The organism is Shewanella sp. SP2S2-6 (genome assembly GCF_031931965.1).
GTDB classification, from domain to species: Bacteria; Pseudomonadota; Gammaproteobacteria; order Enterobacterales; family Shewanellaceae; genus Shewanella; species Shewanella baltica.
Genome location: NZ_JAUOEQ010000029.1, coordinates 1 through 57,112, shown reverse-complemented (window position 1 = coordinate 57,112; position 57,112 = coordinate 1). Strand labels below are relative to the sequence as shown.

The following is a 57,112-nucleotide window of genomic DNA, read 5'->3' as shown; positions in this document are numbered from 1 at the left end:
CGTGAACTGACTAAAGGTATCCGCATTGCCCGTAAACAAGGTGCTCTAGATCTATTTGCGTTACCAATTCCTGCTGCGGAGACTGCACAATAATGAAGAAGTTAATTACTACAGCTGTGTTGGCTGCAAGTTTCTCTTTAACTGCTGGTATGGCTAGCGCTGCAGATGCGCCTAAGTCGATTGACCAATTATTGCAACAAGTTAAAGTTGAACGTGCTGCAGAAGGCAAAATCAACAGTAAACGTGAGCAAGAATTCCAAGCTGAACGTGGTGATAAAGCTGCACTGTTAAAGCGCGAGAAAGATGCTTTAGCGGCTGAAAAACAACGCGGTAAAGATTTAAACCAAGCGTTCTTAGATAACGAGCGTAAAATTGCTCAGTTAGAAGAAGATCTGAAAACTGCTCAAGGTGACTTGGGTGAGATGTTTGGTGTGGTTAAAGGTGAAGCCGGTGATTTCGCTGGTAAACTGGCAAGCTCAAACATCAGTGCTCAATACCCAAATCGTGATAAATTCATCGCTGATTTAGGTGCACGTAAACAATTACCTAAAATTGAAGAGCTAGAGCAATTTTGGCAAGAACAGCTGTTTGAAATGGCTGAGTCTGGCAAGGTTGTTAAGTTTGAAGGTTCAGTTACTGGAATCGACGGTAGCGTTAAAACAACGACTATCCATCGTGTTGGTGCTTACAACTTAACTGCTGATGGTAAGTACGTTGTTTATAACCCTGAGTTAGGTTTAATTCAGCAGTTATCTCAACAACCAGAAGGTTACCAAGTTAGCGCTGTTGCTGACTGGGAAAAAATCACTTCGGGTACTGCGCCATTCTATGTTGACCCTGCACGCGGCGTGCTGCTAAACATCTTCACCAACAAAGCTAGCTTTGAAGATCGTTTAGAAGCTGGTGGTACTATTGGTTACATCATTATTGCTCTGTTGGCACTTGGTTTATTAATCTCTATCGAACGCCTTGTCACTATGACGATTATTGGTGCTCGCGTGAATAGCCAACGTAAGAACGTCGATAAGCCTGGCAATAACGCTTTAGGTCGTATCTTGAAAGTTTACCAAGAAAACAAAGACGTTGATGTTGAAACGTTAGAGTTGAAATTGGATGAAGCGATTCTTAAAGAAACCCCAGCATTGGAAGCGCGTATTTCAATCATCAAAGTATTGGCCGCTATCGCACCTATGATGGGTCTGTTAGGTACAGTAACGGGTATGATTGCAACCTTCCAAAGTATCCAATTATTTGGTACTGGCGATCCAAAACTGATGGCTGGCGGTATTTCTATGGCGCTTATCACTACAGTTCAAGGTCTGGTTGCTGCTCTGCCGTTAATGTTAATGCATGCAGTGGTTGTTGCCCGTAGTAAGTCAATCGTTCAGATCCTTGAAGAGCAAAGCGCTGGTATTATCGCAGCACATGCTGAGAAGAGGGCTGACTAATGACGCTATACCTGATGGACATTTGGGATTCCGTCAGGGGCTTCATGGCCTCCGGAGGCGACGTCCTCTGGCTTGTAGCGGGTGTTCTGTTCTTAATGTGGGTATTGATGCTTGAGCGTTATTGGTATCTTAATTGGATATCACCAAAGCAACATAAAGCAATCATAGCTGCATGGGACGCCAGAGAGGAAACGACCTCTTGGTATGCACACCGCATCCGTGAAGCTTGGATGTCCCAAGCGAAGCAAGATTTGAATGCACGTATGCTGATTATTAAAACCTTAGTGGCAATTTGTCCAATGATAGGTTTGTTAGGTACCGTAACAGGTATGATTTCAGTGTTCGATGTGATGGCAGTTCAGGGGACGAGTAATGCTCGTTTGATGGCGGCTGGTATTTCTATGGCGACTATGCCTACGATGGCAGGTATGGTTGCAGCATTATCGGGAGTATTCTTCAGTACTCGCCTCGATGCCAAAATGAAAATCAGTTTAGAAAAGCTAAAAGACAGCATGCCGCACCACTAGAGAGAGATTGAACATGGCACGTAAAAAGCATTCCAGTATAGATGAGGAAGCGCAAATTGATATGACACCGATGCTCGACATCGTGTTCATCATGCTAATCTTCTTCATTGTAACAACGTCATTCGTGAAACCATCTGGTTTGGACTACAACAAACCAAAAGCTTCACAAGCGACTTCAAAGCCTTCGGCTAACATCTTTATCGGCGTCAGTAAAACAGGCGTGATCATGATGGAAAACCGTCAGGTTGATATCGAACGTGTAACAGCAAACGTTGAGCGTATGCTGGCTGAAGCTCCTGAAGCAGCTGTATTGATTCAGGCTGATAAAGACGCAATGCACGGCTTAGTTGTTAAAGTTCTAGACCAAGTGAAAGCAGCTGGTATAGATAAAATTTCGGTATCTGCGGGGAACGATTAATATGCTAAGAGCACTAGTATCGATCATTATTGGTGCTGCTGTGACTTTTGGTCTGTTCGCTTTTATGGCGTTCTTGGTCGGTGGCGGCGCACAGCGCGGCGAAACATCGGCCGAGACCCCTGTAATTGAAATCACTATGGATAGACAGGATTCAAAAGCACAGAATAAGCCAAGGGTAGTGCCTAAGCCACCACCACCACCAGAGCAACCACAGAAGCCTGATACAACGCCACCTGATTCATCAAGTAATATTGATACAGCAATGTCGTTCAATATGGGTGGTGTAGAGGCTGGTGGTGCAAGTACTGGTTTTAAATTAGGCAACATGATGACTCGCGATGGTGATGCTACGCCTATCGTTCGTATCGAACCACAGTATCCAATTGCTGCGGCTCGTGATGGTAAAGAAGGTTGGGTACAACTTCGCTTCACTATCAACGAACTCGGTGGTATCGATGACGTTGAAGTTATTCAAGCAGAGCCAAAACGTTTATTTGATAAAGAAGCGATCCGAGCACTGAAGAAGTGGAAGTACAAGCCAAAGATTGTTGATGGCAAGCCACTGAAGCAACCAGGTCAGACGGTTCAGCTGGACTTTACCTTAGATAAAGGAGGCAAATAACGATGCGTAATGTTAATAAAATCGCAGCTCTATTATTGCTTTCTATTTGTGGCGGATTATCTGTTTCATCTGCGGTAGCAGCTGAAAAGTGTGAGATCGATAAACGTCAATCTAAAGCTGTAGGTGAAGGCGCTGCGAAAAAAGTTCAGAAGTCGTTTGAAGCTTATACCAATGGTCAGCTGGACGAAGCCATTGCTATTTTGCTCGAAGCAAATGCAAAGAACGATTTCGATAAAGCCTATGTTGCACGCATGCTAGGTAACTTTTATGCCGAGAAAGGCAAAATGGATACTGCGATCAAGTACCTAAAACAAGCTGTTGAAGCTGATATTTTAGGTGGAACAGATCATGCTGCGACCATGCGTCTTTATGCGGATTTACTGTTACAAGAGAAGAAATTTAAGGAAGCGATTCCTTACTATTACAAGTGGATGGATTTTACTTGTAAAGCTGACTCTCAAATTTATCGTCGTATTGGTATTGCACACTCTGAGCTAAAACAGTGGGATAAAGTGATTGAAGTGGCCGATAAAGGTCTTTCATTAGCTGAGACTCCTGATAAAGGCTTATATCAGATGAAGCTAACTTCTTACTTCAATCAAAAGAAGTATAAGAAAGCTGTTGGCGTGTTAGAAGTCATGGTGCCATTATTCCCGGATGATGGCAGATTATGGGTTCAATTAGCGCAGTTTTATCTGATGGTTGAAGACTATGACAAGTCTCTTGCAACTTACGATTTAGCTTATAGAAATGGTTTCTTAGATAGTGCGGGTAACATTACTCGTTTAGCACAATTGATGGCACAGAAAGGTGCTCCATATCAAGCCGCTAAAGTCTATCAGAAGCATATGAAATCGGGCTTGATCGCTGAGGATGCTAAGTCTCTAGAGATTTTGGCTGGTTTTTATCAGAATGCAAAAGAGTTTAAACAAGCCGCTGAGTATTATGGTAAAGCTGCAGCTATCAGCAATGATGGTAAGACTTACTTGAAACAAGGTCGCTTACTGAACTTGAATGAACAATACACTGCAGCGATCCCTGTGCTTGAAAAAGCCATATCTATGGGTATTGATCATCCTGGCGAAGCAAACTTCGAATTAGCTTTGGCTCATTTAAGTTTGAAACAGTACAAGTCAGCTTATAACCGTGCAGTATTAGCTGCCAACGATAAAAAGACTGAGAAGAGTGCAAAAAGCTATATCTCTTATATCAAAGAGAAAGCACGTATGCATAACATCACACTGTAAGTGCTTGGCAGTTTTGTATCAGATTTGAAAGCCCCGTAAGGGGCTTTTTATTTGATGTAATTTAATGTCAAAAATTTACTGTAAGCGGATTAAAGCTTGAGATTGATCATGATTTTTTTCAAGATCTTGTGAGAGTTGGCTGACATTGCTGAAGAGCGATTCGATTTTGTTTTCTTGTGTTGGCAAGCAAATGCAGGCGGCCAGTTTATAATCGATTGTCAGTTTATGATTTTTACCAAAATTTTGATTGAAATCATAAATTTGTTGTTCTATTCGTTTTAACACTACCTCTGTTCCCACCTCATCTATGTTGAATAAACCCAGTGCGAAGTGATTATGATCAAGTCTAGCTATCATATCTGTTGCTCTTAATAGTGCTTCTTGCACTTGTTTGGTAAAGAATTCGAGTAAATGGGGTTGTTTGACGGTTTCATGAATGTGAGGGCACAGATACAATAGTGCCAAGCTTTGGTGTTCTCTTATATGACGATGCCATTCTCGGTTGAATACTTCCATGAAATAGGTTTGGTTATAGACTCCAGTTTCTGGATCCCTGAAACCTGAGTTGCGGAACGAGTAGATCATAGATTAACTCCGATAGCAGACCTTGAACTAAGTATAGAAACAGTTCTGCAATAGCGGGCCAAAAAGGAGAAATAATAAAATGAAATTGGGTTTATTGGCAGGATCGATAGCGTTAATTTTTGCCCTTCAAGGTTGTTCTAAGCCTGAAGCCACGGCAGTTCAAGAAAACAGTCAATCAAATGCCGTTGCTGAGCAGGGCGAAACACAAACAGCAGAGCAGCGCTATTTATCGCTAGTGGATGCTTATTTTAAAGATTACCTAAAGCTTGAGCCTATTTACGCTACTTTTGTTGGTGTTAATGACTATAACGCTGATTTCGGTGGTGATTTAACTGAGGATTACCTCAAAGCTCGCCATGATCTTAACTCTCACTATTTAGCCCAGGTGCGCGCGATAGATCCAAAACAACTGCCCGCGGATCTACAGTTAAGTTATGACCTGTTTGTCTATGACCGAGATATGGCGTTAGTTGACGAAACTTTCCCTTCACGTTTTATGCCGATAAGCCAGTTCTATAGCACTGTCATTACTATGGTGCAGCTTGGTAGTGGCGAAAGTGCGCAACCTTTTAATACTGTCGATGATTATCGTAATTGGGAACAGAGGGTTGATGGTTTTATCAAGTGGGTAACGCTTGCTGAAAATCGGATGAATCAAGGCATTGAAAGTAAAGTGGTGCTACCGCGGGTGTTAGTAGAGCGCATTATTCCCCAGTTAGACGCTATGCTAACGACTGATGCGACTCAGAGTATTTTTTACTCACCCATTCAACATTTCCCCGAGAGTTTTTCTGAGCAAGATAAAGCCGAATTGACCACCCGTTATCAAGCCATGATAGCCGAGCGTATCGTGCCAGCGTTGACGGACTTGCGTGATTACTTTAAGCAAACCTATTTACCTAAGTCGCGGGCGACTGATGGTTGGTCTGGTTTACCTAACGGCAAAGCTTGGTATCAGCATCTGGCTAACTCACATACGACCACCACTATGTCTGTGGATGAAATTCATCAAATTGGCTTAAGTGAAGTGGCGCGAATTTTATCTGAGATGGATAAGGTACGTGAGCAAGTCGGTTTTAAGGGCGATTTAAAGGCATTTTTCGCCTCTTTATCATCCGAACCTCAGTATTTCTACAGCGACCGTCAAGGTTTGATTGATGGTTATATGGTGTTGAAAGATAAAATCAATCAAGTGCTCCCTAACTACTTTAATGTGATGCCTAAAGCTGATTACGTGGTTAAGCCAGTTGAAAGTTTCAGAGAGCAATCTGCAGCGGGTGCTTCTTACGAATCACCAGCGGTGGATGGCAGTCGTCCAGGTGTGTTCTATATCAACACTTATAATCTTAAGGCGCAGCCAAAGTGGGGCATGACGACCTTATCTTTGCATGAGGCTGCTCCTGGGCATCATTTCCAAATTGCGATCAAGCAAGAGCTAACTGGTGTGCCTGAGTTCCAGCGTTTTAGTGGTTATACGGCATTCGAGGAAGGTTGGGCACTTTATGCTGAGTACTTAGGTATTGAGATGGGCTTGTTTACTGATCCTTATCAGTATTTTGGCAAGCTTTCCGATGAAATGCTGCGTGCGATGCGCCTAGTGGTGGATACCGGTCTTCATTCAAAAGGCTGGAGTCGTGAACAAGCAATTCAGTACATGAAAGATAACTCGCCGATGGCTGAAAGTGACATAGTCGCTGAAGTGGAGCGCTATATGGCAATCCCTGGTCAAGCTTTGTCTTACAAAGTCGGCCAGCTGAAGATCCTGGCACTGCGAGCCCGCGCTGAAAAAGCCTTGGGTGATAAATTTGATTTAAAAGCGTTCCACGATCAAATCCTCACCTCAGGTTCATTACCTATGGCGGTTATGGAAAATAAAATTGACCGTTGGATAGCGTCTAAACAGGCTTAGCCCGTAATATGCCGTTATTTGACTTTGATGTGAATGACGGCATTTTAAGACTTTTTTATTCAACAGAAAGTTTTTATACTGTTGATTCAAAACCTGTTAAAACGGATGTTTTAATGGGAATATCAATGATATTTGGGGCAAATGTCTCATGATCCTCACAGGAGTTTTACTATGGTCCAGGCAACAGCAAGACATTTGTTAGTCAGCAGCGAAGAGCAGTGTCAAGCGCTGAAACAGCAAATATTGGAAGGCGCGGATTTTGCTCAAATTGCTCGCGCGCACTCTTCTTGCCCATCAGGTGCCCAAGGCGGCGAATTGGGGTCATTCGGTCCTGGTATGATGGTGAGAGAGTTTGATGAAGTTGTCTTCAGCGCGCCATTAAACGAAGTGCAAGGTCCAGTTAAAACGCAATTTGGTTTTCATTTACTCGAAGTGACCAGCCGCGCGTAAGTTTTACGGCTTATTTGATACAGCTTGTTTGATACGGCAGCGTTTGCTGCCGTTTTTGTTTTATCTGCTCATCACGGAGTCACTATGCTGGAACTCTACACCGATAGATTGAAACTCAGGAGCTTACAAGATAGCGACTGGGAACAGTTTTATGCGTTGCACAGCGATCCTGAGATTAATCGCTATGTGCGAGTGCCAGAGTCGCAAGAGGTGATCCGCAGTAAGTTTCAGCAGCGCTCCGATACTTGGTTTTACGGTTCAGGCGATTGGCTCACCTTAGTGATTGAGACCGTCGATACAGGGCAATTTGTCGGATTAACAGGCCTTTATTGTCAAAGCCTTGATGAGCAGCGTGCAGAAGTGGGTTACTTACTGGCCGCAGAGGGCCACGGCAAAGGTTATGCGACTGAGAGCTTAATGGCGGTTATTGATTGGGCCTGCTTAAGTTTTAATGTGCATAAATTTGTTGGTCATTGCGCCAAAGATAATCATGCATCGGCGCGGGTTCTTGAAAAGTGTGGCTTCAGGCTTGAAGGCTTACTCAGGCAGCAATTCAAAGTCGGTGAAAACTGGCTTGATGAATCGGTCTTCGGCTTACTTGCCGATGAAAGACGTCTCTAGCCAAATTATCTTCAGCGGATTTTATGCGGTGCTGGTATAATGCCGCAGGTTTATTTTTAGAAGGCGTGTATTAAGTGGCGCAAATTAATCAATTGGCTTTGCATTCTGGCGAAGATTTCATTGAATTGTACAAAGTATTAAAAGTGCAGGGCATGAGCAATGCTGGCGGCGAAGCCAAGCATTTTATCGAGGAAGGTCAAGTCACTGTGAACGGTGAAGTTGAAACTCGTAAGCGTAAAAAAATTATTGCGGGCGATATCGTCAGCTTTAATGGTGAATCAGTTCAAATCATTGCGGCAGAATAAGCCTGAAACAGTGGAGCAAGATATGCAATTTCCAGATGATGACAATGGTAAAATGCTGGCCGCAATGGCTGAAGCAGGAATCGATTTAACGAAAGAGTTAGATGTTGATTTCTTTTTGGTTTTTGATGATCAGCGCGATGCCGAAACGGCGTTAGAAGAACTCACAAATTCTGACTTGCAAGGCGAGCTTGAGTTGAATCTGAATGATGAGCTGGGCAAGTGGGAAATCATTGTTTGCCTCAATATGGTACCTGATTACGATACTTTGGTTGAGCAAGAAGTCATGTTGAATGATTTTGCTGCCGAATTCGGTGGCATGACCGACGGTTGGGGCGTAATGCAACACCAAGACGGTGACGACGAGTTTATGGACGATGATGACCATGAACATGTCCACGGTGCTCATTGCAATCACTGATGCTGATTTGCTTTGACCTTTGAGTTTGAAACCACCTTCTTGGTGGTTTTTTATTACCGTTTTTCTGCGATCATTTGCTGCATTTTTTTCAGCACTTCATAGTCTCATTTGTCACATAGAGCGTTATCGCAGCTTGCTGAAACTGTGACATTCCAAATGTTGTTTAGTGGCGATAAGGCGCAAACACTTCTAACAACCAGTCGATAAAAGCTTGGGCTTTTAACGGCAAGCTAGGGGACTTGGGCGTGAGCAGGTAATAGCGATAGGGGCTGGTGAAAGGGGCGTCGAAGGGGATGACTAAGCTGCCGTTTGCCAATTGCTCTTCGATAAAAAATCGCGGAATAAGCGCTGCACCCATGCCACTGGCGGCGGCTTGGCTCAGCATGTAGAAATGCTCGACGCCAAAGGTTTGTGCTTGGGTGAGTGTTAAGCCCACTTTTTCTGCCCAATATTCCCACAGTTCGGGTCTTGTAGTGTGTTTCAGTAAGGTGACGTGATTGATATCCTCGATGTTTTGTAGTTTTGGCGCTAACGATGGCGCGCAAACTAAACACAAATCTTCATCCATCAGCTTGATATAATTCGCGCCCTTAGGAATAGCTGTGCAGCTGCGAATCGCAATATCATAACGGCCTTGGCTAAAGTCCACGGCAAAGTCACCAATCGACAAATCAACATAAAGGTGCGGATGGCGGGACTTAAACTGCTCCATTCTCGGAATGAGCCAATTAATGGTTAAGCTTGGCAGCACATTGATGGCTAAGGTTTGTGGCTTAGAAGGCTGGCGGCGTAGGTCACTCGTTGCACTTGACAGGGTTTGCAGCGCGGCTTGGACATGGGGCAAATAGCGCTTGGCTTCATCGGTTAAACTGACTCTTTTATGTAGGCGCACAAAAAGCGCAAAACCCAAATAATCCTCTAATACTCGGATTTGTTTACTGACCGCACCATGGGTGACATGCAGCTCCTTGCTGGCTAATGTCATGCTCTGCAAGCGTGCAGCCGCTTCAAAAGCTCGGAGGGAATTGAGTGGCGGCAGTTCGGTCAACATTTGATGTCCTACAGTTGGGGAATTAGAACAGGATTACAGATTTTGTGTGAGTTTAACTCACGCAGTGACGACAATAACTCCTTTGCGTTTATTTGGCAAACGCAGTCTAATGCCTAGCAATCACTCCCTTTTTTTATCAGAAGAATAATAAATCATTATGGAATTTGAACTGACGCTACAAATCGCTGCGATACTTTTTGCCGTCGCTATGGTGGCAGGTTTTATCGACGCTATCGCCGGTGGCGGTGGCTTGTTGACGATTCCTGCACTCATGTGGGCTGGCTTGCCGCCTGCGGTTGCATTAGGCACAAATAAGCTGCAGGCCTGTGGTGGTAGTTTTTTTGCGAGCTTGTATTTCGTCCGCAAAGGGTTAGTGGATCTTAAATCCGTAAAGTTAGCCTTGATCTGTGCGTTCATCGGCGCGGCATTAGGCACGATTCTCGTTCAACTCGTCGATACCAAAGTGCTGGAATTAATGTTGCCATTTTTGATTTTGGCAATTGGTTGTTACTTCTTATTTTCGAAAAAGATTTCTGAAGACGATAAGCATCAAGTGCTGACACCTACCGCGTTTGCGTTCACTGCCGCGTTAGGTGTGGGATTGTACGATGGTTTTTTTGGTCCTGGCACTGGCAGCTTTTTTGCGCTGGCGTTTGTATCGTTAGCGGGGTTTGGTCTGGCTAAGGCTACGGCTCACGCGAAACTACTTAATTTCTCAACCAACATAGCTTCGCTGATTTTCTTCGCCTTGGGCGGCAAAGTGATTTGGTTATTGGGGGGGGTCATGCTCGCAGGACAAGCGATTGGCGCAACTTTGGGTTCTCGTCTGGTTGTGACTAAAGGCACGAAGATTATCAAGCCACTGGTCGTGACTATGTCCCTTGCCATGAGCTTTAAACTCCTCGCAACGCAATATCACTTATTCTAATTGATTGTTTCTTATCAATAAGCGCAGCCTTAAACGGCGGATTAGTTAATCTTCGCGCGTAAGCTTAAGTTATTTTATTTTATTTTATTTTATTTTATTTTATTTTATTTTTATTTTTATCTTTATCTTATCTGAGTGACGTTCACCTTGGCTCATAAGTTTAGCTGAGGTGGATATTGCTTAGAATATCCTCTAAAGAGGATCGCAACGCCTCTTCCTACTTTGCAATAGGTATACTCTTTCAAGGTTTTTGAATAGTATAACCTGTCAATTTTAATGCACTTTTTGGGCTTCTAATTTTCTATGTGCATTTTAACGCTATGTCTTTATTTAATACGATTTAACCCGATTTGCATGCAGTGTCTATCTCGTCTGCCTTATTTTTGCGTTGATGTACCGGCACATGCGCTTGGGTTTAGCGCTACCACTTCTTTAAAAGAGCGATTATGAAATTTATCCACACCTCGGACTGGCACATAGGTCGTCAGTTACACAATCAATCATTACTGGATGATCAAGCCTTTGTGCTCGAGCAAATTATTGCCTTAGCAGATGAGCATAAGGTGGATGCTGTGATTGTGGCGGGGGATATTTATGACAGATCGATTCCGCCAGCAAACGCGGTTGCGCTGTTAGATGATGTGCTCAACCGCTTAGTACAAGATTTAGGCCTGCAAGTGATTATGATTGCCGGTAACCACGATGGCCACGAGCGCTTAGGGTTTGCGGCAAAACAAATGGCGACAAGCGGGTTACATATTATTGGGCCTTTGAGTGCTGACATTCCGCCTATTACATTGTCGAGTACAAGTGGTGATGTGGTTTTTTATCCCTTGCCTTACGCTGAACCTGCCACAGTGCGGCAAGTGTTTGAGTGTGAGGCATCGAGCCACGAAATGGCCATGGATGTGTTGCTGGCAAAAGTGCGTCAGCACGATAGCCAAGGCTTACCCAAAGTGGTGATCAGCCATTGCTTTTTGGATGGTGGCAGCGAATCCGAATCAGAGCGGCCGCTCAGTATTGGTGGCGCCGATAAAATATCGCCAAAGCTCTTTACTGAGTTTGATTATGTCGCCCTTGGGCATTTACACGGACCGCAATACAAAGGCGCCGAGCATGTGCGCTACTCTGGCTCGATTTTGAAGTATTCCTTTAGCGAACAACATCAACACAAGTCGGTGACCTTAGTCGAACTGGGCACGCAAACGCCGATTGATATCCGTTTATTGCCGTTAACGTCGATGCGTGATGTTCGCATCTTAGAAGGGGAGTTAGACACCTTACTCGCCCAAGGTAAAACGGATATCAAGCGTGAAGATTACCTTATGGTCAGGCTCCTCGATAAACATGCCATTTTAGACGCTATGGGCAAACTCAGGGCGATCTACCCGAATGTGCTGCATTTAGAGCGTACAGGCTTGATGGCGGGGCAGCAGCAAGTCGCCTTGAGCCGGGATCATATCAAAAAAGGCGAGATGGATATGTTCTGTGACTTTTTCTCTCAAGTGTCTGGTGAATCTTTAACGCAAGCACAGCAAGCCGTGATGGATGACCTCCTGACTAAGCTACACAATGAGGAGCGCCAAGCATGAGACCCCTTAGCCTTTCAATGTCAGCCTTCGGCCCCTTTGCATCGACTCAGACACTTGATTTTACCGCCCTTGGAACCAATCCATTATTTTTAATCAACGGGCCTACAGGCGCGGGTAAGACGACCTTGCTCGATGGCATTTGTTTTGCGCTCTATGGCAAAACCACAGGTAATGAGCGTGAAGGCAGCCAGATGCGCTGTGATATGGCCGACGATAGTTTACTAACAGAAGTCACTTTCAGTTTTCTGCTCGGTAGTAACAGCTATCGTATTCGCCGGGTGCCAGAGCAAGACAGAGTTAAGAAAAGCGGTGACGGCTCGACAGTGCAAAAGCCTGAAGCGCAGCTCTTTAAAATTGACGCCGATGGCAATGAAAGCTTATTAGTTGCCAGCAAAGTGTCCGAGGCCACCGCTGAGATTGAAGCTTTGACTGGGCTCGATGTGGAGCAGTTTCGCCAAGTGATGGTATTACCTCAGGGTAAGTTTCGCGAATTATTAATGGCGGACTCTAAAGCGCGTGAGCTGATATTTAGTCAATTATTTCAAACGCATATTTATCGCCGGATTGAAGATACCTTAAAAAATAAGGCTGCCGATATTAGCGGCTTAGTGAAAGATCAACGCAGTCGCCGCGATGGTATTTTACAAAGTGCTGGCCTAGCATCCGATGACGAGCTAAGCAGTGAATTAGCTAAGCTCACGCCTGAACTTGCACTCGCTCAAAGTGCTAAGGAACAGGCATTACAACAGCAGCAATTAGTGATTAAAGCCAGCGATGCCGCCCAGCATCTACTGGCTGAATTTGCGCAGTTTGATACCTTAACTCAAACCGCAGCAGCGCTCGAGGCGCAGCAAGAAAGTATCGCTGCACAAACCCATAAGCTGAACTTAGCCAAACAAGCGCAGCGTTTAGCGCCTATGGTTGAGGTGTTTTTAGCCCGTGAACAAGAAGCAAAAGCTGCCAGTCTCGCCTTTAGCCATGTGCAAACGGCGTTGACTCAAGCCAAGCAAGCCTTTGATGATGCCGAGCTCAAAGCGCAAGATTTACCCGTATTGGAAGCGTCGCTACTGGAGCAGGAACAAGCCAAACAGCAACTGAATGCGCTAGGGCCGCAGCTAAGAGAACTGGATAGACTCAATAAAACCCTCGAGCAAGAGCATGCACAGTTAGTTAAAGCTAAAGCACAGCTTCAGATCAGTAAAAATGAGTTAATCGCCGCAACCCAAAAACGCCGTGAACTGGAATCGGCTTTGCCACCATTGCAGGCCAATAGCGACACTCGTCTCTCATTGCAACAGGCGCACCAGCAGCAACAGCAGTTATTGTCGACTTATCAGCAATGGCAACAAGTGGCGGCAAGGGTATCGTCGACACAGGCAAAACTTGCCAATGCGAAAGCGCAAGGGCAACAACTCAATGCCGAGCATCAGCAAGCACAGGTTGCGCATAAAGCCTTATTAATGACTTGGCACCAAGGACAGGCAGCCATTTTAGCGCGGCAATTACAGCAAGATGAACCTTGTCCCGTCTGTGGTAGCCAAACCCATCCACAGCCAGCACAGAGCCAAGAGCCGCTCCCAAGTGATGAAGCGCTGCAATTGGCCCAAGACGCTGAAACGACGGCCCAAGAAGTCCTGAGCAAAGCCAGAGCGGAATATCGCGGATTACAGACACAGTTAGAAACCTTGCAGCAACAAGCGCAAGATCTCGCGGCCCAATTGGGCACAGCGGTTGATATTTCTCAAGATGAACATGCGCATACCTTGTCGCAATATGCTTTCTCACTCACGCAAGCTGAGCAAGCTCATCAAGATTTGCAGCAGTTACAGCAAGAAATTGTATTGTTGCACGCGCAGGAAACGCATCTGCAACAAAAGCTGGAGCAAGGACAAACACACGACAGTGCGCTGCAATCTAAAGTGGATTTATTGCAGGGGCAGTTGGCGCATATGCAGCAAAGCGTCCCGCCTGCGCTTGCAACGCTTGAGGCATTAACCGTAGCAATCACGCAAAACCAGCAACAGATAAGCCAGATTAAACAGCAGATTGCTGACGTGAGGGCGCTTCAGCAACAAACAGGGCAAACCTTTGTTGCAGCTAAAGCGGCGCTTAATGGTGCTGAAAATACCGCAGAGGCGGCATTAGCTCAGCAAACGCGTGCCCAGCAGCAACTCAATCAGCAATTAGTCGCAGCGGGATTTACCGACCAACAGGCCTTATTAGCGGCCATGCTGGATGAAGATCAACTGCATGCATTAGCCAGCGAGATTGAGGCTTACCAGCAGCGCAGTGCTTTGACTAAGGTGCAGTGCGAGCAGTTAGCGCTGAAGCTCAAAGATAAAGTACCACCCGATAGCATTAAGCTCGCTGCCGAGCTTGAGTCGGCGCAGCAAGCATTATACGCAGCAGAGCAGGCATGGCAGTTACTTCACACTCGAACAGTACTACTGACACAAACCCAAACCCAGCTCAGTATTGCAGATACGAAAGCTAAGGCGTTAGATGATGAATATGCGGTTATCGGCACGCTTGCCGATGTGGCGAATGGGAAAACAGGCAATAAGATCAGTTTGCAGCGTTTTGTGTTAAGCGTACTGCTCGACGATGTGTTACTCGAAGCGAGCCATAGGCTGCATCTGATGAGTAAGGGACGTTATCGCTTGCTGCGTAAGGAAGATAGAGCAAAGGGCAACAAGGCGTCTGGGCTCGAGTTAGAAGTGGAAGATGCCTACACCTCAAAAGTGCGCCCTGTGGCAACCTTAAGCGGCGGCGAAAGTTTTATGGCGGCCTTGTCCATGGCGTTAGGGCTATCCGATGTGGTGCAAGCTTATGCCGGGGGGATCAAACTCGACACCTTATTTATCGATGAAGGCTTTGGCAGTTTAGACCAAGATTCATTGGAATTGGCGATTCGAACCTTGATGGATCTGCAGTCTTCGGGCCGCATGATAGGGGTGATCTCGCACGTTTCTGAGATGAAAGAGCAGATAAATACTCGCATCGACATCAATAAAACCTCACATGGGAGCGAAATGACGATAGTTTTGCCTTAGTCGCTCGTTCTCTCAGAGTCCAATAAATAACCTGCTGTTTTGTATATGTTATTTATTGTGACTCTTGCGTGTTTAACATTAGGATAATGTGCGCAAACTGAGTTGAAAATGCCAACTGGCGCATGTTTCTTGTTAATAGTCAGGTAAAAGTACGAAATAGCATTTGTCATAATGGGATTTTTGGGATAAGTTGGAAAAAATTCGGGCTTCCCTCATAGGGACTGGTTCAAAAATAAAACGCAAAGTTAACGAAAGGTGAAAAGCGTTGCAGACAGGCAAACCCAACTTTATCAACTTATCGCAAACCCGTTTGCAGAACTTATCATCGACCCAAAAAAACATTCTATTAATGGGTGGTTTGTTGATTGGCGCTGCTATGTTAATGCCGAATAATGGTCATGTTGTGCCAACTGCTCAGCGTATCCCTGTTGTCCTCGATATTGAAAATATTCTCCCCCAAGTTTCTGAACCTGAAGTCCAAGATCAAGCAGCCCTTATTAATAACGCTCCACAGTTTGAGCGAATTATCGTTTCTGGTGATACCTTAAGTGGGTTATTTTCGAAAGCGGGTGTTGATCAGCAGACCATGTATAAGGTGTTAGAAGCTGATTTAAATATTTTGGCACTTGATACCTTATTGCCTGGTAACAGAATGCAATTTTGGCTCGATAACGAAGGCCAATTACAGAAATTAGAACTTTATTTTAACGCCGCTCGCCAAGTGGTGTTTACACGTTATGAAGACGGCAGTTTTAATGTTGAAGAAGTCAACGTTGAAGGCGTTTGGCAAAATCGTATTATATCTGGCGATATTAAAGGTTCGTTTTACGTCTCTGCACAAAAAATGGGCTTAGCTGCGGCAGACATTCAGCGGATTGAAGATTTACTCAAAGAAAAATTGAATTTCGCGCGTGATTTACGTGTTGGCGATAAATTCTCTGTTTTGGTAAATGATCAATATGTTGAAGGTGAAGCGACGGGCAGTAGCCAAATTTTAGGCGTGAGTATTAAAACTGGTCGTTCTGAAATTAGTGCATTTCAATATACTGACGGCAGTTATTACGATGCCAAGGGCCAGAGTTTAGTGCGTGCGTTCCAGCGTTATCCATTAGCTAAACAACCTCGCATGAGTTCTCGTTTTAATCCATATCGTAAACATCCAATTACTGGCCGTATTTCACCCCATAACGGAACCGACTTTTCAGTGCCAATAGGCACTAAAGTGATTGCTCCTGGTGATGGTGTTGTTAGTTTAGTGACTGATCACCAGTTCGCTGGTAAGTATATTGTGATTGACCACGGTGGTAAGTACCGTACCCGTTACCTGCATTTATCTAAGGCGCTTGTGCGTAAAGGTCAGCGAGTGACTCGAGGCCAAGTGATTGCTTTATCTGGTAATACTGGTCGCTCAACGGGTCCACACTTACATTATGAATTCCATATCAATGGTAAACCTGTTGATCCGTTGAAAGCGGATATTCCTATGTCTAGCAAGTTAGCGAATCAAGACTTACGCACATTTACCAATATGGTGAAGAGTCGTGAAGCTATGATGAACCTTGGCTAATAGAACTAAGTCTCGCCAAGTCTGAATAAACGATAGAACTGGCTTTTCTAGAAGAGTTTATCAATGCCGATGAAATGCAAATTTCATCGGCATTTTTGTTTCCATCATTCTTCTTGTTGTAAATATTTTTCTGCTATCACAAGTATTCTTCGAGTTGTAAGGAAGCTTTAAATTTATTCGATCCGCAGTAATAGCGATTACACAGAAGGGGATAAATAGAGCGGATGTGGTGAGCTTCAGTTAGGGTGTTATAGCGAGTTATTCTTTTGACTGTTAAGAGACTCAATTTGGCAGCTGATGACCTTTAGAGCTAACTAGCACGCTTTATTAGGGACTGAACAGAACTAAATACACAGCGTTAAATAGCGTCTATCAGCTTGCTTGGCGTCTTTGCATCACTTTCAATGCACACTTACACAGTTTACCTTTTAGAGCGGGGCAGCCACCGCAGGGAGACTTTTTAAAAGGACGTAATGCAAAGCTGTGTTCTGTGGGTAAAGGAGTGAGCCGAGTAATCATAGTCGATGAAAATGTTGCATCATTAGCGGCAATAAACTTAGCCTTTGCCCGTTTTAACTGTTTCTTGAGTGCGGATTTATTGCTATGGGCAAATTCTTGTTGTGAAATGTGCTTCGTGAGTAATTTGGTGAGGTGCTTGCGCTGAGCTTTTTTATTCGTCAAAGATTTATCAGTCAGGGTGTTCAGATGAGATAAGGATGGAATCGCTTTTCCTGAACTTGAAACAGATCTCGCCTGTGTTTTGAGTAATTTTTTAGCTTGTTTTTTACACCACTTGCTCAAAAGTTTATCGATATTCTGTTTCGTCATTGTCGTTACTGAATTCTGCAGCGTGAGATACTTCAATATTTTAAATGAAAACTATTATCAGTCAAGTGGCTAAAAAATATACTAAGGTCAAGTGTCGGCTTTATCTGCGCAATAAGGGGATATGTTGGCGTCGATACAGGTCAATAATAAGCGTAAATCAAATTCAAACTGGTGATAATCCGGCTCCATATGAGTACACAAATTATAGAAAGCCTTGTTGTGATCTTTTTCTTTTAAATGGGCTAATTCGTGTACAACGACCATACGCAATAAAGGCTCTGGTACACGCTTCAAACGTGAAGATATGCGAATTTCGTTCTTAGCTTTGATTTTATTGCCTTGAACTCGCGCGACGTAGGAATGTAAGCCAAGTGCATGATGACTAATGTTAATTTTGTCATCAAAGATCACTTTCGAGAGTGGTGACGACTGGCGTAAAAATTGGTTTTTAATCGCTTGGGTGTATTCGTACAGCGCTTTATCACTGCGAACGCTATGTATGACAGGATGACGTTTCAACAGTAGCTTAGGTAATGTGCCAGCATCAAGATGTTGCTGTACCTGCTGTTGGATATCTGGGCTGTAACCGCTTAAGTATTTTAATGGATTCATAGGGGATTGGGCTCCGAATGAATTCGGAGCCTGAGTCATCGCATTACTTAAACTTTGCCGAAAATACGGCGATTTTGCTGGGCGTAAGCGGCTTCAAAAGCTAACTGCTGCACTTTTTTAAGATCTAAACTATCGAAATCAACCTGTGGTGGATTGCGCTTGTTTTGCTCTTTGATAGTGACAGGAGACAGTAAGCTGACAGGTAATTCACCTAATTGAATCGCTGCTTCAAGTTTAAAACTTGTGGCTGAGCCCGCCAATTTACCTTTTTGTTCACGTTCAATGATGACAACTTCATCAACGCGATAATCTTGCATAAGCTTATGAAAAGCGAAGTGAAACTCACGAATAGCTTCTGTGGTAGCAGATTGGGAAACGGTGAAAGACACCTTACGGCATTCTGGCACATTGAAGGTTTCACCTTCATAGCTCAATAAACTGATAATGGCTTCGCCACCTTTTAATTCAACACCACAAACTCTCATGTTACACCTTCAAAATATCGATAATAGCGCTATTGTAGCTGGAAATGACCTGAGGATCAGTGTTTACCCTGCGCTTTTGATTCGCTTGGCGACAGACTGATGCGCTTGGTGCGTCAATTCCCAGTATTCGATCAGCCAATGTGTTGTGTATCAGAAATAAAATCTGATGTTAAATCCACCGGCATGTATGCTTTAATTCTTTCTAAACTTCTTCTGTATCATTGTCTTGCAGCAATTTCGCCGCAGCAGGCTTTTTACGCATTGGTGCATCGCCAATGTCCACGCCCGTGATAAAACGCTTATCCCGTGAAGGCGCCGATGTGGCTGCTTTAGTTCTTTTGCTCTTACCTTTAGCAAGCTCGGCTTTAGCAACACGTTTTGCTGGTGTCTGTTTGGCTTTGCTTTTTAGACCACTAAATTTAGCTTCTAGACCTGGAATCGTACTGATCTCAAAGGTCTTTCTAAGGAACACTTGGACTTTCTTAAAGTTGTCCCAATCTTTAGGTCCGACGAGCGATATCGCATCACCTTTCGCGCCAGCACGGCCAGTACGACCGATACGATGCACGTATTCCTCGGCAAATTTAGGCATGTCGAAGTTAACAACTAAGGACACATTGAGCAAATCAAGGCCACGAGAGGCGACATCGGTCGTGACTAGGACTTGTTGTTGGCCACGGGCAAATTGGTCCATGATTTGGTTGCGTGCGGCTTGCTTTAAATCACCGCTGAGTGCGGCGGTTGCAAAACCTTGCTCAATTAATTTAGCGGCTAAGCGTTCTGTATCTGGGCGCGTCGCGGTAAAGATGATCACTTGCTTGTGTGTTTCATCTTTAAGTAAACGGGCTAATAACGCTTCTTTATGGTCTAAGTGGTCACATAAGAAGATGCGTTGGTGAATGTCGTTATGCTCAGAGTGAGCCGCGCCAATCGCCACGTGCGCTGGATTTTTTAATAGTGTTGCCGCGATATCATTGATTTCGTCATGATCTAACGTGGCAGAGAACATCAGCGTTTGACGACGTTTATGATCGGCAGCATCGTTGATGGCTTTTAACTGCGGGGCAAAGCCTAAATCCAACATGCGGTCGGCTTCATCGAGCACGAGTAACTCTAACCCATTTAGGAATAGATGTTTTTGCTCTAGATGATCGGCGATACGACCTGGCGTTGCGACAATAAAATGCGGTTCTTTTGCTAAGGCTTTAGCTTGATCGTTAAAGTTTTCCCCACCCAGAACGCTGATGGCCTTGTATTGGGTGTTGGCGACTAGCAGGCGAAGCTGACTATACACTTGATGTGCTAGTTCGCGAGTCGGTAATAAAATCAAGACTCTAGGATCGCGTTTTGACAGTGAGCGGGTAGAAATGACTCTTTGCAATGCGGGTAACAAAAACGCTAAGGTTTTACCTGAGCCAGTTTTTGATGACGCCATTAAATCTTTACCTGCCAATGCGATAGGCAGTGCTTGTTCCTGGATGGCGGTGGGTTCTGTGATCCCCATATGTTTTATGCTTTGAAGCAGACGCTGGTCCAGAGAAAAATCGGTAAATTGCAAAGGTATATCCCCTAAATCTTAGTAAGGACAGATTATAGCCTTAATCGCCCTAACTCAGCTATCCACATCGATGATTATCTCTGCTTCACGCATGGATTTATCGCGAAAGTGTGTCATTTACACTTAGTTGCTGGCATTTGTTTACATCGATGTTACAAGTACTTAATTGCCTTGGCTTCACCAATTGACAGTGGATATGAAAGGATTTTACGTTATCGTGTAGTGGATTGAGTAACAGGAGAATGATTTATGGCTAACGGAACAACCCCTTCGGTTGGTATTGCCTTGGGCAGTGGCGCTGCGAAAGGTTGGGCGCACATTGGCGTGTTGAATGGTCTTGCCGCCATGGGGATCAAACCCGATAAAGTTGCGGGATGTTCGGTGGGCGCTTTAGTGGGCGCCGCGTACGCCCATGACCATTTACCTGAATTAGAAGAATGGGTTCGGAGTTTCTCGAGCTGGGACGTGCTTGGCTTGATGGACATTCGATGGCGTAAAGGCGGTCTTATCGGCGGTGATAAAGTATTTGATGTGCTGCAAGCTCGAATAGGGGATGTGAATATTGAGAACCTCAACCGTCCTTTTGCGGCGGTTGCGACCGACTTGTACTCTGGGCAGGAGATTTGGTTTACTGAAGGGGATTTACGTCAAGCGGTGCGCGCTTCTTGCTCTATGCCGGGGATTTTGGCGCCCGTGAGACAAGGTGACCGCTGGCTTGTCGATGGTGCTGTGGTGAATCCAGTGCCTGTTTCTGTCAGCCGTGCCATGGGCGTTGATGTGGTGATTGCAGTGGATTTATATGGTTATCATTCTGGTCGCATCCAAGTATTGCCGGTGAGCATGACGAGCCAAAAAAACGTTGAAGCTGAAATGGATATGCCTGCGCGACAAGAAACTGGATTTATGGATTTGTTTGCCCGTGGCCGAGATTATGTCAGCAATCTGACCGATAAGTTTTCACTTGGCACTAAATCGAATCCTGGCATGATTGCTGTAATGTCGCAATCAATGGGCATTTTAGAGCAAAGACATAAACGGGCGCGCTTGATGGGCGATCCGCCAGATATTTGTATTGTGCCTGAGGTCGGCAATATCGGCACTATGGAGTTTCACCGTGCCGATGAGGCGATTGCCGCTGGCGAGGCTGCCGTTGAAAAGGTGGCCCACTTGATTGAAGCTGCGATGTGGAAGGGCTAATCCGTTAAAAGATAAACAGTTGACTATCAAATAGAAACAGTCGGTACAACTCGCGTTATACCGACTTTTTACTATCTAAAACTGAGCATTTATGTCGCTTTGATGGCGAGTTACGCTAATTTCACCAACATTTTACCGCGATTCTTACCTTCAAACAGACCGATAAAGGCATCCGGTGCTTGTTCAAGCCCTTGATAAATAGTTTGTTCAGCTTTGACTTTACCTTCAGCTAACCATTGAGCCATTTTAGCGGCAAATTCAGGATAATGCGCCCAATGTTCGGATACGATAAAACCTTCTAACTTAAGTTTACGCATCACTATCAGAGCCAAGTTGTCTGGACCAGGTGTTGGCGCTGTGTCGTTGTATTGCGAAATCATACCGCAAACGGCGATACGTCCATGATCTTTCATATTGCTCAGCGCTGCGGCTAAATGCTCACCACCGACGTTTTCAAAGTACACATCAATCCCTTCTGGCGCGGCTTTTGTGAGCGCTTGGGTGAGATTGCCACAGGTTTTGTAATTGATGATGGCATCAACGCCATAGCTTCGCAGCAATTCCGCTTTTTCGTCTGAACCCACAGAGGCGATTACGCGAGCACCCATCAGTTTACCAATCTGGCAAGCAACACTGCCGACGGCGCCTGATGCGGCTGAAACAAACAGGGTTTCACCCGCTTTTAAATCTGCGATGCGAGTCAGTCCCGTCCACGCAGTCATGCCCGGCATACCCAGCACGCCGAGGAAATGTGAACTGTCTAATTCGGTTTGCGGCAGAGCGGTCAGTCCAGCCGTGTCAGTGACAGCGTGCTCGCGCCAACCTAACATGCTGCTGACTTTAGTGCCTACTGGGAAATCACTGTTTTTAGACGCGATAACTTCACCAATCGCGCCGCCTTCTAAGACTTGATTCAAGGCGAAGGGCGGAACATAACTCTTACGATCTACCATGCGGCCGCGCATATAAGGGTCGACCGACATCCACAGGTTTTTTATCAACACTTGGCCATCGGCGAGCGGTGATAAGGATTGATTTACTAAAGCAAAGTTCTCTGCCGTAGGCATGCCTTCAGGGCGACTGGCTAAATGGATTTCACGGGTTTCAGTAATAGTGCTATTCATAAAAAATTAACCTTTTGTTTGTGCGCAAACTAACTGCGTCAACTTTACGTGGCTTCATGACACAATGCAAATACTTTGCGCGCAAACTAGATGCGATGGGGCGGATCGGATAAGATAGCGCTATGTTTGAATGACAGGCGCTTAAACGTGCAAAATTGTTTATCTCACCCAGAGCTCGAATTTACAGAGCAGAGTCAAAACCCAGACCCACATAACACAGAGGTACAGAACCTCGAGCCAAGGGATGCACTGTGTTTATCTGATAATGTGTGCTTCGCGTTATATTCTGCCAGCAATGCCTTAGTACGCGCTTATCGGCCTTTACTCGAGGCATACGAGTTAACTTTTCCTCAATATCTGGTGATGCAAACCCTGTGGCGTCAAAATGGCTGTAGTCAAACCCAGCTATCGGCGGCGACTAAGCTCGATATGGGGACGCTAACGCCTATCGTTAAGCGGTTAGAGGTAAAAGGCTTGATCACGCGTTTGGCCTGCATTGAAGATGAGCGGAAAAAATTGATCACTCTGACGGCTCAGGGAGAGGCGATTAAGCATGAAGCCCTAGCCTTGAAACAAACCTTGCTGAATAAAGTACAAATGGATGCAGAGGCACTCGATTTGTTGAGGCGGCAATGTCTTGCCCTTATTGAAGATTTACAGTCCTAGAGATAAAGCTACTGGTGCTGTTCGCTACCCGATAATTCAGGTTCTGCAAAGATTAATACTTGATTGGCTTAGTTTTTGCTTTAAAACCGTCATTGAATCTTAGACGCCGAATTATTGACGATGAATTCTATTTTAAACGCCTTCAATCTTAATCGTAGCAGTACCAGCATCGCCGATGCCTATGGTGCCAATAGCCAAAAGACGAGTACGGCTAAAACTGATGCGACCACAGAGACCAAGAAAACTCAGTCGGATACCGCTAAACCCGACACTGGTAAAGCCGATGAGATAGCGCTGTCGCCACGGGCGCAACGTGCACAGAAAATTCAGTTGATGGCGAAGGATTTTTTTGCCGATGGCAAATTTGGTGTCGCCGATATTCCCGCATTAGTGTCACGTTTACAAAAGGACGGCATTTTATCGGACGTACAGCTTGAGCGTTTATCAAAAAACGGTATTACAGTTCCGAGCACAACCACCCCGAGCAAGCAGGCGCTGCAAGACTTCTTAGATGATGAGCTCAAATCATTAGCCAAAAAATCACCGAACAACCCCCTTATCAATACCTTGGTCGATGCGAAAAACGTTTTGACCAATATGGATGATGCTCAGTCGCCGGTGCTCGCTCAAAAAGCCACCAAAGTCCTTGGCCAGTTAACGGATTATTTAAACTCCGAGCCACCACTAACGGATACCCAAAAGCAGCAATGGCAGGGGCTTAAATCTATGATGCAACTCGCTTCGTCTATGGGCTCGCATCAGTCGGCATCGGGCCAACTCAGTAGTTATCTCGCACTCTCTAAGCGTTAATCTTGAGCTTTGGTGCTTGATTATCACTGATTTCAGGCATCAACTAGCTGGGTTTAATCAGCAGGTCAAGGCGCAATTTTCAGATAATTGGACCTAGCTGCAGTTCTGGTTTGTTCTTTTATTTCTTCCTAAAAACTATGATCTGGATCATGGACGCTTCATCGTCGTTGTAGCCTAATGCTCTACATATTGTGTTTTATTCTTTTAAAATCACTAGATGTAGTGTTAATTTTTAGGCGAGATGGAGAGGAACTGAACAATGCCAGTCGTAATTAAGCGTGATGGTTGCCGCACACCTTTTGATGAAACAAGGATAAGGGATGCAGTGAATGCCGCTGCAAACTCAGTTGGAATAGAGGATGGCGACTATGCAGCGACAGTGGCAGCGTGTATCAGTCAAAGTGTCGCGACCTTAACCGAAGTTGATATCCATCATTTGCAGGATGCGGTTGAAAACTTGTTGATGGAAGGGCCGTATAAATCATTAGCGCGAGTGTATATCGAATACCGTCACGACAGAGATGTGTGCCGTGAAGCGACCAGTAAACTCAATCTCGAAATCCGTGGTTTAGTCGAGCAAAGCAATGCGGCCTTACTCAATGAAAATGCCAATAAAGATTCGAAAGTTATTCCCACTCAGCGGGATTTGCTCGCGGGCATAGTTGCTAAACATTATGCCAAGAGTCATATCTTGCCTAAGGATGTGGTCGCTGCCCATGAGGCGGGCGAGATCCATTACCACGACCTAGATTACTCGCCGTTTTTCCCGATGTTTAACTGCATGTTGATTGATTTAGCTGGCATGTTGACCCATGGCTTTAAAATGGGTAATGCCGAAATTGAAACCCCAAAGTCTATTTCAACGGCGACAGCAGTGACCGCACAGATCATTGCCCAAGTGGCGAGCCATATCTATGGCGGCACAACTATTAATCGTATCGATGAGGTGTTAGCCCCATTTGTCGCTAAGAGCTACGACAAACATTACCAAATTGCCCTGAATTGGAAGATTACCGACGCTAAAGCCTTCGCCACGGCGCAAACTGAAAAAGAATGTCATGATGCATTTCAATCTTTGGAATATGAGGTCAATACTTTACACACTGCCAACGGTCAAACACCGTTCGTGACCTTTGGCTTTGGATTAGGCACCTCGTGGGAATCGCGCTTAATTCAGCAATCTATGCTCAAAGTACGGATGGCGGGATTAGGTAAAAACCGTAAGACGGCAGTTTTCCCTAAGTTAGTGTTTGCGATTCGTGATGGCATTAATCATAAAGCGGGCGATTGCAATTACGATGTCAAACAGATGGCGCTCAAATGCGCGACTATGCGCATGTATCCCGACATTCTCAACTACGAGCAAGTCGAGAAAGTCACAGGTTCATTTAAAACCCCAATGGGTTGCCGCAGCTTTTTAGGCACCTATGAGGAAAATGGCGAACTCGTGCATGAAGGGCGCAATAATCTTGGGGTAGTGAGCTTAAACTTGCCGCGGATTGCCTTGGAAGCGAAGGGCGATGAGGCGGAGTTTTATCGTCTTTTAGATGACAGATTAGTCTTAGCCCGTAAAGCGCTGGATACGCGTATCGAGCGACTCAATGGCGTTAAAGCCCGCGTGGCACCTATCCTCTATATGGAAGGTGCCTGTGGTGTGCGTTTGCGCGCCGATGAAGATGTCTCTCAAATTTTTAAAAATGGTCGCGCATCGATTTCACTCGGTTACATTGGTCTGCATGAAACCATGAATGCACTCTATGGCACCCAAACCCATGTATTTGACGATGCACAATTAAGGGACAAAGCCGTCGCTATTGTGGCTTATCTTAAAGCCGCCACGGATGCGTGGAAGGCTGAAACAGGTTATGGCTTTAGTCTGTATAGCACCCCAAGCGAGAGTCTTTGCAGCCGTTTTTGTAAACTGGATGCGAAGCAATTTGGCCTAGTCACAGGGGTGACGGACAAGGGCTATTACACTAATAGTTTCCACCTCGATGTGGAAAAAAGCGTAAATCCCTACGATAAAATTGATTTTGAACAGCCATATCCCGCAATTGCGAACGGCGGCTTTATTTGTTACGGCGAATACCCCAACATGCAGCATAATCTCGAAGCGCTTGAAAACGTTTGGGATTATAGCTATAGCCGCGTGCCTTACTATGGCACGAACACGCCAATCGACGAATGCTATGACTGTGGCTTTACTGGCGAATTTAGCTGTACTAGCAAAGGATTCACTTGCCCTAAGTGTGGCAACCATGAGCCAAGTCGAGTGTCAGTCACGCGCCGTGTGTGCGGTTACTTAGGCAGCCCTGATGCGCGGCCCTTTAATTATGGTAAGCAAGAAGAAGTAAAACGTAGGATCAAACACTTGTAACATTATTACCTTATTCTGCCTGTTAGACTTATTCCGTGGCATCAATGGTGTCATGGGGTAAGTACCAATGTTAAAAGATGAAATGCACTGTGAGTGACCATCAATGAATTACCATCAGTATTTCCCTATCGATGTGGTCAATGGCCCAGGTACCCGTGCGACCTTGTTTGTCTCTGGCTGTGAGCACCAGTGCCGCGGTTGTTACAACCAAAGCACGTGGGATCCCCGTTCTGGGCATGTATTTGATAGGACGATGGAAGATAGGATTATTGCCGATCTTAATGATAAGCGGATTGTGCGCCGTGGTTTATCGCTTTCGGGCGGAGATCCTTTATTGCCTGTCAATCTCAGTGCCATTTTGGCGCTCGTCAAACGAGTCAAGGCTGAGTGTGCAGGTAAAGATATTTGGCTTTGGACGGGTTATGTGCTCGATGAGTTGAGTGATGAACAGCGCGCCGTGTTGGCCTATATTGATGTGATGGTGGATGGGAAATTTGAACAAAGTCTTGCCGATCCAAGTCTCGTATTTCGCGGTAGCAGCAATCAGATCATTCGTTTGTTATAAAAGCGGTAACGAGGATCTGTAACTTGCTGCTATAATCTCAGGCCTTGACACAGACGCTAGCATAATCAGGCTAAGATTTTACTGTGGCTAACTTAGGTAATTTAAGGTAACAGAATGAATTTAAAGCAAGAACTGCAGCAGCTTAACGATAAATTAGATAAATTTCGTCGTAAACTTGCTGCGGCTGAACAAAGAGGCGATGACGTCATTATTGCCCAGTTCAAGCGCGAAATCGCTGCAGTCACTAAGCAAATTGGCAGTGTGAAAGGCCAACAAACCCGCTTATTGAATAAGCAAGGTTCAGATATCAAAGGTTTGCCTTTCCATCGCGCTTTGACTAAAGAAGAACAAGCGGACATGGGCAAACTGAAAAAGTCTGTCAAAGGTCTTGTGGTGATCCACCCTATGACGGCTATCGGCCGTGAAATGGGGCTAAAGGAAGTCACTGGATACGCGCCCGCAAAATTTTAATGTGGGTTAGGCCGTCACTGACACGGGATCGAGTGTCGATCGCGTGTTTGTGCGCCTAGTACTTTATGCACAGCTTCGTTTTAATCCATTCCTTCGTGCTGCCCATCGAAAATGACATTCATGTTAGGTTTAGTTGATTAAAACACTAAAGTATTTCTTGATTGTTCAAAAACACTTTAGAATAGTGCGCTTAGTTGGCTAAGTGCCTAATCCTCATTTGTTTCTAGGGATCTTATTCGTCTCATGGAATGAGAGTTGTCGTTAAGGTTAAGTATGTCGATAAAATATGTCGCGACGTCAAAGTTACCCACTCCTTGGGGCGTGTTTGCCATGCATGGTTTTGAAGATACAGAATCAGGCAAAGAGCATGTTGCGCTCACATTCGGTATGCTCAGTGCGGATGAACCAGTGTTGGGTCGAATTCATTCCGAGTGTTTAACTGGCGATGCGTTATTTAGCTTGCGTTGTGACTGTGGTTTTCAGTTACAAGCGGCGATGCAAAATATTGCGGAAACGGGCAGTGGCTTTATTCTCTATTTGCGTCAAGAAGGCCGTGGCATTGGTTTGTTGAATAAAATACGCGCCTACGAGTTGCAAGATAAAGGTGCCAACACAGTTGAAGCCAACGAGCAGCTGGGCTTCGAAGCCGATATGCGTAAATACGACATGATCAAACCTATGCTGGAACAGATAGGCGTGAAGCATGTGCGTTTGATGACCAATAACCCTCGTAAAGTGAAAGCGATGAAGGAGTTTGGCATCGAAGTGGTTGAGCGCGTACCGCTGCAAGTTGGTAAGAATCGTTACAACGAAGCCTACTTAAAAACCAAATCCACTGAGCTTGGGCACATGATGTCTGAATATCATTTTATGGATGAAAATAAGTAGCTTTGTATTTATGATGGGTCGACCGATTGAGTCAGAAATGAGTAAGGTTTTAGTCAATTGAGCCATTTTTTCAGTCGGTTGCCATTATGTTTGTCGTTAACTTGCTTAGTATTTCTGAGCATTGTTCCTGCCGTTTTCGCCAATAGTGTATCCCCCGCCAATACGTTCACATCTGTGACACTTACATCTGCGTCTCAAGTGAATGATGCTGGCGTGCCTGTCGATCCTGTTTCTATCAGTCACGCGCCTAGCAGTAATGCCAATGGCAGCAATCCGATAGAGTCGAGCAGTAATCCCAATTCTGTTTATGCCTTTGGCAGTTATCTCGGCACTGGTGTTTATCGCGCCGCTAACCAAAATGCGACCGTGGTCAGTATTCCGTTAAGTTTTGATTTAAAGAAAGATAGCGGAAGCCAGACTTGGTTACGTTTACCTATCTCCTTTGGCTTTTTTGATTATTTAGCCAAAGATATCACCGAAGGCGAGTTACCGTCGTCGATAGGCACTATGACCATTACCCCAGGTTTTGAGCATCACTGGCAGGCGAGCGAAAACACTCGAATGGAAGGGTATTTAGATATCGGCTTTGGTACTAACTTCGATAAAAACGATAACGTTGCCATTATCGCCTCAGGGATCAGTAGCTTGTATGATTTCACCCTTGCTGGGCAAGATGCGGTGTGGGTGTCGAGATTACGCTTTGCCGGGTACAGTGAGCACTATGGCAAGTTTGCCGATCAATTTGCGGTGTTACAAACTGGCGTTGATTTAGGATTAGCGCCGCGCTGGCAATGGTGGGATCTGCAGGTGCAACCAAGGATCTTTGCTGTGGGTTATTGGTATTTCAATGAGCTCAGATTTATCAGCGAGATAGAGCAAGATACCATAGTTTCAGGCAGTTATGAGGCTGGTTTTTCCCTCGCGTTTTCTAAGCCCCTTGGGGGCGAATTGCTGGGTGTTGATCGTATTGGATTCAGCTATCGCCGTGGTGATGGATTGAACATTTGGCGTTTGATGTTCAGTTTTCCTATCTAAGTGGGGCCAACCAGACTGCATGAGCATAGCTGAACCCAGTTAAGAATATTCACCGCTTAATTTAAGCCGATGCCTTTTGGGCTTCACGCATCTTTTTCTCAGTTAATGTCGCTATCTGACTACTCAACTGCATGATTTGCTCTTGGATCATTTTACGTTGCTGATCAGCGGCCTCTGAGTCATCATTTTCAAGCTTGGCCAACATCTCTTGAAGTGCCTTTATTTGTTCTTTTATTTTTTGGATTTGCTGATCAATCAACGTCATAGGCTCTTCTGATGAGGCATTTTCGACTTCATTCTTTTTGGCTAAGGCTTTGTCTCTTAAGGTTGCGCCCACATCTGCGGATAAAGCCGCGCGGCCCGCATTAGAAATGGAGACTGTCTCTTGGGTATCTTGTGAGTCAGTGGACTCACTATTCGCCGTAGATGTTTTTGTTGCGGCTGGTGTCGCTGCGATATATGCGCTTGATACGGCGGTGAAACCTGAGCCAGTTGCGTTACTGTTTATTCCATTAATGTTCATTTAACACTCCATTCATGCAAATTTGGATCATGCTCCACTTCTATCGGCCATCAATTTGAAAACTGAAGTCACTTTTTGTCGCTCAGCCAAAAAGAGTGCTTGCTCATGGCTCACAGCCTCTTAGTAAACGCTATTAGCCACAATTAAATTAAAGGTGTGGGTCAGTGCAAATAGGTTAGTAAAAACGATGAGTTATTGATTTATTATAACAATATAGCCCTGATTCTAGGGCTGTTTACGCATTATGGTAGCAGCGGTCTAGGATTAATTGTTACCCCAAATATGGCTGTTTACTTTGCCATCTGAGCTGGATTTCTCGCTTTTAGCTGGCTTGTCTGTCGTGGTTTGAGTCGCTTTTTTAGTTGTGATTTTTGCCGCAGGCTTCTTAGCGGTTTGACTCGCTTCGGCTTTAGGTAGCGGTAAGGGTAATTTGTTGGCTTTTAAATAAAGATATTCGACTTTATCCCGTGCCCACTCTGTTTTTCTTAAAAAACGTAAACTGGATTTGATGCTGGGATCGTGGGTAAAACAGCGGATATTAATTCTCTCACCTAATTCTTCCCAGCCGTATTTCTCTACTAAGTAAGTGATGATCATTTCCAGTTTAATGCCGTGGAGCGGGTTATTAGATTGATTCATATTATGCATGTTGCAGTGTGCTATGGCGGGAGTATAGCAGTTTTGTATGCCTGATACAGTGTGCAATGGTATCGAGTCAAGCCTGAATACCTTGCTAGCGTAAACCTGCGATAGCTATTATCGATGGAGCAGTATGATCAAAACAGGCGCAATAAAGCGCCTGTTTTACCTTGGTCATTCGGACTGTTTTATGAGTCTTTGACTGTTTCTTTAAGCTCAGTTTCTACCTGTAAATCAATCTCACCTTTACCTTTGGTTTTAACAATCAACAGCGCTGTAATCACTAAGGTGGTGACCACGCCCGCTATGGTTGATACCGTCATAGGTAAGCCTGCACCTAAGGTTGACGAGTTCAGCAGGAAGGTGATGACCACTGTGGTCATAAACATCGCTGGAATAGTCGCAATCCAATGCAGTTTGTTATGGCGTAACAGGTAAGCCGAAGCCGTCCACAGCATTAATACCGCGGTGGTTTGGTTTGCCACACCGAAGTAGCGCCAAATGACACCAAAATCCACTTGAGTCAACATACCGCCGATAACAAACAGTGGGAGAGCTAACACTAAGCGTTTTGGCAGTGAGATTTGTGGCATGTTGAAAAATTCAGCCAGAATCAAACGCGCAGATCGGAAAGCCGTATCACCTGAAGTAATCGGCAGAATAATTACACCTAGGATAGCCATAAAGCCACCGACAGCGCCTAACAGACCAGTCGAAGCCTCATAGACCACGTTGGCAGGGTTGCCTGACATGCCCGCACTTAAGCCTTCAACACCGCCGAAGTATGATAATGCAATCGCACACCAAAGCAGTGCAATAATGCCTTCGCCAATCATGGCGCCAAAGAAGACGAAGCGACCATTGGTTTCGTTTTCAACGCAGCGTGCCATTAATGGTGATTGCGTTGCATGGAAACCTGATACCGCGCCACAGGCGATGGTGATGAATAGCGCAGGCCAAAGTGGCATGTCATTTGGATTTAAGTTTTGGAAGAAATCGCCCGCTTGTACGTTAGGCAGTAAGGTGTGCTCGCTTGATAGGATAATCGCGAAAGCCAGACCGAACGACATGAAGAACAGTAAAGCGCCAAAGAAGGGGTACAGACGACCGATAATTTTATCGACTGGCACCACAGTTGCAATCAGGTAGTAGACGAAGATAATGCCCACAAAGATACTGACGTCCCAACCGGTAAGCTTGCCCAGTAAACCTGCAGGCGCAGAGATAAAGACCACACCAACCAGCAATAACAGCACGATAGCAAACACGTTCATGAAGTGTTTGGCACTCTTTCCTAAATATTTACCCGCAAGGTTTGGCACAGATTGGCCGCCGTTGCGTACTGACAACATGCCAGAGAAGTAGTCATGCACGGCACCCGCAAAGATACAGCCAACCACAATCCACAACATGGCCGCAGGACCATAGAGGGCACCTAAGATAGGACCAAAGATTGGGCCTACGCCTGCGATGTTTAATAATTGAATTAAATAGACTTTACCCTTAGACATAGGCACAAAGTCGACGCCATCAGTTTGAGCGAAAGCAGGTGTTTGACGATTAGCGTTAATGCCGAAGACTTTCTCGACAAAGGCGCCATAGATAAAGTAGCCGCCGATCAGCAGACCGACACAGAGTAGGAACCACATCATTTTTGTTATCTCCCCATTTGAGTTCTGGCGAGTGTAAACAAGTTGTTGATATAAAACTTCGCAATCTCAATGAGTGGTCGAAAATGCAGGGTGAGCGGTAATAGGTGGGCTTGAGTGGTTGCAATCGTATGTTAACGGCGGGTGTTGTTGGCCATCTTGTGACTAAAAATACCCGCTAAGATGGCTTTTTGCTTGAGTTATTGGAAGCCGAACAACTGTTTAAGGCTCTTAAGATAACGCCGTGAGACGGGCACTTTATCCCCTGAGTGGGTGGTGACTTCGGCGCCCGTGTCTAACAGCTCAATTTCGGCAATCGCCTTAGGTGAAATCAAATACTGCCGATGGCAGCGCACCAGTGGGGTTTTTTCTTCAAACACTTTTAAGGTCAATTGGGTATGGACTTTGCCTTTCGTACTGGCCACATGGATGCCGCTCAAATCACTGAACACATATTCCACATCTTGGATGGCAATCACCTTGAGTTTATTGCCGCTGTAACAGGGAATATGTTCCAGACGTTTTGGGGTAATGGGATCCATAATTTGAGGCGTCAGATTTTTACGCACCCGAGTGAGGGTTTTACTAAGTCTCTCGGCATCTATCGGTTTAAGCAAATAATCGAAGGCATGGTTATCGAAGGCCTTGACGGCAAACTCGTCGTAAGCGGTAACAAACACAATTTTCGGCATGTTATCAGGGTCGAGCATAGCGATAAGTTCCATGCCCGAAATGCGCGGCATTTGGATATCGAGAAAAATTAACTGAGGTTTTTCTTTGGCTATGCTTTGCAACGCCTCGATGGCATTAGCGCATTGACCAACAATTTCAATGTCGTGTTCTTGCCCCAAAAGATCGGCTAATTCTTCACGAGCAAACAGTTCATCATCAACAATTAAACAAGTGATCACGTACGGGTGTCCATATTGGATATCTCAGGGTTTTCTATGGGTAATCTTATAGTAACGCGAGTCAATTCATCCGCTTCGCATTCCACAGTGACACCATATTGCTCACCAAAAATGTTTTGAATGCGTTTATGCACTAAGTTCATCCCTAGGCCTTCAGAGCCCTCAACGGGTTGATATAATCCGGCATTGTCTGTGACTTCTAATTCCAACACATCATTTTCGAGCTTGCCCGTCACTTTAATCTGCCCTTGCTCTATCATGTGCGAAGTGCCGTGCTTTACCGCATTCTCAATAATCGGCTGCAGGGTAAAGGCCGGTACTTTGCAATGGTAGAGTGATTCAGGTATCGCGATACTGACTTGTAATTTATCAATAAAACGCGCTTTTTCAATGGTGAGATAGGATGCGATGTGATCTAGCTCATCCCCAAGCGTCACTAAGCCTGTCGTTCGCTTTAAATTGATCCGTAAAAATTGTGATAACTGCTGCAGCAACTGCTTAGACATATCGGGATCGCGCTTGATAATCGCGCTAATGGTATTGAGAGCATTGAACAGAAAGTGCGGATTAACCTGCGCTTGCAGTAATTTCAATTCGGCTTGAGTCAGCAGATTTTGTTGTTGCTCAAATCGGCCATAAAGAATTTGGTTCGATAACAGACGGGCAATACCTTCACCTAATGTGCGGTTAATATTCAAAAACAGCTTATTCTTAGGCTCATAGAGTTTAATGGTGCCAATGACTTCGGTATCACTGCGCAGCGGGATCACCAAACTCGAGCCTAAGCGGCAGTTGCTTGAAATAGAACATGAATAGGGCATTTCAACACCATCGGCGAACATGACTTTATTTTGATTGATCGCTTCTAAGGTGATCTTGGAAGAAATTGGCGTACCAGGCAGATGATGATCGGCACCTATGCCAATAAAAGCCAACAGTTTTTCCCTGTCTGTGATGGCTACTGCGCCTACATTAGTTTCTTCGATAACGATTTGGGCCACACGGCTGCTGCTTTCTTCGTTAAATCCTTTGGATAGGAGTCCGACACTGCGCTCGGCTATCTTTAACGCCTTCGTTGAAAAACTGGAGGAAAGTTTATCGAACATGGTTTTTTGGTCGCGGATCATGCTCATAAAGAGTGCCGCTCCCACGGAGTTGACTAACAGCATGGGCGGCGCGATTTGGCGCACTAATTCCCACGCATCATCGAAGGGGCGAGCGACCAGTAAGATGATGCTCATTTGCATCATTTCGGCATAAAAAGTCACTAGGCACACGAGTAATGGATTGTAAATAAGCTCACTTTTATCCGCACGTCTTAAATAAAAGCTGATCATCCCGGCGGATAAGCCTTCTAAGGTGGTGGAAATGGCGCAGGCTATTTCAGTAAAGCCGCCCATACTGTAGCGGTGAAGGCCACCGGTTAGTCCTACCAGAAAACCAGTAACTGGGCCGCCTAATAATCCACCTAATACAGCGCCCATAGCACGGGTGTTGGCAATAGCGCCTGATGTTTGCTCACCAAAATAGGTGGCCATGATGCAGAAACTCGAAAAAATCAGATACATAAAAATCTTATGCGGCAGACGAGGGGAGGTTTCGGCAAACAGTTTAAACAGCGGCGTTTTACTGACTAAGTAAACGATCACTAAGTACAGCGACATCTGTTGGGTCAATAATAGGATCAAGGACATAATGGCTCACATTATCGTCACAGATGTCAGCGCAGTGGTATCAATTAGAAAGTCTGTGCGCGAGATCAGGGTTCAAATTTAACCGTTAGGATATAAAGAACAATAATATTGCATCTTTAGGAGGACATATGTCCAATTCTGTTCACGGTCATGATGTTATGGCGCTGATGGTAGCGCAAGGTACCGCTATTATAAAGCCTGAATTATTATCCCTAATGGGACAAAAGTTTGGCTTTGCGGCTCGATACCACACCTGTAGTGCCGCCGATCTTAGCGCTGAAGCATTAATTCAGTTACTCGTAGCGAAAGGTAAGTTCCATGAAACGCCCCAAGGCATTGAACTGGCCGCGGGGAGAAAGTGTGAGCATTAATAGATTGTGGCTATACATATTTTGGCAATCGCGTAACTGTTTAAGAGAACAGATGCGTAATACAAAATCATTAGAGTGTGGAGACGTTTGCTCATAGAAAGACATTGAGCGTGACCGAATATTACCGTTTGGCTTTATCGGCTTAGAAGTTTAGGTTTCGTCGTGGCGTTTATTGGCAATTTGGTTCTGCTGCGCGGGTGTGAGTTGGCTAAACTCATGGATTAAAATACGCAGCAAGCGAGATTTTGCAATGCTGGTGGATTTCGATAAGTCATCGAGCTGGGCAATACTCTTTTCTGTCAGGGTAAAAGTCGCGTGGCGATACATCTTAGTCGACTTTTTATCTAAGCCCTTAACTGTCGCTTGAGTCTGAGCCGCGGCTAATAAACTCGCCTTACCTAAGGCGTAGTTATTGGCATCTTCAATGAAATCATCGACAGAAACCGGCTTGATGATTTGCTTAGGTTTCTTACGTTTAAGATCAGTTAAGCTCATAGCTATTTTCTGGTGGCATAGCAAATAATTCATCCGCTATAGCGCGGATCTCATCGGCGGCTTTTCCATCGGGTTCGATTTCGACCACAGAGGAGCCTTTTTCTTCACTGTCATCATAAATATTTCGACAAAAGGTGACGGAGTTCAACACTCTTAATCCAAAGGATTGCACCACATCTTTAGCCTCTAAAATACGCTTAAATTGTGTAGGAAGCGCAGGGCATTGGGTTAGCACTATGGTGGCGATCATTTTAGGATTCACCATCTTACAAGTGCTGAGCATGTCTTCCATGTGGGGTAATGTTTTAAGATCGCGTCTTTTAGGTCTGAGGGGGATCACAACATAAGTGGCTACCGACATGGCTGCGCGCATGGCCAAGTTATCCTGACCACCACAGTCAACAATCACGTAATCAAAACGCTCATTGAGGCTGAGTAAATCATTGCGAATTTTGCCATAAAGCTGAATGCAATTAATGCTGGGCAGACTGGGATCATTATTTCTCGCTTGGATCCAATCTGAAGTTGTGCGCTGGGGATCACAATCGACCATAAGGACGTTTGCTTGAAATTTTTGCTTGATATAAACGGCTAGATTTTGAGCGAGGCAACTTTTTCCGCTACCACCTTTTTCACCACCCACCAGCAAGATCATAGTGACGCCCCTTAATGACTTGTTCAATCCATTGAGTGTAGAACAGACCCATTAAACCTGCGAAAATTAAGTTAAATTAAAGCAGTTGCATGGCAATGTGGTAACTTTGGTCGTGGCATTTCGCGCAGCGGCAGACTTGTCCTTTGACGGTATTTTGCTGGGTAGAATCGGGATTAAAGGTCACTTCGATGAGTTCGCCCAGTGCAAAGGGACGTTTATAATCGAATAAAATACCGCGTCTGGCTAAGTCGATACACACGCCTTCATCGGTTTGCTTTGTGCCTTGTGCATCAATCCAATGTAAGACGACACGCTCCGCTTCCATGTCCACTCGCAGTGATGTGCGTTTTTCTTCAAAACCAGTAGTATGGTCACCCATAACTCAATTGCCCCGTAAATTATTGATCTCAGTAAAACTAGCATAATTGCTTTTTGGCAGAATACCAATGTGAAAGCTAGGTCTTTGATAATAGTTTTAAAAGGAGGACAGCAGGTGCTATTGAATTCGTCTTCAATAGCACCAACTCAGGTGCTTGATTAATTGTCGTATTCTTGGTTTTTCGGATAGGGCATTTTTAATTGACCCCAACGAATGACGATCACAGTTGCCGCTAAAATTAACGTCGACAGTGATATCGCAGCAATACGCCAATCTTCCATACTCTTCATATCTAAAATGAGGTAACGAGCTAAGGCCACAATTGCGATATACAGTGGCATACGCACGGGTAACTTACCTGATTCATAGTAGTTCGCCACCATGGCTAAGACTTCTAGGAAAATAAATAACAGGAGTAAATCCGCTAGTGCAACCATACGGACAGAGACAATATGCACAATTTCTTGGCCTATCGCGACGATAGTGGCAATGGCAATAATAAACAGAACTAAGTGTTCTACAGCTTTGAGGCTCTTAGAACCATATTGGTGATAAAATGGCATGGGCATTCCCTACTTGATGTTTTTTTAAATAGTAACAGTAAAAATCAGCTTGTAGGGAAAAGCGCAGTTATGCTGTGTGACTTAATTCACAGATATGTTCAATCTACATTTAAGTGCCAAATTCAGTATTAACATGTCCTAACCAGGTCGACCATCAATTCTGGCTTGGCACAACATAGGCCCATAGCAGATACAGAAACAGCCGAAGGCGATGACCCAAGATGTTATGGCGGCCAGCAGTAATGATGCCGACCATAGCGGGATTATCCCTGCTAATACTCGAAACACTGCCGCAAGCAGGATTAACCCAAAGGCATACTTCATTATGCTTGGCGGTTGCAGTGTTCGGCCCGTATGGCCTAACGAAACCCGCGCCATCATAGCTAAAATCATCCCAGCTAACCCACCAACCGTTATCGCGTGCATACCAACGGATATGGGGAAACCTAAGCTAATCAGTGCTAAACCAATTGGGATACACACATAGCTAAGATGCAGCGACCAGAGCAAAGGTACGCGCCAGCAGGCATGCCAACCCCAGCGATGCCAGCGCAGCAGTAAAACGATACTCGCAATCCCTGCCATACTACGGAGCAATATTTGCTCTTGTAGGATCAAGCTAATGACTAATCCAAAGAGACTGATAAAGCTCAGCCATTCGAGCACTGGAATCGCAGTTTGACGCTGCCATTGGGTGGCGCGCTCGGTGAAAAAAGGGATCACTCGGCCACCTAAGAGTGCGACTATGATGCTGATTAACGCAACCGCACTATATAAGCCTATGTTTATCCATTCAAATTGATTTGTTAAAACGCCGTAGTAACTCAGTGCATTCATTAGGGTGAGCAAGGTGAGAATGGGGATAAACACAAAGTTTCGCCATTGACGAACGCGGATCACTGCTTGGGCGAGTATTAACGCCGTTAGCGGCAAAAATAGTAAGTCGATAAACATGATGAGCGTAAAGGGAATCGCTAGCGGCATGAGTAATAATAGCCGTGGCAATAACCACACACTGAACAACCCTAACAACCAAGTTCCTTTAATTCCAGCTTGGCCTGTCCAGTTTTGCACTGCCGTTAGTAAAAAGCCCGCGACCACGGCGCAGACAAATCCAAAAATCATTTCGTGACCGTGCCACCAAAGTGGATTAACGGATTGCGGCAACAGATTGATCCCTGAAAGAAAACCTCCCCAGATCCCTAATGCCAATACGCTGAATAAACTCGCAAACAGGAAAAAAGGCCGAAAGCCTAATCTAAATAAGGCGATTTGTGGTTGTAAATGTGCGGGCTCATCAATATTCAACATAATTGGCTCTTGAGTATCTGACTAAATCTGTCGAATATTTTAAGCTGCAATTAAAATGAATGTATATATCCCAATATGAGTATTCCTGGTGCGGCGTCTGTTTAAGACGCAATCTAGTCTGCACAGATGGCGCTCAACATGAGAAACGACAATCTCTAGCGTGAAAGGAGTGAGCGCGCGACAGACGTTAAAACGACAGGATGTAAAGCGAGTGGAAGAAGAGCGATTTGGGGGCACATTAGGTCATGAAGAATAAGCTAAGATATTGAACCGCTTATACTGTTACTAAGGTTAATTAGCTTTTGGCTAAAACTGCATCAGCATAAGCGGTGGGAAAGGCGAGGTTATTTATTCTTACGTTTTTGCCACTTAAACATAATCGAATATTTCCACAGATTATTAATCAATAAATAACCCACTGCGGAAAAAATTACCCCGAGCACAAGGCATCCCAGTAAAAACGCCGGACCTATGGTGGCAAGGGAGGCTTCAATCCATTGCCAACTGGCTTCGAAGGCAAAATCTTGCGGCGCATGGCCGAGTATCTTAGCGCCGAGTAAATACGCGCCATAAAACATCACTGGCATAGTTAAGGGATTGGTTATCCAGACTAATGCGACAGAAACGGGAATATTAACGTTAAATAGAATGGCAAAAGCCGCAGCCACTACCATCTGAAATGGCATAGGGATCCAGGCGACAAATAATCCCACTGCGAATGCGCCAGGAGCGGATTTGCGATTTAGCGCCCACAAATTGGGATTATGTAATAAGCGTCCAAACATGCGTAAGTGTTTATGCTCACGCAAGGTTTCAGGCTTAGGCATAAATCTTTTGATTAATTTTTTTGGCATAGGCTGAAATTGCTGTCTTAACTTAATTCACTATGAATCGATTCATGTTTGGCTTTAGTGCCATCTTGTTATCAGCGATGTTGTGGCCTTCGCTGCCGCCAGTCAGTTATATACCCTACCTTGCTGTTGGGGCGTTAATTTTATACCGAAAAATCCCTGTCTGCGCAGGTGGACTCTTTGCAATGGCATGGCTAACTGGTTTTTGCTTAGGATTATCTAGGCAGGATCTTCCAGTGTTACAACAACCTATACAGGTTAGGGGCGAAATCATATCACTAGTTAGTCGAAACAGCGACTGGCTAAGTTTGGATATATCGGTCATTAAACCAAATTTAATCTTAGGGCCAAATGCAAAATTGCGACTCACGTGGAAAGATCCGCCAGAAGTCGATGTCGGTCAGGTTTGGCAGTTTACCTTGATGCCTAAGCGTATTGCTAGCGTGTTAAATCAAGGTGGCTACAACGAGCAGAAACAATTAATCAGCCAACATGTTGTCGGTAAAGGGCGAGTGATAGAGGCACATTTACTGGAGGTTTCACCTTCACTGCGTAACGAGCTGATAAGCGCATTGACGCCTGAATTAGCCTCTTTGCCGCAAGGTGATATTTTACTCGCCTTGCTTATGGGTGATAAGCAGTTGATCACAAAAGCACGTTGGCAAGCACTACGGCAGACGGGTACGGGTCATTTAGTGGCGATCTCCGGCTTGCATCTCTCAGTCGTCGCAGCATGGATTTACACATGCCTTTTTTTTGGATTGAGTCACTTACTGCCACATCAAAGTCGACGTAATATCACCCTTGCTTTAGTCGCAGCGGGCATAGGCGCCGCATTTTATGCCTATCTTGCTGGCTTTGGTATTTCGACTCAGCGGGCATTGGTGATGATTCTGCTGTTAATGCTGTTGAGTTTATTAAAGCGATTTTCTACCGCGTGGGAGCGCTTGTTATTTGCCCTGTTCATTGTATTGCTGCTTGATCCGCTCGCTTGTTTAAGTGCGGGATTTTGGCTGTCGTTTTGTGCCTTAGGCATCATCTTATACACCTTAGAAATCCAACCAAGGGCATTTACCCCAGCGTCGACTCGAGGGGCACGTTTACGCACAGGGATGATACAGTTTTGGGCAATCCAATGGCGCTTGAGTCTCGGGCTTGGATTACTGCAAGCGGCACTCTTTGGCGGTGTGAGTATACACAGTCTGTGGATGAACATCTTGGCAGTTCCTTGGTTTAGCTTTGTAGTGATCCCCTTAGCAATGGCGGGATTTGTCTGCTGGTGGCTTGGAACTACGTTTGGGTTCTCTTGGTTGGGACTGCTTCGCCTCAGTGATTGGAGTTTATCGCCCTATGCGCAGTTGCTTGATATCAGTCAGCAATTACCCGCCCATTGGTTAGCACTCTCTGACAGCCTATTAGCCTTAGGAGTCTGCACGTTCGTTGGTGGTGTGTTATGGCGCTATGTGCCTAAGCATAAAAACAATATTGCTTGGCTAAGCCTATTGAGTTTGTTGTTTATGCCCGTATTACTTTTTTGTATGACGCTGTGGTCTCCCGTGCAAACCCATCGATGGGTCATGCATTTACTCGATGTGGGCCAAGGTTTAGCCGTGGTGATTGAAAAAAATGGCAGGGGAGTCATCTATGACACGGGCGCCGCTTTTGGTGATGATTTCAGTTATGCGGAGCGGGTGATATTACCTTTCCTAAAAGCCAAAGGTATTCAAGAGATTGATTATATTGTTATCAGCCATAGCGATAACGATCATGCAGGCGGCGCGTCTGTCTTGATAGAGGCTTATCCTAAGGCTTGGGTGATCACAGATGTGGCAGGCTTTAGCGGCCAAGATTGCCGCCCAAGGCAAATTCAATGGCAAGGGTTGAGCTTTAACTTACTCTCACCGCCTCAAGTGCTGGCGGGCAATAATGGCTCCTGTGTGGTACGCATCGATGATGGCTTGCAAAGTCTGCTACTCACCGGGGACATTGAAAAACAAACCGAAGCGGCATTATTAAGTCGTGAATTAAGTGTAAGCCGTGAGCTGAGTGTGAGCGGTGATCTAAGCGTGAACGGTGATCTAAGTGACTTAAACGAGTTACAAAGCGACGTGCTGGTGGCGCCGCACCATGGCAGCAAAACCTCGTCGACAGAGGCCTTTATCGATGCCGTAGCCCCTAAGTTAGTGCTTTTCCCTGCGGGTTTTGCTAATCGTTATGGTTTTCCTAAATCCACTGTGGTTGAACGGTATCAGCGACGAGATATAAGGAGTCTGACCACAGGGACTGAAGGGCAGATTAGTGTGATTTTTCAGCAGTCTGAGTTAGAGGTAAAGACCTATCGTGGTGATTTAGCGCCATTTTGGTACAACTCTCTGTTTAGATTTGGTGACTTGATTAATCCAGAGTAGAATGCCTACTTTGCCATAATTTAGTGTTATCAATGACAACATCTCCTAAAGACGAAATGTGGACAGTTTTCAAACGATTACTGGGCTATATAAAACAGATGAAAGGCATGTTTATGCTTTCAGTTGCGGGATTAATTATTTATGGTCTCGTCGATGCCGCCTTTATCGCTTTCATCGGCCCCTTTATTGATAAGGGTTTTTCCGGCGGCGCAACCGCTGCGGTCACCAACGGCATAGCATTGCCAACCAGTGGAGGTTTCCACGCGAACAACGACGTGCTGATGATGGCGCCGCTTGTGGTTATCGTCATGTTTTCCCTGCGTGGTTTTGCCAACTTTGTTTCGACCTACGGCATTTCATATATGAGTGCACGTTTGATCATGGACATGCGTCAGCAAGTGTTTGAGCATTATCTTAGCCTGCCAGTCAGTTACATGGACAAGGAAAATACCGGTAACTTGATTTCAAAAGTCACCTTCGATACTGAGCAAATTGCCAGAGCATCGGGTAGCGCTTTGATTTCTATCGTCCGCGACAGTGTAACTGTATTGGGTATGCTGGCACTGATGTTCTATAACTCTTGGAAGTTATCCCTGTGTATCTTAGTGATTGGGCCTATTATGGGCATGGTCATTGCTGTAGTCAGTCGTCGTTTCCGTAAGGTTTCTAAGCAAATTCAAACCGCTATGGGCGGCGTGAGTGCTACGACTGAGCAAATGATTAAGGGCCATAAAAACGTATTGGCTTTTGGTGGACAAGAAACCGAAGCTACCCGTTTTGCTAAAGTGAACGATCAAAACCGCCATCAAAATATGAAGTTAGCTGTGGCTCAAGCTATTAGCCAGCCGTTGATCATGATTATCGGCTCATTCGCCTTAGCCTTTGTGCTTTATGCGGCAAGCTTAGACAGCATGAAAGCCGATCTCACCGCCGGTACCTTCGCGACAATTCTTGGCGCTATGATGGCCATGTTGCAACCCATCAAAAACTTAACCCGAGTGAACGCCGAATTCCAACGGGGTATTGCAGCTTGTACCACAGTATTTGAATTACTGGATACGCTGCCTGAGTCTGACACAGGCACTTATACCGTCGAGCGCGCTAAGGGTCATCTACGTTTCGATAAGGTCTGTTTTAGCTATGACAGCCAAGATCGTCGAGCGCTGGAAGATGTCGATTTTGAAGTTAAACCGGGTCAAACCCTAGCGCTAGTCGGTCGTTCTGGCTCTGGTAAGTCGACTATTGCCAGTCTAGTAACCCGTTTTTATACGGGGCTCGAATCCGGCGACATTTTGCTCGATGATGTCAGCATCTACGATTACTCGCTAAAATCGCTGCGTAATCAAGTGGCTCTGGTATCGCAGCAGGTGACCTTATTCAACGATACGATTGCTAACAACATCGCCTACGCCTATCCCGGTGAAGCGACGCGTGAGCAGATTATCGAAGCGGCGACCTTGGCCTATGCGATGGAGTTTATTGAACAGCTGCCCCAAGGCCTTGATACCCAAGTGGGTGAAAATGGCGTGTTATTGTCCGGTGGTCAAAGACAGCGGATTGCGATTGCGCGCGCTATGTTGCGTGATGCGCCTGTGTTGATCCTCGATGAAGCGACCTCGGCATTAGATACTGAGTCGGAAAAAGCTATTCAAAAAGGCTTAGATAACCTCAGACAAAACCGCACCTCAGTAGTGATCGCCCACAGGTTGTCGACTATCGAGAGTGCCGATCAAATTCTAGTTGTGGATCAGGGACGTATCGTCGAACGCGGGACGCACCAGTCGCTATTGGAATTAGATGGCATGTACGCCAAATTGTACCAAATGCAATTTGGTAGTTAGATGCAGGCCTTAGTGAATAAAATCTGGTATCAGGGCCATCCACTGCGATGGCTCTTGTTGCCTTTATCGGGCGTATTCGCGGTGATCACTTATGTGCGCCGCGCCTTGTTTCGCCTCGGATTCAAACCACAAACGGCAATGCCTGTGCCTGTCATCGTTGTTGGTAATATTACCGTCGGCGGTAGCGGTAAGACGCCAACCGTGATTTATCTGATTGAGCTACTGCGCCAGCATGGGTTTCACCCCGGTGTGATCAGTCGTGGATATGGCGTTGATATTCAAGGCGTTAAAACGGTTAACTTAGGCGCGAGCGCGGTAGAGGTCGGTGATGAACCTGCCATGATAGTGGCGCGCACTCAAGTGCCCATGGTGGTTGGCGCTAAACGGGTCGATGCGGCTAATGCGCTTATTGCTGAGTTTGGTGTTGATGTCATCATCTGTGACGATGGCCTACAGCATTATGCTCTGGCACGCGATATTGAGCTGGTGGTAATTGATGGTCAGCGCGGTTTAGGCAATGGCTTGCTATTGCCAGCAGGTCCATTGCGTGAAGGCGCGTGGCGTCTCGATACCGTGGATTTTATCGTCAGTAATGGCGGCCCAGCGGCAAAAGGGCAGTTCGAAATGCAACTGACACCTACGGCAGTGAAGCCTGTTAAATGTGATGCGACGTCTGGTGAATATACTTTCGATAAGTCTCAGCCGCTCGTTGCGATGGCGGGCATAGGTAATCCAGCGCGCTTCTTTGAATCGTTGCGCGCACAAGGCTATCAACTGGCGCTATGCCAGGGTTTTGATGACCATCAGGCTTACGATAAAACCCAGTTAGGTGATTTAGCCCAAGGCTTGCCACTGTTGATGACAGAAAAAGATGCGGTTAAATGTCGCGATTTTGCACAAGAGAACTGGTGGTATTTGGCGGTCAATGCCAAGCTATCCCCACAATTTGATGAGCAGCTGCTCGCACGTCTTCGCGAGGTGGCTGCAGCTAAACAAGGAAACTTCCATGGCATTCGATAAAAAATTGTTAGATATAGTGGCTTGCCCTGTGTGTAAGGGAAAACTTGAGTACGATAAAACGACGCAGCAGTTGATTTGTAAGGCAGATAAGCTGGCCTATCCGATCACTGAAGGTATCCCTGTGTTATTAGAAAATCGTGCTGTGCCACTGACTGAATTAGTCTAGTGTGATGTGAATGCGCGTATTGCCTAATACGCGCATACTTACCTTTTTGAGCTTCTCTTATTATTGTTTTCGCTATTTTTAGCCGATTAACAGTGCTTCTCCAATCTTGCGTCTTTTCGATGCTCAGAGCTTAGCCATGCAAATTTGAGTTACTCAAACCTTCGCTAATAGTTCACAAATTTTTGTTTATCGGCATTGGTCGCGCCTTCTTGGCATTCACCACGAATTTCGCCTCGCCCGGGTTCGATAATCCGACTCAATTCGATATAACCTTCGCGGCAATAACCTGTCATTTCAAGGGTTTTCGTTAAACCTAATTCGACTTGTCGTCCCCAAACTTCTAATGAGTCCTGTAGATCTTGCATCGCGCGACGTTGTTCACGGGGATCTTGCATGCTACGTACGCGGGCATCGTGCGGGAAAGGGCGGTCTGCATCACCCATGTTAGATTTATCATCGACCAGCCGCGCTGTGTAGCTGAAGAGTTTAAGGCCATCGGCTTTAATGTCTGTGGTTAACTTATCCCGTAATTTTCCGGCAAGTTCACTAGGATCGATGGGGGCATTGCTACAGGCGATGAGCGAGAAACAACTTAAGATGGCAAGGCTGAGGTATCGAAGCGGCATAATCAAATTTAACTCTTAGGTTATTAACTGACAGCAGAATACCTTAATATGACCCTAAAGTTCATGGATTTATGGCATCTTCATGGACTGAGTGTGACTCTATTGGCGCAATGGATTAAGGATGGGCGATTAATGTTGGCGTTTTGGTCGAATAAATGGGCGCAAATCGAATGGGATATGAGCCTGACTCAAGGCATATGCCTTATGCTCTTGGCGTTATGGCTCTATGCGATATGGCCAAAAGAAGAGTTAGCGCAGATCCGACGGGATAAAAACCTGCAGTTACGCTTGTTACTGACGCTGGTGGGCGTCAATGCGCTGTGGTCGTTAAATGCCAGTATTCAAACTGGGTTGCATCTGCATTTTCTGGGAATAGTGACCTGTATGCTGATGTTCGGTTGGCGTCTTGCGACCGTGGCATTACTGTTGCCGAGCGCTTTTTTTAGTCTTTTTGTACTAAAACAGCCCGCTGATTTTGGGGCTTTTAGTCTGTTCGCTATGGCTGCGCCGCTGTTCCTATGTTTTATTTTATACAGTCGTAGTTACCATTTATTTCCTAAACACATTTTTGTGTTTATCTTCGTCGGCGGTTTTATCAATGCGGGCCTTTCAACTGTGTTTCATCAAATGAGTTGGGCGATGTGGTTATGGTCTGCAGCGGATTACGATTGGAATGTGTTAGTGGATGACTACTTGATGCTAATCCCTTTGCTGGCGTTCCCCGAGGCATTGCTTAATGGCATGGCGGTAACGCTATTGGTGGTGTATCAACCCCAGTGGTTATTTGATTATTCCGACCGAGAATATTTGTGGCGTAAGTAGATGTGATAAAAGAATGCGATAAAACAACCTAATAAAAGAACTGCGCCCGAAACCTCGATATTTCAACGGAAAACCCATTGTAAAGTTCATTGGGAAGTCCATTGAAAAGTCGATTGAACAGTTCATTAAAAAAGGTACTGGGCGCACTTATTTGGAGATTTACACAGACTGTTGCACCGCGATTTAGGCGAAGCGTTGGTCTAAGTAGTTAATGATTTCTTTAGATTCATACAACCACTGTACTTGGCCGTTTTCTTCAATGCGCAGACAAGGCACTTGCTGTTTGCCACCTTGGGCGACGAGCTCATCTTTGTGTGGCGCTTTTTTAGCGTCGAGGGTCACTATATTGAGTCCCTGACGGCGCATTGCACGGCGGACTTTTACGCAAAATGGGCATGCTGGATACTGATACAGGGCCAATGCTTGAGTTTGAGTATCAATCTGTTGTTGCTCTGCCAGTGGACGTTGGCGCTTTTTAGGGCTAAATACGAAGTTTAAAAACAGAATGATCCTGCCTAAAATCCAGCGAATGATAAACATGTCAGTGACCTCAATGATAATGTGTGTTGAAAAGTGATTCGTGTGTCAATGGCGCCGTCGCAAATGTGCGACGAAACTGAGATTTAGCGATTCGTGCGTGCGATCCCAGTTGCATAAAGGCCGCAGAGTGTAACCTATGGCACAAAGCGCGGCCAACATTTTAGTGTGGATTAACAGGTAGAAGATTCTTTGGCGACAAGGACAGCGTTTTCGCTTAGCGGTAACAATTAGATATGCGCTTAGCTATACATTTAGGCATGCTCTTCACCATAAGAAAGAAGCCCGCTAAAGCTGAACTTTAGCGGGCTTCTTTTATCGTAAACACAGCAACATTAACCCATTGCTTGAGTTATTGCGCGTCTATTGCGCGTCTATTGCGCATCTATGGTAAGGCTCACTTGGGCCACATTTTGGGTTAAACTCACTCGGCTTTCGAGCAAGAAGATCCGCTCTGGGGCAATCTCTTTCACGTCCACAAGGTAAGCTTTAACGGCTTTGGCTCTTTCTTGGGCCAAATTACCCAACATGCCATCGTTAACATTCTGCGCTTTTACTGACAGATTATATAAAGCGATATGCCAGCGGGTGGTGATTTCGTCATCGGAAAGCTGTGCGTCTTTGGCCTCTGCGATAACTGTGTCTTTTATTAGTGCCGGATCGGATTTAACTTCCTGCTCATAGAGCTTCACTAGCGCATCGGCGAGCGGCCCTTGGGTCGGGAATTGGCTTGGACTTAAATCATCAGGTAACGCACTGAACTCGATATTGGCTAACTTAGCCAATTTGCGCTTCATGATACGCTCAGCAATGGCTTGGCTGTCATTGATGGCATCGACTTCACCTTCAACGCTGAGCTTGAGCATAGGTCTGTCGAGTAAGGCGCTGGCGAGTTTATCTAAACTTTTCTGCTCATCTTCACTTAGGCTGAATTGACCGGCGGCAAAGCTGATTTTGTCTAAGGTTTCGTCTGAACCTATCAGCCCCGCTAAGAAAGTGAAGGGCGCAGTGACGGCTTTAGTGATCACATTGGTAATCGCCGTCATTATGATGCTGCCGACACTAAAGCTGGGTGAGTCTAAATCGCCTGAGACTTCCATGCCTAAATCAATCACGCCGTTACGGTCCTGTAGCAGCGCAATGGCGAGCGTGATAGGTAAGCTAGTGGCAAGGTCACTATTACTGGGTTTACCGAGTTTCAGTTGATCTATGACTAGATGGTTATTGCCCTTGAGCTTGTTCTGATCGAGTTTGTAGTTCAGCGACAGTGATAACTGTCCCTTATCTATGTAGTAACCCGCATAGGTGCCTGAGTAAGGATTGACTGAGGTTAGCTCAACACTTTTGAAGATCAAATCGAGATCTAAATATGGCATGTCTAACAAAGGGTTAATATCGCCTTTTAGGGTTACAGGCGCGTACTTGTCAATCTTACCTTTGATATCGACCGAGGCTTTAGTGCCTGGCGTGGATGACAGGTGAGTGATATTGCCTTCAAGCAGCTCAATTCCCGAAGCAAAATTCGGGGTCAGTGAGTTATCGGCAAAGTAAGCCGAGCCTTGGCTAAAGCTAATTTTTTGAATATCGAGGCTCAGCTCAGGCGTTGCTGACTTGCTCGCCATTTGCGGCTCGGTTGCGGTTTGCTTAGCAGGGGGCGCGCTGTTCGTTGTCGCACTATTCGTTACTGAAGCTGCAATAGGCGCTTCGACGATAAGGTCGCTGATATTAGTGCTTCTATCTTTAGCGATCACCACTTTGGCGTAGGGTTGATTAAAGGCTAAGTGATCGATTTTGATTTGATTTTTTTGTTGGTCAAAATCGAGCTGATTGATATTCATCTTTTGCCATTTGACCAGCGGAGCATTACGCAATTTGTCATGAATGGCTAAATCATCGAGCTCAACACTGCCGCCGTAAATGGCTTTACCCTTGGCATCAGCCGTGAGCTTGCCTGCAGAGCTTAATAAACCACTCTTAAGCTGGATATTCACGTAGGGGGCAAGATACGGTTGGAACTGGATTAACGCGAGCTTATCGAGTTGAATATCGGCATCTATGGCTTCGCCTGGCACATCGACCTGGCCTTGGGAGCTTAAAGTACCTTTGTCATTAATGCTGAGTTGTAGCGCATATTCAATCGGCTCGGCTAAGGCGCTGGTGATAGTTTTTGTTGAAAAATTAAGTGGATACACACGCCATTGCTGCGGTGTCTCAGTTAACTTTTGCTCCGACAGATTAAGATCGTAGTTTTCAATATTGAGCGCATCGAGTTGCACGAACCAAGTGTCTGTTGACGCCGTTACTGGTGTTTGCTTGATTGGCTGTTGAGGCTTTTCTTCCACTTGCGCGACTTGTACGCTCTCAACATTTTTGGCTTCTAGTGACTTAGCATCTGCCGGCTTAGCATCTATGGAATTAGCAACTGGCGGCGCTGCACTTGTAGACGCACTGGCGGATTTCGGCATGAACAAGCTGGCGAGATCGAGTCCATCTTGATTCAAAATGGCGTTTACAGTAAGGCCATCACTGTGAAGCTTATTGATGCGTACTTGCTGCTGCTTCAGATCCATTGTAATACCGTCGAGGGCAAAGATTGGCAGCTTGACCACTGAGCGCTCTTGGTCGTTAAAGTTCAGTTTTTCAACAATAAACTGGCCATTGTTGCTGGTGACTTGTAACTCGCCATTCTCGGCAAGATCCACTTGATACTGAGTCTTAGCCGTGATCTCGCCATCGGTAAGTGCTGGCTTAAATTGATCGTCGATAAATCGCCAGAGTGGTCTCAGTTTCAGTTTGGCGATGTGGACGTCACCCGCAACTTTTAGTGGGAACAGTTGGAATTGCCCCTGCAAACTGATTTCACCAGCATGATCATCACTGAGTTGTATCGCATAGTGATTGTGCTGAATTGGCATAACTTGGGAGCCAGAGCCAGAGCCAGTATCAGAGGATGATTGGGCGTTTGGTGTCGGGTTGGCTTCAGTCTTATTTGCTTTTGTGGCTGGTGCTACTGAGGCCGACAATGCCGACATCAAATATTCAGTATCGAGCTGACTGAGTTTTAAATTGATATTGGGATAATTAACTTGAGCGTGGGTAATTTGGTCATCGAAGTTAAATTGCCCTGCATTCAATACAAATTGGCTGAGCAGGACACGAACGGGGGCGCTGGCTTCAGTGGGTGTTGTTTCTGTGCTCGCGGATGAATGCTTGTTCAAGGTCTGCAGAATATCGTCGAAGTTGAATCCAGCTTTGCCTTTTTTCTCCACGCGGATGATGTGTGCGTAGGGCGCTTGTATGTGTATGTTTTCGATCACGGCGGCGCGATTAAAAACAGATTGCCAAAAGTTCACTTCGAATTGGACTTGCGCTAAGCCTGCAAACGGTTTTTCGTCTTTTTCTTTAATGGCCAGTTGGTCAATTTCGACTTTGAAATTAAAGGGATTGATGCGGATATCCCCTAAGGTAACGGGACGGCCAAGTAAAGCAGAGAGTTTTTCTGGGGCCAGCGTGGTTATCGCATAGGGCAGGATTAAGCCTAATGTGCAGACATAGCTAAGGTAGACGGCGGTGAGGTAAACAAGCACACGCAGGTACCTTGGGAGAGCAAAAAAAGTGTGTTTGAATTGCGATAGCTGGGTCAGCATTAATATCAAGGCTCCAATGCATAAGACAGGGGAAAACTGCCATAAGTGCGAACATTCTAGCGATTAACGCTAATGTTTCCAGATATTATTTATATTTTATCAATGAAATCTTAGCATTACCCGACAACAACCTATTTTGAACTCAGTCGTTTCTGACTGACAACCTATCTCTACATTGATAACAACAACTGTATCAGTTTGTGGCGCATCCCTTGAGTTGTCACTCATTATATTCAAGTCAGATTTTACATCAGCGTTTTAAATAACTAATGGCTGCAATAATGGCGCCCTGTGGGTCTTTTATCCAACAAAAACGCCCAACCTCAGGAATATCTTCAGGGCCAAACAGAATGTCACCGCCGAGTTTTTTGGCACTGATAGCTACTTGATCCACATCGCTAACGGTAATATAGCCAGTCCAATGTGAGGGAAGAGTGGGGATTAAACTGTCGGTAATTCCGCCAATGCTGACGCCCTGATTTTCAATAATATGATAATGGCCGTGGGGCATTTTGACGGTTTTAAAGTGCCAGCCAAAAATCTCAGCATAGAAGCACATGGCCTCTTCGGTGTTATGGGTTGTGAGTTCATGCCAACTTAACGCACCTGCAGTATTAAAAGCCGATTCCATAAGCGCATCCTTAATTTATTGTGGTTAACTTTTTATTTGAGTCGTTGTTCAGTGGCTGTGTTTAAGGCTTGTGTTTAAAGCCAGTGTTTAAGCCTTGTACCCAAACGCTATATTTAAGCCCTGAATTCTGAGTTTGTACTTGGGAAGCCTATTTCGGGTTTCTGACCCAAATTGAGTGTAGTTGAGGCCGGTTGATAATTCACAGGCGGTAAATTAAAATTTCTGTTTTTTGAGCTTGTAGAACATTAAATTAACTTAATGTTCTACAAGGGGATTCACTTATTTTGGATAGGCCAGTCGGCTGTTAGTGGTTCAATAACATTGTGGCTTTGGTGATGTGCTGGATGCAGCTTGTCGCGCCAAGACTTAGCACAGAAAACAGATTTGAAAACGAGTTCGTTTACTGTGGTTTGAGTGTTAGACCTGACTCCCGTTAACTTGTTAATATAGGCCAGTTTTGCATCTTATCGATGCCACCTTAGGGGATACGAGATTGAATAAGAGTTTAGTAACAAATTTATTGGCGGCTGCTTTGGTGGTTGCGGGCTACGTGATGCAGTCGGCAATTATCTTGAATGTCGGATTGTTTGCCTTATCGGGTGCGATTACCAACTGGGTTGCAGTTTATATGTTGTTTGAGAAAGTCCCCGGACTCTATGGCTCGGGAGTCGTGCCTTCTCGTTTCGAAGAGTTTAAGGCGGGCATTGCTCATTTGATGATGAAGCAGTTTTTTACCACAGAAAATATCGACCGATTCCTGTCTGAAAAAGAAGGGCTGAGCAAAATAGACTTGGCGCCTGTGATTGAAAAGATTGATTTAGCGCCTTCTTTTGATGCATTAATTAGCACAGTCGCGCAATCTTCCTTTGGTGGTATGTTATCTATGTTCGGCGGCACAGATGCGTTATTACCGCTAAAAGAACCGTTTATTGTGAAGATGAAAACTTCTCTAGTCGAAATGGCGCAAAGCGATGCATTCCACGAGTTGCTGAAACAAGAAATCGAACAGCCAAATGTGATGGCGGATCTGCAAACCAAAATTGCCAACATAGTAGAACAAAGGTTAAACGAGCTCACACCGCAAATGGTGAAACAAATCGTTCAAGACATGATCCAAACGCATTTAGGTTGGTTAGTGATTTGGGGCGGCGTGTTTGGCGGTCTGATTGGACTTGTCGCAGCCTTAATCCAAGGTTAACCTGAGTTAAAGCAGCGAATAGAATGGGAGCTTGGCTCCCATTTTTTATTCATGCATTTTGTGCCCATCATTTTGTCCCTCATTAAATAGCAAGGAAGTCTATGAACCTTCAACACAGCATCAATTATTTGGAAATCCCGAGCCGCGATATTGCGAGTTCTAAGGCCTTTTTTAGCCAGGTATTTGGCTGGACCTATGTCGATTACGGTCCTGAATACAGCTGCTTTATGGATGTCGGGATCACAGGTGGCTTCTATCAAGCCGAGGTGGATTTTACCCTCGCAAAAGGCTGCCCGCTGATTGTGATCTACAGCCAAAACTTAGAATTGACTCTTGCTGCTGTCGTGGCCGCTGGCGGCGCAATCACGGCAGACATCTTTAGCTTCCCCGGTGGCCGCCGATTCCACTTCACTGAACCCTGTGGCAATGAATATGCCGTCTGGTCAGAATGATCCTAATGCCAATCCTTGTATCCGCAATTGTTGTTTAGATCAGCAAGATATTTGCTTAGGTTGCTTTAGGCATCTCGATGAGATTTTAGCCTGGCGCGCTATGTCAGATGTGGAGCGGCAAGCTTGTTTTGCCAGAATGGCGCAGCGTAAAGCTGAGGTTCAGGCCAAAAGAAGCGGCGTAAAATAGATAACTTAAATTTGACGCATTAATCGAGTGTTCCAACGGCGAAATACGCATTAACGTATTTCGCCGTTGGCATTTTGAAGCATTCTTGGCATTTGAAGCAGAAGTTACACGGGATCGATGACTATGTGCTCAAGTTCGATGGCGGCAACGGTATGGAGTGCATCCATAGTCGCGCCGACTAAACTGATTTTTCCTTGAGATGATTCAATTAACACCGCGCGGCTGATATCGCTAAATTCACGATTATGGCGAACGAGATTTGACAAGGCCATTTGCATCGGCAGCATAGAAGGATTGAATGCCGCGTTCTCTGCATAGCGACCACAATAGGTTGCGCCATCGCGCATTTCTAAAACCACGGCAGCAAAACTCTGAGTGTAAGGCGCGTAACTTAAACCGGCATGATCTAAACCTTCGATGATCATAGGATCGGCACTATCTAAAGCAAATTCAGTTTGTTGCTTAGCCATTAAAGGCGAAGTGACATTTAAGTCTTTTGGGCCAAAGGCATAGGGTAAATAATAAGCCAGTGGGTGGCTTTCCTGTGCGGGTAGATGAATGCTGATCTTACTTCCTTCAACCAGCTCATTCATAAATTGACGGCAATGGCCGCAAGGGCTGGCATTGACTATGATATCAACAATTTGGCTTTCACCGCTGAGCCATGCATGGCTGATAGCGCTTTGTTCTGCATGGACAGAATGAAACAGCGCTTCACCGGGTAATTCTAAGTTGGCACCCATGTAGATATCGCCACTTTTTCCTTTGGCAATCGCACCGACATAAAACTCACTGATAGGCGGTTTCGCCAGTGCAGCGGCTATCGGCAGCAGTGCCAGTAACACTTCTGCTTCGGTCATCTTGCTTGCACTTGTGAGCGTGGCAAGTTGCTGCGCATCTAAGTGTCCAGCAAAATTCTGGTGCAACATCGGAATGAGAGCATCGGCTAACGGCGTTGGCAGTTGGGTTATGCTACGAATGAATCTATCTTGCATTTCCCGATTCCTTATTTGTTAAGTTCATGGAAGAACATTCTAGTAATTTTGTTACAGCATAAATGCGAGTTAGCTCGCGTTTATACGCTGCAAATGTGTGTGTTCGATAGTAAACAACTTAAGTTATGCGCCTAATAGAGTGAGTCTATTCACGAATATAAACAAGCTTAAGACTATTAAATAAAAGACTTAAGCTTGAATTTACCCAACTTAAAGTTCACGTAAATAATGACAAAGGGCAGCCAGTAACTTCTGCTTAGTCTCATCGGCTTGCGTATCTTGCAGCAGGTTTTCTAATTTAAGTACGTAGTCTTGATCGGCTAAGCGATTTTGACAGAATTCACGCCAGCGCTGTGACTCTTCGTAATCGAGTAGTTCAGGGTAATTACGGGCACGGTAACGAAACAGCATTTCAGGGATACGTGGGTCATCAAACTGCAAGTCTAGCGCCGCTAAATTTTGCGGTAGGGTATGACGGATGATTTCCATTTTCGCTTTATCAGCTTGGCTAAAGAATCCACCTGAATACAGCATCAAATCGGGATCTGTGGTTACTCTGCTATCATCGTGTTCAAATAATAGCGCCAGTTTTTCGCGTAATTCTGGGTGACGTTTTAGACGCTTATATTGCTCTCTGGCAAATTCTTTATCTATGCCTAAACGAGTGGCATGTTCATCGCTAAGGATTTTAGCCGAAGTGATAAAAGGGCACTTATTTAAATGAATTTGTTTTACCGCGATCGGTAATTCGTCTTCGGCAAGATCGGCTCTTGGCGTATACATACGCGTCTTAATTTGCTCAATATCTAGCTCAAAGAGTGGCGTTAAATCCATGGCTAAATTAACGCAAATAACCGCATTTTTATTGGTTGGATGGTGCGCCACGGGGGAAATTAACGTCGTACAACCATTGCGCGCACTAATTTTAGAGCTCACGTGTACTAACGGCTGCATATTGAGCACATCGATTTGATCGCTCACCGCTTGCTTACGGCGCAGGTCAAAATAGTACTGATATAACTTAGGCTGTTTCTCGCGAATGAGTTTTGCCATGGCTATGGTTGCATACACATCAGACATGGCATCATGGGCTTTCTCATGGCTTAAACCATTGGATTGGGTCAAATGTTCTAGCTTAAAACTAGGAGAGCCATCTTCCTTGGTTGGCCAGTTAATGCCTTCGGGTCTAAATGCGTAACAAGCGCGTACTAAATCAATGATATCCCAACGAGAGTTACCATTTTGCCATTCACGGGCATAGGGATCGATAAAGTTCCGATAAAAGCCATAACGGGTCACTTCATCGTCAAAACGCAATGAGTTATAGCCCGCAACACAGGTGTTTGGCTGGCTAAACAGTGCTTGAATACGCCCCATAAACTCAGTTTCAGGGATGCCTTTTAAATTGGCTAACTGCGGAGTGATCCCTGTGATCAATATCGCTTCTGGTGACGGCAAATAATCAGGGGCTTGCTTGCAATAAAATGTCTCAGGCTCGCCGATGATATTGAGATCTAAATCCGTGCGAATACCGGCAAATTGCGAGGGTCTGTCTTTCGCCGGGTTAGCCCCGAAGGTTTCGTAGTCGTGCCAAAATATCGACCCTGCTTTATCGTCTTTCATCTTCATTTATTTCGTTCTCTAAAGCATTTAACATCATGTTATTTAACGTCAAATGACTTTATTTGGATTCGTTGTCATTCACATCAATTTAGTTTGCTACTCTTCGATGTGAGTACATATCTGTGTACATGTTCCGTTGTGCGTCACAATAGCTAAAATCACATGTACACAATGTAATTATAATATCTTTATCTTACAGTCGGTTATGTGCAATAAACGGCCAACCATATTCAGGAAAACCAGAGCTTGCAGACTGCGACGACTTAAGCGTTCGCATTACCCTGCAGGGACTATAACATGGCAGTATCGATTTAGGATTGATAATCAACCTGGGCGGCTAACCCTTGGTCGCTATCCTGATTTGAAACTAGCTGACGCACGGAAACTGATCCCTGAGCTACGTAACTCAGTGGCAAATAATATAGATCCACGTGTGTTTTGGAAACAGCGCAACACATTTGTGTTCTGGTCTAATCCCATCGGACACTTAATTTTGAGACAGTATGGTCAATAAATTAAGAGGTCTATATGAGTCTGAAAAAATCACATAAGAGTTATCCGCAGGCATTTAAAGATGAAGCCGTCTTGATGGTGCTAGAGCAAGGTTATAGCGTTGCCGATGCGGCAAAGTCTCTTGGAGTTAGCACGAGCCTGCTTTACAACTGGAAGGAAAAACACCAAGCCCTGAAACAAGGTGTCACCTTAGAAGAGTCTGAGCGTGATGAGCTAAAACGATTACGTAAAGAAAACAAAGAATTACGAATGGAGAAACTCTAAAAATACCCAAGGGGCACACCGAGGCCAGCGCCTTCTTTGCGAAAGAAATGAAGTAAAATTTCGTTTCATCAAACGGCAATCCAACCTGTTTCCCGTAGCACTGTTATGTCGAGTAATGAGTGTCAGTAAATCAGGCTATTACGATTGGCATAAACGCCCTGCAAACGTGATAAGCCTTGAAACACTGAAGCTTTATCGCCTTGTTCGACAGTTATTTAAGCAAAGTCGAGGCAGCTTAGGGAATCGTGAAATGGTGAAAAAATTGCGCAAGGATAATGGAATGGACCCATCCACTTTAAATCGGCCTCGCAATGGGCCACGATGTAGTCGCTAAAACTCATCAGAAAGAGGACGGGTCCACCTATGAAGATTACTACAATCGGTTTAGATATCGCAAAGTCTGTTTTTCATGCTGTTGGTGTCGATAAAGCAGGCAAGTTAATCAAAAAGAAAATGCTTAGACGCAAAGACTTGCTGCCCTTTCTTGCTCAAATTGAGCCGTGCCTAATTGTGATGGAAGCCTGTGGTGGAGCAAATTACTGGGCCAGAGAATTTGAGCTGTTGGGCCATAACGTCAAGCTAATCGCACCTCAATTTGTGGTGCCTTTTCGGCAAGGTAATAAAAATGACTACAACGATGCGCTAGCCATCGCTGAAGCTGCGCAGCGACCCAACATGCGGTTTGTAAAACCCAAAAGCGTCGAGCAGCAAGATGTGCAACTGCTCCACCGAATGCGCGAAAGATTAACTAAGCAATCAACTGCCTTAATCAACCAAGTGCGAG

57 protein-coding genes and 2 pseudogenes (1 of these 59 cut by a window edge) are annotated in these 57,112 nt (G+C 45.3%); 35 read left to right on the top strand and 24 right to left on the bottom strand.

What is annotated here, in order from left to right:
- The 6 genes in view from Q4Q57_RS17010 to Q4Q57_RS16985 are tightly spaced (at most 13 nt apart) and all read left to right on the top strand, a layout consistent with a single transcriptional unit that may run on beyond the window.
- Positions 1-93: the 3' end of a DUF3450 domain-containing protein gene (locus Q4Q57_RS17010; RefSeq protein ID WP_106650162.1), read on the top strand. Its footprint begins 690 nt before the window's first position; only the last 93 of its 783 coding nucleotides appear in the window; the start codon falls outside the window, past its left edge; the stop codon is at positions 91-93.
- Positions 93-1,448 carry a MotA/TolQ/ExbB proton channel family protein gene (locus tag Q4Q57_RS17005; RefSeq protein WP_006087404.1) on the top strand — a complete coding sequence of 452 codons (1,356 nt, stop codon included), beginning with the start codon at positions 93-95 and terminating at the stop codon, positions 1,446-1,448. Before Q4Q57_RS17010 ends, Q4Q57_RS17005 begins: the two co-directional genes overlap by 1 nt.
- Positions 1,448-1,975: a MotA/TolQ/ExbB proton channel family protein gene (locus Q4Q57_RS17000; protein ID WP_006087405.1), complete on the top strand. Its 528-nt coding sequence runs from the start codon at positions 1,448-1,450 to the stop codon at positions 1,973-1,975. The genes Q4Q57_RS17005 and Q4Q57_RS17000 overlap by 1 nt, the downstream gene beginning before the upstream one ends.
- A 13-nt stretch (positions 1,976-1,988) precedes the next feature.
- On the top strand, positions 1,989-2,393 hold the full coding sequence (locus Q4Q57_RS16995) for an ExbD/TolR family protein (protein ID WP_006081158.1): 405 nt from the start codon (positions 1,989-1,991) through the stop codon (positions 2,391-2,393).
- A gap of 1 nt (position 2,394) precedes the next feature.
- A complete protein-coding gene (locus tag Q4Q57_RS16990; protein ID WP_006087406.1) occupies positions 2,395-3,015 on the top strand; it encodes an energy transducer TonB in 621 nt (206 codons plus the stop codon).
- 2 nt (positions 3,016-3,017) lie between these two features.
- Positions 3,018-4,262: a tetratricopeptide repeat protein gene (locus Q4Q57_RS16985; protein WP_220592595.1), complete on the top strand. Its 1,245-nt coding sequence runs from the start codon at positions 3,018-3,020 to the stop codon at positions 4,260-4,262.
- 75 nt (positions 4,263-4,337) lie between these two features.
- On the opposite strand, the gene Q4Q57_RS16980 is transcribed toward Q4Q57_RS16985, so the two are convergent.
- Positions 4,338-4,847, bottom strand: coding sequence for a diguanylate cyclase domain-containing protein (locus Q4Q57_RS16980; protein ID WP_107947065.1), 510 nt, complete (start codon positions 4,845-4,847; stop codon positions 4,338-4,340).
- 79 nt (positions 4,848-4,926) lie between these two features.
- Between Q4Q57_RS16980 and Q4Q57_RS16975 the strand changes: the two genes are divergently transcribed.
- The 5 genes from Q4Q57_RS16975 to Q4Q57_RS16955 all read left to right on the top strand — a co-directional run bounded on the left by Q4Q57_RS16975 (position 4,927) and on the right by Q4Q57_RS16955 (position 8,550).
- Entirely contained in the window at positions 4,927-6,756 is a 1,830-nt protein-coding gene (locus Q4Q57_RS16975) for a DUF885 domain-containing protein (RefSeq protein WP_311891478.1), read from the top strand.
- Between the two features lie 171 nt (positions 6,757-6,927).
- On the top strand, positions 6,928-7,206 hold the full coding sequence (locus Q4Q57_RS16970; protein ID WP_006081163.1) for a peptidylprolyl isomerase: 279 nt from the start codon (positions 6,928-6,930) through the stop codon (positions 7,204-7,206).
- An 84-nt stretch (positions 7,207-7,290) separates the two neighbouring features.
- On the top strand, positions 7,291-7,827 hold the full coding sequence (locus tag Q4Q57_RS16965; RefSeq protein ID WP_107947067.1) for a GNAT family N-acetyltransferase: 537 nt from the start codon (positions 7,291-7,293) through the stop codon (positions 7,825-7,827).
- Positions 7,828-7,901: 74 nt separating this feature from the next.
- Positions 7,902-8,132, top strand: coding sequence for an RNA-binding S4 domain-containing protein (locus Q4Q57_RS16960; protein WP_006081165.1), 231 nt, complete (start codon positions 7,902-7,904; stop codon positions 8,130-8,132).
- A 22-nt stretch (positions 8,133-8,154) separates the two neighbouring features.
- Positions 8,155-8,550 carry a ribonuclease E inhibitor RraB gene (locus Q4Q57_RS16955; RefSeq protein ID WP_006087411.1) on the top strand — a complete coding sequence of 132 codons (396 nt, stop codon included), beginning with the start codon at positions 8,155-8,157 and terminating at the stop codon, positions 8,548-8,550.
- 163 nt (positions 8,551-8,713) lie between these two features.
- On the opposite strand, the gene Q4Q57_RS16950 is transcribed toward Q4Q57_RS16955, so the two are convergent.
- On the bottom strand, positions 8,714-9,601 hold the full coding sequence (locus Q4Q57_RS16950) for a LysR family transcriptional regulator (protein ID WP_311891477.1): 888 nt from the start codon (positions 9,599-9,601) through the stop codon (positions 8,714-8,716).
- Between the two features lie 157 nt (positions 9,602-9,758).
- Between Q4Q57_RS16950 and Q4Q57_RS16945 the strand changes: the two genes are divergently transcribed.
- From Q4Q57_RS16945 to Q4Q57_RS16930, 4 genes are all read left to right on the top strand, one after another.
- The gene (locus tag Q4Q57_RS16945) at positions 9,759-10,529 is read left to right on the top strand and encodes a TSUP family transporter (RefSeq protein WP_311891476.1); all 771 of its coding nucleotides are present in this window, start codon (positions 9,759-9,761) and stop codon (positions 10,527-10,529) included.
- Between the two features lie 446 nt (positions 10,530-10,975).
- Positions 10,976-12,121: an exonuclease SbcCD subunit D gene (locus tag Q4Q57_RS16940; RefSeq protein ID WP_311891475.1), complete on the top strand. Its 1,146-nt coding sequence runs from the start codon at positions 10,976-10,978 to the stop codon at positions 12,119-12,121.
- Positions 12,118-15,174 (top strand): SbcC/MukB-like Walker B domain-containing protein, encoded by a 3,057-nt coding sequence (locus tag Q4Q57_RS16935; RefSeq protein WP_311891474.1) that lies wholly within the window; start codon positions 12,118-12,120, stop codon positions 15,172-15,174. Before Q4Q57_RS16940 ends, Q4Q57_RS16935 begins: the two co-directional genes overlap by 4 nt.
- 265 nt (positions 15,175-15,439) lie before the next feature.
- The gene (locus tag Q4Q57_RS16930) at positions 15,440-16,741 is read left to right on the top strand and encodes a peptidoglycan DD-metalloendopeptidase family protein (protein ID WP_259523674.1); all 1,302 of its coding nucleotides are present in this window, start codon (positions 15,440-15,442) and stop codon (positions 16,739-16,741) included.
- Positions 16,742-17,113: 372 nt separating this feature from the next.
- On the opposite strand, the gene Q4Q57_RS16925 is transcribed toward Q4Q57_RS16930, so the two are convergent.
- From Q4Q57_RS16925 to Q4Q57_RS16910, 4 genes are all read right to left on the bottom strand, one after another.
- Entirely contained in the window at positions 17,114-17,569 is a 456-nt protein-coding gene (locus tag Q4Q57_RS16925) for a hypothetical protein (protein WP_311891473.1), read from the bottom strand.
- 87 nt (positions 17,570-17,656) lie between these two features.
- Entirely contained in the window at positions 17,657-18,181 is a 525-nt protein-coding gene (locus Q4Q57_RS16920; RefSeq protein ID WP_311891472.1) for a YgjP-like metallopeptidase domain-containing protein, read from the bottom strand.
- A gap of 47 nt (positions 18,182-18,228) precedes the next feature.
- A complete protein-coding gene (locus Q4Q57_RS16915) occupies positions 18,229-18,666 on the bottom strand; it encodes a DUF3010 family protein (protein WP_006081174.1) in 438 nt (145 codons plus the stop codon).
- Between the two features lie 202 nt (positions 18,667-18,868).
- Positions 18,869-20,224: a DEAD/DEAH box helicase gene (locus Q4Q57_RS16910; protein WP_311891471.1), complete on the bottom strand. Its 1,356-nt coding sequence runs from the start codon at positions 20,222-20,224 to the stop codon at positions 18,869-18,871.
- Between the two features lie 249 nt (positions 20,225-20,473).
- On the opposite strand from Q4Q57_RS16910, the gene rssA reads away from it, so the two are divergent.
- Complete coding sequence (gene rssA / locus Q4Q57_RS16905) at positions 20,474-21,421, top strand: patatin-like phospholipase RssA (RefSeq protein ID WP_107947074.1); 948 nt, start codon at positions 20,474-20,476, stop codon at positions 21,419-21,421.
- A gap of 110 nt (positions 21,422-21,531) precedes the next feature.
- Here rssA and Q4Q57_RS16900 read toward each other — a convergent pair whose 3' ends face one another.
- Entirely contained in the window at positions 21,532-22,545 is a 1,014-nt protein-coding gene (locus Q4Q57_RS16900) for an NADP-dependent oxidoreductase (RefSeq protein WP_311891470.1), read from the bottom strand.
- A 147-nt stretch (positions 22,546-22,692) separates the two neighbouring features.
- On the opposite strand from Q4Q57_RS16900, the gene Q4Q57_RS16895 reads away from it, so the two are divergent.
- The 7 genes from Q4Q57_RS16895 (at position 22,693) to Q4Q57_RS16865 (ending at position 29,357) form a co-directional block, all read left to right on the top strand.
- Positions 22,693-23,211 carry a MarR family transcriptional regulator gene (locus Q4Q57_RS16895; RefSeq protein ID WP_311891469.1) on the top strand — a complete coding sequence of 173 codons (519 nt, stop codon included), beginning with the start codon at positions 22,693-22,695 and terminating at the stop codon, positions 23,209-23,211.
- Between the two features lie 120 nt (positions 23,212-23,331).
- Positions 23,332-24,021 (top strand): hypothetical protein, encoded by a 690-nt coding sequence (locus tag Q4Q57_RS16890; protein ID WP_311891468.1) that lies wholly within the window; start codon positions 23,332-23,334, stop codon positions 24,019-24,021.
- Positions 24,022-24,280: 259 nt separating this feature from the next.
- Positions 24,281-26,398: an anaerobic ribonucleoside-triphosphate reductase gene (gene nrdD, locus Q4Q57_RS16885; protein WP_106650181.1), complete on the top strand. Its 2,118-nt coding sequence runs from the start codon at positions 24,281-24,283 to the stop codon at positions 26,396-26,398.
- Positions 26,399-26,501: 103 nt separating this feature from the next.
- Positions 26,502-26,963, top strand: coding sequence for an anaerobic ribonucleoside-triphosphate reductase-activating protein (gene nrdG / locus Q4Q57_RS16880; protein ID WP_311891467.1), 462 nt, complete (start codon positions 26,502-26,504; stop codon positions 26,961-26,963).
- Between the two features lie 114 nt (positions 26,964-27,077).
- A complete protein-coding gene (locus tag Q4Q57_RS16875) occupies positions 27,078-27,434 on the top strand; it encodes a YibL family ribosome-associated protein (RefSeq protein WP_107947079.1) in 357 nt (118 codons plus the stop codon).
- Positions 27,435-27,707: 273 nt separating this feature from the next.
- Positions 27,708-28,322, top strand: coding sequence for a GTP cyclohydrolase II (gene ribA, locus Q4Q57_RS16870; protein ID WP_006081183.1), 615 nt, complete (start codon positions 27,708-27,710; stop codon positions 28,320-28,322).
- A 57-nt stretch (positions 28,323-28,379) separates the two neighbouring features.
- On the top strand, positions 28,380-29,357 hold the full coding sequence (locus tag Q4Q57_RS16865) for a hypothetical protein (RefSeq protein WP_311891466.1): 978 nt from the start codon (positions 28,380-28,382) through the stop codon (positions 29,355-29,357).
- A 61-nt stretch (positions 29,358-29,418) separates the two neighbouring features.
- Here the strand turns inward: Q4Q57_RS16865 and Q4Q57_RS16860 are convergent, their stop codons facing one another.
- The 5 genes from Q4Q57_RS16860 to Q4Q57_RS16840 all read right to left on the bottom strand — a co-directional run bounded on the left by Q4Q57_RS16860 (position 29,419) and on the right by Q4Q57_RS16840 (position 34,773).
- Positions 29,419-29,880: a FlxA-like family protein gene (locus tag Q4Q57_RS16860; protein WP_311891465.1), complete on the bottom strand. Its 462-nt coding sequence runs from the start codon at positions 29,878-29,880 to the stop codon at positions 29,419-29,421.
- 264 nt (positions 29,881-30,144) lie between these two features.
- Positions 30,145-30,528: a VF530 family protein gene (locus Q4Q57_RS16855; protein WP_311891464.1), complete on the bottom strand. Its 384-nt coding sequence runs from the start codon at positions 30,526-30,528 to the stop codon at positions 30,145-30,147.
- A gap of 179 nt (positions 30,529-30,707) precedes the next feature.
- Positions 30,708-32,171: a carbon starvation protein A gene (locus Q4Q57_RS16850; protein WP_311891463.1), complete on the bottom strand. Its 1,464-nt coding sequence runs from the start codon at positions 32,169-32,171 to the stop codon at positions 30,708-30,710.
- Positions 32,172-32,368: 197 nt separating this feature from the next.
- Positions 32,369-33,079, bottom strand: a complete 711-nt coding sequence (btsR, locus tag Q4Q57_RS16845; protein WP_006081188.1) for a two-component system response regulator BtsR — start codon at positions 33,077-33,079, stop codon at positions 32,369-32,371.
- Positions 33,076-34,773: a sensor histidine kinase gene (locus tag Q4Q57_RS16840; RefSeq protein WP_311891462.1), complete on the bottom strand. Its 1,698-nt coding sequence runs from the start codon at positions 34,771-34,773 to the stop codon at positions 33,076-33,078. The genes btsR and Q4Q57_RS16840 overlap by 4 nt, the downstream gene beginning before the upstream one ends.
- 128 nt (positions 34,774-34,901) lie before the next feature.
- Between Q4Q57_RS16840 and Q4Q57_RS16835 the strand changes: the two genes are divergently transcribed.
- Positions 34,902-35,144, top strand: coding sequence for a YecH family metal-binding protein (locus tag Q4Q57_RS16835; RefSeq protein WP_106650190.1), 243 nt, complete (start codon positions 34,902-34,904; stop codon positions 35,142-35,144).
- Between the two features lie 150 nt (positions 35,145-35,294).
- On the opposite strand, the gene Q4Q57_RS16830 is transcribed toward Q4Q57_RS16835, so the two are convergent.
- The 6 genes from Q4Q57_RS16830 to Q4Q57_RS16805 form a co-directional block, all read right to left on the bottom strand.
- Positions 35,295-35,639, bottom strand: a complete 345-nt coding sequence (locus Q4Q57_RS16830) for a ribbon-helix-helix domain-containing protein (RefSeq protein WP_106650191.1) — start codon at positions 35,637-35,639, stop codon at positions 35,295-35,297.
- Positions 35,626-36,294 carry an AAA family ATPase gene (locus Q4Q57_RS16825; protein WP_106650192.1) on the bottom strand — a complete coding sequence of 223 codons (669 nt, stop codon included), beginning with the start codon at positions 36,292-36,294 and terminating at the stop codon, positions 35,626-35,628. The genes Q4Q57_RS16830 and Q4Q57_RS16825 overlap by 14 nt, the downstream gene beginning before the upstream one ends.
- Positions 36,295-36,370: 76 nt before the next feature.
- Positions 36,371-36,673 carry a PilZ domain-containing protein gene (locus Q4Q57_RS16820; RefSeq protein WP_259543140.1) on the bottom strand — a complete coding sequence of 101 codons (303 nt, stop codon included), beginning with the start codon at positions 36,671-36,673 and terminating at the stop codon, positions 36,371-36,373.
- A 158-nt stretch (positions 36,674-36,831) separates the two neighbouring features.
- Complete coding sequence (locus tag Q4Q57_RS16815) at positions 36,832-37,236, bottom strand: phosphate-starvation-inducible protein PsiE (protein ID WP_106650194.1); 405 nt, start codon at positions 37,234-37,236, stop codon at positions 36,832-36,834.
- Between the two features lie 138 nt (positions 37,237-37,374).
- Positions 37,375-38,547 (bottom strand): NnrS family protein, encoded by a 1,173-nt coding sequence (locus Q4Q57_RS16810; protein ID WP_311891461.1) that lies wholly within the window; start codon positions 38,545-38,547, stop codon positions 37,375-37,377.
- Positions 38,548-38,891: 344 nt separating this feature from the next.
- Positions 38,892-39,401 carry a DUF2062 domain-containing protein gene (locus Q4Q57_RS16805; RefSeq protein WP_006087434.1) on the bottom strand — a complete coding sequence of 170 codons (510 nt, stop codon included), beginning with the start codon at positions 39,399-39,401 and terminating at the stop codon, positions 38,892-38,894.
- Between the two features lie 32 nt (positions 39,402-39,433).
- Between Q4Q57_RS16805 and Q4Q57_RS16800 the strand changes: the two genes are divergently transcribed.
- From Q4Q57_RS16800 to Q4Q57_RS16785, 4 genes are read left to right on the top strand one after another with little or no spacing between them, the layout of a single operon-like run.
- Positions 39,434-41,806 (top strand): DNA internalization-related competence protein ComEC/Rec2, encoded by a 2,373-nt coding sequence (locus Q4Q57_RS16800; RefSeq protein ID WP_311891460.1) that lies wholly within the window; start codon positions 39,434-39,436, stop codon positions 41,804-41,806.
- Between the two features lie 32 nt (positions 41,807-41,838).
- Positions 41,839-43,647: a lipid A export permease/ATP-binding protein MsbA gene (gene msbA / locus Q4Q57_RS16795; protein ID WP_311891459.1), complete on the top strand. Its 1,809-nt coding sequence runs from the start codon at positions 41,839-41,841 to the stop codon at positions 43,645-43,647.
- Positions 43,648-44,667 carry a tetraacyldisaccharide 4'-kinase gene (lpxK, locus tag Q4Q57_RS16790; RefSeq protein WP_311891458.1) on the top strand — a complete coding sequence of 340 codons (1,020 nt, stop codon included), beginning with the start codon at positions 43,648-43,650 and terminating at the stop codon, positions 44,665-44,667.
- The gene (locus Q4Q57_RS16785) at positions 44,654-44,833 is read left to right on the top strand and encodes a Trm112 family protein (RefSeq protein WP_115334989.1); all 180 of its coding nucleotides are present in this window, start codon (positions 44,654-44,656) and stop codon (positions 44,831-44,833) included. Before lpxK ends, Q4Q57_RS16785 begins: the two co-directional genes overlap by 14 nt.
- A 164-nt stretch (positions 44,834-44,997) precedes the next feature.
- Here the strand turns inward: Q4Q57_RS16785 and Q4Q57_RS16780 are convergent, their stop codons facing one another.
- Entirely contained in the window at positions 44,998-45,459 is a 462-nt protein-coding gene (locus Q4Q57_RS16780) for a hypothetical protein (RefSeq protein ID WP_311891457.1), read from the bottom strand.
- Positions 45,460-45,591: 132 nt separating this feature from the next.
- Here Q4Q57_RS16780 and Q4Q57_RS16775 point away from each other — a divergent pair, with 132 nt between their 5' ends.
- Positions 45,592-46,281, top strand: coding sequence for an energy-coupling factor ABC transporter permease (locus Q4Q57_RS16775; RefSeq protein WP_311891480.1), 690 nt, complete (start codon positions 45,592-45,594; stop codon positions 46,279-46,281).
- Between the two features lie 183 nt (positions 46,282-46,464).
- Here the strand turns inward: Q4Q57_RS16775 and Q4Q57_RS16770 are convergent, their stop codons facing one another.
- The 3 genes from Q4Q57_RS16770 to Q4Q57_RS16760 all read right to left on the bottom strand — a co-directional run bounded on the left by Q4Q57_RS16770 (position 46,465) and on the right by Q4Q57_RS16760 (position 51,096).
- Positions 46,465-46,821 carry a glutaredoxin family protein gene (locus Q4Q57_RS16770; RefSeq protein ID WP_107947090.1) on the bottom strand — a complete coding sequence of 119 codons (357 nt, stop codon included), beginning with the start codon at positions 46,819-46,821 and terminating at the stop codon, positions 46,465-46,467.
- Positions 46,822-47,192: 371 nt separating this feature from the next.
- Positions 47,193-50,465 (bottom strand): DUF748 domain-containing protein, encoded by a 3,273-nt coding sequence (locus Q4Q57_RS16765; protein ID WP_311891456.1) that lies wholly within the window; start codon positions 50,463-50,465, stop codon positions 47,193-47,195.
- A 250-nt stretch (positions 50,466-50,715) separates the two neighbouring features.
- Positions 50,716-51,096 (bottom strand): VOC family protein, encoded by a 381-nt coding sequence (locus Q4Q57_RS16760; protein ID WP_311891455.1) that lies wholly within the window; start codon positions 51,094-51,096, stop codon positions 50,716-50,718.
- Between the two features lie 493 nt (positions 51,097-51,589).
- Here Q4Q57_RS16760 and Q4Q57_RS16755 point away from each other — a divergent pair, with 493 nt between their 5' ends.
- The 3 genes from Q4Q57_RS16755 (at position 51,590) to Q4Q57_RS16745 (ending at position 52,933) form a co-directional block, all read left to right on the top strand.
- Positions 51,590-52,294: a DUF445 domain-containing protein gene (locus Q4Q57_RS16755; RefSeq protein ID WP_311891454.1), complete on the top strand. Its 705-nt coding sequence runs from the start codon at positions 51,590-51,592 to the stop codon at positions 52,292-52,294.
- 101 nt (positions 52,295-52,395) lie between these two features.
- Positions 52,396-52,746: a VOC family protein gene (locus Q4Q57_RS16750; RefSeq protein WP_012088857.1), complete on the top strand. Its 351-nt coding sequence runs from the start codon at positions 52,396-52,398 to the stop codon at positions 52,744-52,746.
- On the top strand, positions 52,721-52,933 hold the full coding sequence (locus Q4Q57_RS16745) for a DUF1289 domain-containing protein (RefSeq protein ID WP_311891453.1): 213 nt from the start codon (positions 52,721-52,723) through the stop codon (positions 52,931-52,933). The genes Q4Q57_RS16750 and Q4Q57_RS16745 overlap by 26 nt, the downstream gene beginning before the upstream one ends.
- Before the next feature lie 104 nt (positions 52,934-53,037).
- Here Q4Q57_RS16745 and cdd read toward each other — a convergent pair whose 3' ends face one another.
- Both cdd and sbcB read right to left on the bottom strand, forming a co-directional pair.
- The gene (gene cdd / locus Q4Q57_RS16740) at positions 53,038-53,928 is read right to left on the bottom strand and encodes a cytidine deaminase (protein ID WP_311891452.1); all 891 of its coding nucleotides are present in this window, start codon (positions 53,926-53,928) and stop codon (positions 53,038-53,040) included.
- A gap of 210 nt (positions 53,929-54,138) precedes the next feature.
- Positions 54,139-55,557, bottom strand: coding sequence for an exodeoxyribonuclease I (gene sbcB / locus Q4Q57_RS16735; RefSeq protein WP_311891451.1), 1,419 nt, complete (start codon positions 55,555-55,557; stop codon positions 54,139-54,141).
- A 199-nt stretch (positions 55,558-55,756) separates the two neighbouring features.
- On the opposite strand from sbcB, the gene Q4Q57_RS16730 reads away from it, so the two are divergent.
- The 3 genes and pseudogenes from Q4Q57_RS16730 to Q4Q57_RS16720 all read left to right on the top strand — a co-directional run.
- Positions 55,757-56,065: an Arm DNA-binding domain-containing protein gene (locus Q4Q57_RS16730; RefSeq protein WP_311891450.1), complete on the top strand. Its 309-nt coding sequence runs from the start codon at positions 55,757-55,759 to the stop codon at positions 56,063-56,065.
- Positions 56,066-56,079: 14 nt separating this feature from the next.
- Positions 56,080-56,602, top strand: a pseudogene (locus Q4Q57_RS16725) (transposase); the annotation flags it as partial.
- A gap of 89 nt (positions 56,603-56,691) precedes the next feature.
- Positions 56,692-57,112 (top strand): annotated as a pseudogene (locus tag Q4Q57_RS16720) (IS110-like element ISSba19 family transposase); the annotation flags it as partial.

Coding starts and splice junctions, on each gene's coding strand:
- Q4Q57_RS17005 (WP_006087404.1), top strand. CDS start 93: ATGAAGAAGTTAATTACTACAGCTGTGTTGGCTGCAAGTTTCTCTTTA.
- Q4Q57_RS17000 (WP_006087405.1), top strand. CDS start 1,448: ATGACGCTATACCTGATGGACATTTGGGATTCCGTCAGGGGCTTCATG.
- Q4Q57_RS16995 (WP_006081158.1), top strand. CDS start 1,989: ATGGCACGTAAAAAGCATTCCAGTATAGATGAGGAAGCGCAAATTGAT.
- Q4Q57_RS16990 (WP_006087406.1), top strand. CDS start 2,395: ATGCTAAGAGCACTAGTATCGATCATTATTGGTGCTGCTGTGACTTTT.
- Q4Q57_RS16985 (WP_220592595.1), top strand. CDS start 3,018: ATGCGTAATGTTAATAAAATCGCAGCTCTATTATTGCTTTCTATTTGT.
- Q4Q57_RS16980 (WP_107947065.1), bottom strand. CDS start 4,847: ATGATCTACTCGTTCCGCAACTCAGGTTTCAGGGATCCAGAAACTGGA.
- Q4Q57_RS16975 (WP_311891478.1), top strand. CDS start 4,927: ATGAAATTGGGTTTATTGGCAGGATCGATAGCGTTAATTTTTGCCCTT.
- Q4Q57_RS16970 (WP_006081163.1), top strand. CDS start 6,928: ATGGTCCAGGCAACAGCAAGACATTTGTTAGTCAGCAGCGAAGAGCAG.
- Q4Q57_RS16965 (WP_107947067.1), top strand. CDS start 7,291: ATGCTGGAACTCTACACCGATAGATTGAAACTCAGGAGCTTACAAGAT.
- Q4Q57_RS16955 (WP_006087411.1), top strand. CDS start 8,155: ATGCAATTTCCAGATGATGACAATGGTAAAATGCTGGCCGCAATGGCT.
- Q4Q57_RS16950 (WP_311891477.1), bottom strand. CDS start 9,601: ATGTTGACCGAACTGCCGCCACTCAATTCCCTCCGAGCTTTTGAAGCG.
- Q4Q57_RS16945 (WP_311891476.1), top strand. CDS start 9,759: ATGGAATTTGAACTGACGCTACAAATCGCTGCGATACTTTTTGCCGTC.
- Q4Q57_RS16940 (WP_311891475.1), top strand. CDS start 10,976: ATGAAATTTATCCACACCTCGGACTGGCACATAGGTCGTCAGTTACAC.
- Q4Q57_RS16935 (WP_311891474.1), top strand. CDS start 12,118: ATGAGACCCCTTAGCCTTTCAATGTCAGCCTTCGGCCCCTTTGCATCG.
- Q4Q57_RS16925 (WP_311891473.1), bottom strand. CDS start 17,569: ATGACGAAACAGAATATCGATAAACTTTTGAGCAAGTGGTGTAAAAAA.
- Q4Q57_RS16920 (WP_311891472.1), bottom strand. CDS start 18,181: ATGAATCCATTAAAATACTTAAGCGGTTACAGCCCAGATATCCAACAG.
- Q4Q57_RS16915 (WP_006081174.1), bottom strand. CDS start 18,666: ATGAGAGTTTGTGGTGTTGAATTAAAAGGTGGCGAAGCCATTATCAGT.
- rssA (WP_107947074.1), top strand. CDS start 20,474: ATGGCTAACGGAACAACCCCTTCGGTTGGTATTGCCTTGGGCAGTGGC.
- Q4Q57_RS16900 (WP_311891470.1), bottom strand. CDS start 22,545: ATGAATAGCACTATTACTGAAACCCGTGAAATCCATTTAGCCAGTCGC.
- Q4Q57_RS16890 (WP_311891468.1), top strand. CDS start 23,332: ATGAATTCTATTTTAAACGCCTTCAATCTTAATCGTAGCAGTACCAGC.
- nrdD (WP_106650181.1), top strand. CDS start 24,281: ATGCCAGTCGTAATTAAGCGTGATGGTTGCCGCACACCTTTTGATGAA.
- nrdG (WP_311891467.1), top strand. CDS start 26,502: ATGAATTACCATCAGTATTTCCCTATCGATGTGGTCAATGGCCCAGGT.
- Q4Q57_RS16875 (WP_107947079.1), top strand. CDS start 27,078: ATGAATTTAAAGCAAGAACTGCAGCAGCTTAACGATAAATTAGATAAA.
- ribA (WP_006081183.1), top strand. CDS start 27,708: ATGTCGATAAAATATGTCGCGACGTCAAAGTTACCCACTCCTTGGGGC.
- Q4Q57_RS16860 (WP_311891465.1), bottom strand. CDS start 29,880: ATGAACATTAATGGAATAAACAGTAACGCAACTGGCTCAGGTTTCACC.
- Q4Q57_RS16855 (WP_311891464.1), bottom strand. CDS start 30,528: ATGCATAATATGAATCAATCTAATAACCCGCTCCACGGCATTAAACTG.
- Q4Q57_RS16850 (WP_311891463.1), bottom strand. CDS start 32,171: ATGATGTGGTTCCTACTCTGTGTCGGTCTGCTGATCGGCGGCTACTTT.
- Q4Q57_RS16840 (WP_311891462.1), bottom strand. CDS start 34,773: ATGTCCTTGATCCTATTATTGACCCAACAGATGTCGCTGTACTTAGTG.
- Q4Q57_RS16835 (WP_106650190.1), top strand. CDS start 34,902: ATGTCCAATTCTGTTCACGGTCATGATGTTATGGCGCTGATGGTAGCG.
- Q4Q57_RS16830 (WP_106650191.1), bottom strand. CDS start 35,639: ATGAGCTTAACTGATCTTAAACGTAAGAAACCTAAGCAAATCATCAAG.
- Q4Q57_RS16825 (WP_106650192.1), bottom strand. CDS start 36,294: ATGATCTTGCTGGTGGGTGGTGAAAAAGGTGGTAGCGGAAAAAGTTGC.
- Q4Q57_RS16820 (WP_259543140.1), bottom strand. CDS start 36,673: ATGGGTGACCATACTACTGGTTTTGAAGAAAAACGCACATCACTGCGA.
- Q4Q57_RS16815 (WP_106650194.1), bottom strand. CDS start 37,236: ATGCCATTTTATCACCAATATGGTTCTAAGAGCCTCAAAGCTGTAGAA.
- Q4Q57_RS16810 (WP_311891461.1), bottom strand. CDS start 38,547: ATGTTGAATATTGATGAGCCCGCACATTTACAACCACAAATCGCCTTA.
- Q4Q57_RS16805 (WP_006087434.1), bottom strand. CDS start 39,401: ATGCCAAAAAAATTAATCAAAAGATTTATGCCTAAGCCTGAAACCTTG.
- Q4Q57_RS16800 (WP_311891460.1), top strand. CDS start 39,434: ATGAATCGATTCATGTTTGGCTTTAGTGCCATCTTGTTATCAGCGATG.
- msbA (WP_311891459.1), top strand. CDS start 41,839: ATGACAACATCTCCTAAAGACGAAATGTGGACAGTTTTCAAACGATTA.
- lpxK (WP_311891458.1), top strand. CDS start 43,648: ATGCAGGCCTTAGTGAATAAAATCTGGTATCAGGGCCATCCACTGCGA.
- Q4Q57_RS16785 (WP_115334989.1), top strand. CDS start 44,654: ATGGCATTCGATAAAAAATTGTTAGATATAGTGGCTTGCCCTGTGTGT.
- Q4Q57_RS16780 (WP_311891457.1), bottom strand. CDS start 45,459: ATGCCGCTTCGATACCTCAGCCTTGCCATCTTAAGTTGTTTCTCGCTC.
- Q4Q57_RS16775 (WP_311891480.1), top strand. CDS start 45,592: ATGTTGGCGTTTTGGTCGAATAAATGGGCGCAAATCGAATGGGATATG.
- Q4Q57_RS16770 (WP_107947090.1), bottom strand. CDS start 46,821: ATGTTTATCATTCGCTGGATTTTAGGCAGGATCATTCTGTTTTTAAAC.
- Q4Q57_RS16765 (WP_311891456.1), bottom strand. CDS start 50,465: ATGCTGACCCAGCTATCGCAATTCAAACACACTTTTTTTGCTCTCCCA.
- Q4Q57_RS16760 (WP_311891455.1), bottom strand. CDS start 51,096: ATGGAATCGGCTTTTAATACTGCAGGTGCGTTAAGTTGGCATGAACTC.
- Q4Q57_RS16750 (WP_012088857.1), top strand. CDS start 52,396: ATGAACCTTCAACACAGCATCAATTATTTGGAAATCCCGAGCCGCGAT.
- Q4Q57_RS16745 (WP_311891453.1), top strand. CDS start 52,721: ATGAATATGCCGTCTGGTCAGAATGATCCTAATGCCAATCCTTGTATC.
- cdd (WP_311891452.1), bottom strand. CDS start 53,928: ATGCAAGATAGATTCATTCGTAGCATAACCCAACTGCCAACGCCGTTA.
- sbcB (WP_311891451.1), bottom strand. CDS start 55,557: ATGAAGATGAAAGACGATAAAGCAGGGTCGATATTTTGGCACGACTAC.
- Q4Q57_RS16730 (WP_311891450.1), top strand. CDS start 55,757: ATGTGCAATAAACGGCCAACCATATTCAGGAAAACCAGAGCTTGCAGA.